The sequence below is a fragment of the Aeromonas sp. 2MA4 genome (assembly GCF_029237305.1).
Classification (GTDB): Bacteria; Pseudomonadota; Gammaproteobacteria; order Enterobacterales; family Aeromonadaceae; genus Aeromonas; species Aeromonas salmonicida.
In genome coordinates this window covers 344,907-400,250 of sequence record NZ_JAACFY010000001.1, presented here as the reverse complement: position 1 = coordinate 400,250, position 55,344 = coordinate 344,907, and the positions used below count along the sequence as shown (strand labels likewise).

Below are 55,344 nucleotides of genomic sequence, written 5' to 3'. Positions count from 1 at the left end.
CCGAGCGGCAGAGGCGGTCAGTCAGGCCAATCCGACCCTGGGTGAGCGCGTTGCCGCCGCCGTTACTCAGGAGCTGGAAGGGCGTGGCGAGGTGGATATCCACGAGATCCAGAACCGGGTCGAGAACCATCTGATGGCTTCCGACGACAAAGCCATCGCCCGTGCCTATATCGAATATCGTCACGACCGGGATCAGGCTCGCGAGGCCCGCGGCCGTCTGGCTCAGGAGATCCGTGGTCTGGTGGAGCAGACCAACGCGGCCCTGCTCAACGAGAACGCCAACAAGGATTCCAAGGTGATACCGACTCAGCGCGATCTGCTGGCCGGTATCGTCGCCAAGCATTACGCCACCAGCCACATGCTGCCCCGCGACGTGGTGCAGGCCCACGAGAGCGGCGATCTGCACTTCCACGATCTCGACTACTCCCCCTTCTTCCCCATGTTCAACTGCATGCTGATCGACCTGAAGGGGATGCTGACCCACGGCTTCAAGATGGGCAATGCGGAGATAGATACCCCCAAATCCATCAGCACGGCCACCGCCGTGACCGCCCAGATCATCGCCCAGGTGGCGAGCCACATCTATGGCGGCACCACCATCAATCGCATCGACGAGGTGCTTGCCCCCTATGTAACCATCAGTTGGCAGAAACACAGGGAAGTGGCCGAGGAGTGGGGGATCAAGGACGTGGACGCCTACGCCATGGCCCGTACCGAGAAGGAGTGTTACGACGCCTTCCAGTCGCTGGAGTACGAGGTCAATACCCTGCACACCGCCAATGGCCAGACTCCGTTTGTTACCTTCGGCTTCGGCCTTGGCGACAGCTGGGAGTCCCGCATGATCCAGAGCGCCATCCTCGGCAACCGCATCGCCGGCCTTGGCAAGAACAGAAAGACCGCCGTGTTCCCGAAACTGGTGTTCGCCATCAAGGATGGCCTCAACCACAAACAGGGGGATCCCAACTACGACATCAAGCAGCTGGCGCTGGAGTGTGCCTCCAAGCGCATGTATCCGGACATCCTCAACTACGACCAGGTGGTCAAGGTGACCGGCTCCTTCAAGACCCCCATGGGCTGTCGCTCCTTCCTCGGGGCTTATGAGGAAAATGGTGAACTGATCCATGAAGGGCGCAACAACTTAGGGGTAGTCAGCCTCAACTTGCCGCGCATCGCCCTGAAATCCCGCGACGAGGCGGATTTCTGGGACAAGCTGGATGCCGCCCTGCGCGTGGCCAAGAAGGCATTGATGTATCGCATCGAGCGGCTGGATGGCGTCAAGGCGCGGGTCGCCCCGATCCTCTATATGGAAGGAGCCTGCGGGGTGCGGCTCAAGGCTGACGACAACGTCAGCGAGATCTTCAAGCACGGTCGCGCCTCCATTTCGCTCGGTTACATAGGGGTGCACGAGACCATCAACGCCCTGTTTGGCACCGATGTCCATCTGTTTGACAGCGACACCCTGCGCCAGAAGGCCGTCGCCATCATAGCGCGGCTCAAGGCGGCGACCGATGAGTGGAAAGAGGAGACAGGCTACGGTTTTAGCCTCTACTCCACCCCGAGCGAGAACCTCTGTACCCGTTTCTGCCGCATCGATGCCAAGGAGTTTGGTGTGGTGGCGGGTGTGACCGACAAGGGTTACTACACCAACAGCTTCCACCTCGACGTGGAGAAGCAGGTGAACCCGTACGACAAGCTGGATTTCGAGGCGCCCTATCCGCCCATCGCCAGCGGCGGCTTCATCTGCTACGGCGAGTACCCCAATATCCAGCACAACCTGGAAGCGCTCGAAAACGTCTGGGACTACAGCTATGACAGGGTGCCCTACTACGGCACCAACACACCGATCGACGAGTGCTACGACTGCGGCTTCACCGGCGAGTTCGAGTGCACCTCCAAGGGCTTTACCTGTCCGCGCTGCGGCAACCACGACCCGGCCAAGGTGTCTGTGACCCGTCGTGTCTGCGGCTACCTCGGCAGTCCGGATGCGCGCCCCTTCAATGCGGGCAAGCAGGAAGAAGTGAAACGCCGCGTCAAGCATATGTAAACGCAGCAGTGATAAAGCGCTGGCCCCTGACCCAAGGGGCCATTTTCATTGGAGGGTGGCAGACGTTGCCGTTGTCCCATGAACAAGGCAGGAAACAAGCGATGCACTACCACCAATACTACCCGGTCGATGTGATCAACGGGCCCGGCACCCGCGCCACCCTGTTTGTGTCGGGTTGCGAGCATCAGTGTCCGGGTTGCTACAACCAGAGCACCTGGCGGCTCGATGGCGGCAAGCCGTTTGATGAGGCCATGTGCGATCGCGTCATCCAGGATCTCAACGACACGCGCATCAAACGGCGTGGTCTGTCGCTCTCCGGTGGCGATCCGCTCCACCCCGCCAACGTGCCCCAGGTGCTGGCGTTGGTGAAGCGGGTGCGGGCCGAGTGTCCTGGCAAGGACATCTGGTGCTGGACCGGCTATCTGCTCGGCGAACTGTCAGAGGCCCAGCGCGAGCTGGTCGCCCTGCTGGACGTGCTGGTGGATGGCAAGTTCGTGAAGGCACTGGCAGATCCCGGTCTGCTCTGGCGTGGTAGCAGCAACCAGCAGATCCACGACCTCAATGCCTTGCGTGAGCAGCTGGGGGAACGGATCCCCTGCTTGACTCAGGTGTGAGAGCCGCGAGTGGGCCCTTGTTTCGTTTGCAGTTGAGGTCAAGGCTGTTTATGGTGAGCGCATACCGAACCGTGAAACATCTTTGACGAGGAAGTGCGAGATGAACAATCTGCTCAAGATACTGCTGGCCATCTTTTTGCCTCCGGTATGCGCCTTTATCCAGGTAGGCTTCAGCCTGCACTTTTTGATCAACATAGTACTGACCCTGCTCGGCGGCCTGCCAGGTATGGTACATGCGCTCTGGCTGGTGATCAGCGACAAGCGCGGCTGAACGAGGAAAACGGACACAAGTTGCACACCATCGCTGTGCAGATGGTCTCTTGTCTGGATACAGAGGTTAAATAGCAAAATCCCGGCCAGGCCGGGATTTTTCATTACTGCTGTTTGCAGTCGTTGTAGACGCTCTGCCACTCGCCGTTCTTGTCGCGCATTTCGACGAAGCCTTCATTTCCCTTGTTCCACCAGACGGCCTCATGCTCATCGGTATAGCGGGCGCCGGAGGCTGAAATGGTTTGTGGCAGTGTGTAATCCTTGCCATCTGGCAGTGCCAGTTTGATGAAATTCAGGCTCTGGTCGGAAAGGGCAAAGTAGCTTACTTGCACCTTCTTGTTCTGCTCGCACTGATAGGTGATGGGCTCGCCGCCGGTCACGCTCAATGTGGAGGCTCCGCGTTCGCAACCGCTCAGCAGAGCCAGGGTCGTGATACCCAGCAAGAATATATTGGCGTGTTTCATCTTGAATTCTCCATCGGTGTCATCCGGGCTCGAGCCTAACAGGTTGAGGAGAAGGTTCAATGCTCAATTGTCTCTATTGCGTCTATATGCGTCCCGAGGCGGCGCACAGGGAGCGAAATACATTCAATGCAGGCCCAGGCTGTGCTCGAAGTCGCGTACCAGCGTCTCATAGGTGCCGTTGTTCTTGATCTTCTGCAGCCCTTCCTCGAAGCGTTTTGCCATGGCTTCTCCCTGGGGATGGGCACGGGAGAAGGCGAGCCAGAAGCCATCGGTGGAGATCTTGCCTACCTTGACGACCCGGCCGGTCAGTGCTTTCTGCTGGATCTTGAGATAGCCAGGCATCTCGTTCATCAGTATGTAGTCGACCCGTCCGCGTACCAGCATCTCTATGATCTGGGCATCCGATTTGGCCTGAAAGCGGGTGATCCTGGGGTTATCCATGAAATCGGTGGGATAGGTGTAACCCAGGGTAATGCCCACCGTCTTGCCCTCCAGGGCGGTGAGTTTGAGGTCATGGTGCCCGCCGCCTGCGAGGGCGAAGATGGCGAGATCCTCCTCGAACATGGGGGTCTCGTGCCAGTAGTACTGATAGCGGTTCTCCTCTGTGATGGTGGCATTGAAACACGCCAGCACCTTGTCGCTCTTGGCTTCGTGCATGCAGCGGGCGAAGGGAATGGTACGAAACTCAAGCGCTATGCCCTCGATGGCGAACACAGCTTTTACCAAGGCCGGTGCCAACCCCTGTGGCTGGCCGCTCTCCTTGTCCAGCGCGCAATAGGGGGCCCAGTCATCTTCAGCTGCGACAAGCACTGGATTGGCCCAGACGCTGCTCATCCCGAGCAAAAGACCAAACGCCAGCCAGCCTCCGTGTACTCGTGCCATTGTGTCTCTCCTGCTGCTATTGCGAACGGCTCTTGCAAGCATAGTGGCTGCAGTCACAAGACCCGCGGGGCAAGCTTGCAAAATGCAGACAAAAAAACGCCCCGGTAGGCATAACGGGGCGAAAAGCAGCACATCCTTGAGCTAACAACAGGGGGTCAATAGCCGAAACGAGTGGCCTCGAAACGGTTAAGCAGTCGGTGAATGAGATAGCAGGCCAGCAGGGTGGCAACGATGGCAAACAGTATGCTGCTGACTCGATAGAGTGCGCTGAATACCAGATCGTTGCCCGGCGTCAGGTACTGGCCAAACAGGATGCCGAGAGTGGTGAGGGCGCCAAAGCCGACGCCTGAGCCGCTGGCCTCCTTCACATGGGCGTAGCTGAACAGCATGGCCCCGAGCCAGAGCATGGGGGCGACCAGCAACAGCAAACCTGACCAGTCGTAGAGTACCAGCTGGCTGACGAGACCAAAGCTCACGCCGAGCAGTGTGCCCATGGCCCGTTTGCGGGCATAGCTCAAGGCTCCGTTCCAGTGCATGGGAAACAGCAGCAGCAGTGTGGTGGCCTGAGCAGACATGGAGTCACGCAAGTCGAAGATCTGGAACACGATGAAGGAGAGGGTGGCTATGCTGGCTCCGAGCAGGGCCTCGTGCCTCATCCGGTGCGGTGCCTTGGGGGCCGCCGCAGGCTTGGGCCGCTCCTCTACATCCGGGATCAGCGCCGTCATCAGGTAGGCGATGAGTACCGACAGTATGCTGGCCCACAGGTTGCTGAAGATGAGGTCGTTCAGATCGGTCTGCGGGTAGCTGGCAAAGTGCAGCATTATGCTCAGACTCAGCACACCGTTGGCCCCGAACAGAAACAGGCTGCCCCGTGACATGGCGGCGAAACGGTAGAGAAACAGCAAAAAGGCGATGGGGATCATCAGGCCGGGATGACTGCCAAACAGCCCGCCCAGCAGACCGACTTCCACCCCGCACATGACGGCGGCAGCGATCAGCTGGCGTGCCGCATGGCCGTTCATCACTGGCACCATGCCCAGCAGCAATACTGGTGTCACTGTGTAGAAGACGCCGTAGTTCCAGCCAAACAACTTGCAGAGCAGGAAGCCGGTGGTGCTGCCAAAGGCGATGCGCAGACATTGACGCAGTTCGTTGGCGGTGAGGGGCCTGTGCCACAGATTCATCGCTGCCACCTTAGTAGATATAGTGCAACAGGCTGAGCAGACGGATCTGGCCGCGGGCAAACAGCGCGCTTAGCGCGTTGTCCGGCAGCAGTTGCACCGTGGCGCGGGCGCCAGCCGGCAGGTGGGCTGGCAACTGCTCAAGGGTCAGATGCAGGCGCAGGCGCTGGGCATCCCGGACCCAGCGATCCGATTCGGTGGGGCTGGCCAGCAGGCCGTTGGCATCGAACTGGCCGGCGCTGACGCCGGCATCCAGGCTGGTGACCCGGGCTGGATAGAGCTTGCCCGGCTCGCCATCGAAGGCGACCAGTGCCTGGCTGTCCGTGTTGACGTGGCGCAGACTCTTCTCGCGAAAATCGGCGATGATGTCTACTTGCTCGGAAACCAGCGCCAGCAGCGGCGCCCCCGCCGCGGCGAAGCTGCCCGGCTTGAGTTGCAGGTTGGTGATGATGCCATCCTGGCTGGCGTGTACCTGGCTGTAGGCGAGGTTGAGCTTGGCCTGGGCCAGGTGATTGCGAGCCTGGCGCAGCAGCAGGTTGTCATCACCGTGCAGACCGCGGTTCACCTGGGCCTGAGTCATGCGGGCCTTGCTGGCCAACAAGTTGGCCTGGGCGGTGCGAAATGCGCTGTCGGCGTCGTCTTTTTGCTGCTCAGAGACCATGTGGCGACGATAGAGGGCGTCGATACGCTCCGCTTCCCGCAGCTTCAGGGAGGCTTGGGTTTGCAGCGAGCTGAAATCGGCGGCGGCGGCGTTGAGAGTGGCGTCGAGCTGGCGGTTCTGCTGCTCGGCCTGAGCCAGCGCGAGGCGGGCCTGCTCCACCGCCAGTTCAAACGGGGCGGGGTCGAGTGAGAACAGCAGATCCCCCTGTTTGACATGCTGGTTGTTGCCAACGGCAACCTGTATCACCTTGCCACTGACCTGGGGTGCCATCTTGGTCACGACACGGGTAGCCATGGCTTGCGGGGTGAGCGGCATCTTGATGTCAGCCAGCAGGAAGTAGCCAAAGACCAGAATAAAGGCGCCCATGGCCCATTTTATCCAGCGTTTGAATTGTTGATCCGGGGTCATCTTATTCTCTCTCTTCACTCTGTGAACCTATCTTGCCGAGGGCGTTGGCACAGATGCGGTGCACTATGTCTTCAAATTGTTCCAGCTCCCGCTGGCTGATGCCGGCGAGCAGGTCACGGCGTACATCCATGATGCGATCTTCTATCTTGTCGAGCAGCGCCTTGCCAGCCGGAGTCAGGGTGACGATGCGGGCCCGTTTGTCCTGGCTGCAGCAATGGCGTTCGACCAGTCCATGCTCCTCCAGCTGACCCAGAGTGCGCATCAGGGACGGCAGCTCTATCTCCAGCGCTTCGGCAAGGGTCTTCTGGCTGAGATGACCACCGAGGCGGCTGAGTTTCCAGAGCGCTGTCCAGCGTGGATGGGTCAGACCCAGGGGCGCCAGTTCCAGGTCTGCCACTGTGCGCCACAGTCGATGCAGTCGTCCGACCCGCTCGGCGAGGGACAACTCGCGCAACATTTCCAGATCCTTCATCATGAGGTGCTCTCCATTTACTTAGCCTGCTAAGCATTGTAGTTATTTAGCAGGCTAAGTAAATAGTGTGATCAAGATCTTGTTTATGAAAATGAGAAATGAGTTTCTTATGAGGCTTTACCTGGTCAGTGAAGGGGATCGCAAGGGGCTGTCTGTGGCCGAAAGACGCACAGGTGTGTCAAATCGGGTGAAATACTCTGGTTGGAGAAATAAACACCGGCTTGCTGGGGAGGCAAAAATAGGGAAGGGATCCTGTTTACTATTATTTTCTGGTCAGCAAGGTGTCATATAAATTCGGCAGTCTGTTTTTTATCCACTAATATTGATGGGTCAGCTAAATAGGGAGACGATAGCTGTGGAACGATATGAATCGGGTGACGCCCATTTCTCAATCGAGAGTCTGCTGGTCGATGTCGAATATAGTGCCGAAATTCATTATGGCTTCAGCTGGGAAGGAAGCGATATCTGTCATGAATTTGACCCTGCCAATATTCCATTGTTATTAGCAGAATAGGCCAACCGAACAGGTTTAAATGAGGCGCTGGCTGTCAAGGTGTGACTGACAGGTGGGCACTCTTTGCCCGTCTGCACAGTCTTGTCAGTTGAAAATACACGCTATGGCGCTGTGTTGATAGTGCATCCCCGTCATGACATACAAGTTGCCAGTCATCCTTGCCTGCCCTGTTATCCACCTGCATACGGGTGGGTCATGTCAGTTGTGCGATCGTCAGGATCATGGCCTCTCTGATATGAATGATCAGCATGAATATGACGCGACTGTCATCAGCCTGCTGCCCGTTTACGCCCTCTCTTTCCATGGATAACACTTAATCTGAGCCTCACCATTGCCAGCCAAGTGAGGATCAAACTTTGTCCGCATTCGTGTATTTCTGTGTGTACCCAATCTTTCAGATGCTGTAAATGGAGAGGCTGTCTTGTATTGAATGACAGCATCCTCGCCATAGCGTTTAAGATTTTAATGTTTTTATATGTCTTTGTAGCGGGGATAACCGACAGGCGAGGGGAGGATCACTAGAGTAGCGCCACCTCACACGCTGGAGCATAACAATGAAAAACCTCTCTACCCCGAAAGCCGCCCCCTGGGGCAGTCAACAAATAGCCGGCATGCCCATGATGATCTTCCTCGGGCTTGCCACCTGCGTGCTTTTCTCCGGCTGGAACGGCTCACTGCCGCTCGGCATGGTCGGGGCGTTGGCACTGATGTTCGTGCTGGGCACCCTGCTCTGCGAGCTGGGTGAGCGCATCACTCCGGTCCGTGAATACCTGGGAGGTGGCACCATACTCGCCATTTTCGGCGGTGCTGCTCTGTTTGAATACAGGATCCTGCCGGTCGAAGCGGGTCAGGTGATCATCGGCTTCATGAAGGAGGGGGGCTTTCTCAACTTCTTCATTGCCAGTCTGGTGACGGGCTCAGTGCTGGGCATGAGCAGTGCCCTGCTGAAAAATGCCGCCATGCGTTACCTGCCGGTGATCCTGGGCGGTGTTGCAGTGGCGCTGCTGAGTGTCGGTCTGGTCGGCTCCCTGATGGGCTATGGCTTCAAGAATGCGGTGCTGCTCATAGGTTTGCCCATCATGGGCGGCGGCATGGGGGCAGGTGCCGTGCCCCTGGTGGAGATCCTCTCGGGCCCGATGCAGATGTCCAGCGCCGACCTGCTGTCACGCATGGTGCCTGCCGTTGTGATCGCCAATACCCTGGCCATTCTGGTGGGCACTCTGCTGGTACGCCTGGGCCGCCGCTACCCTTCCCTGACCGGCAATGGTCAGCTGATGATCAATCAGAGCAGCCAGAATGTGGCCGAAGAGCAGGTCCAGGCGCCGACGCTGGAAAGCCTCGGCATGGGGCTCTTCATCAGCTCCAGCATGTTTGTGCTGGGTTCACTGCTGGGCAACTTCATCCCCATGCATCCCTTCGCGCTCATGATACTGGCGGTGGCCTTCATCAAGGTGAGTGGCGTGCTGCCGCGCCGTTACGAGCAGGCGGCCGCCGACTGGTACCAGTTCGTCGTGACCAATCTGACGCCCTCCCTGCTGGTGGGCATAGGGGTCGCCTATACCAGCATCCCGGAACTCATCAGCGCCTTTTCCGTCAGTTACTTCGTGCTGGTGCTGGTGACTGTGGTCGGCGGCGCCCTGGGGGCGGCCCTGGTGGGGCGCATGATAGGTTTCTATCCCATAGAGGCGGCCATCACAGGCGGTCTGTGCATGGCCAACATGGGGGGCACGGGCGATGTGGCCGTGCTGTCGGCGGCCCAGCGCATGAAGCTGATGCCGTTTGCCCAAATCTCTTCCCGTCTCGGGGGGGCCGTCATGTTGATCCTGGCCACCCTGCTCATCTCGCTGCTGGCATAAGGAATCGACAATGAACGACATCATGATGGGCACCAGCCTGCCCTATGCCGAACGCAAGCGACAAGGCCTGATGGGGCGCATGCCTCACAAAGAGGAGTCCCTGGCCCAGCAACGGCGCCGCATTTACCGTCTGGTCTCTGCCATGCAGAGCCCGTTCGACCAGCACCTGCTGCTGCGCCAGCTGCAAGAAGACAACCCTGTGCTGTTTTACGATCTGGTGCGGCACCACCTGCCGGAGCTCTTGCCCATTATTTACACCCCGGTAGTAGGGGAGGCATGCCAGCGCCACAGCGACCTCTATCTGCGCAGCCACGGGCTTTATCTTTCCTGGCATGACAGAGACGATCTGGACGCCATCTTCGCCGCGGTGGAGCAGGAGGTGGACGTCATCGTCATCTCCGACGGTGAGCGGGTGCTGGGGCTCGGCGATCTTGGCATCGGCGGCATGGGGATCTGCATCGGCAAACTGGCGCTCTACTCCGCCGCTGGCGGTATCAACCCGGCGCGCACCTTGCCGCTGTGCGTCGATGTGGGCACCAACAATCCCGAACTGCTGGAGGATGACTCCTACCTCGGCTGGCAGGCCAACCGGGTGGATGGTGAATCCTATTACCACTTCATGGACAAGGTGGTGGCAGCCATTCGCATGCGCTGGCCCCAGGTGGTGTTGCAGTTTGAAGACTTCGCCGGCAAGCATGCCGCCAATCTGCTGGCCCGTTATAGAGACGAGCTGTGCATGTTCAACGACGACATCCAGGGGACGGCTGCGGTGGCTTCGGCCTGCGTGCTGGCTGGGTTGCAACAGGCCGGCACTACCCTGGCCGATACCCCCGTGCTCATCGTCGGCGCCGGCTCGGCGGGGTGCGGCATCGCCGCCATGCTGGCCCAGCTGGCGGGCAGTCCGGATCGGGTGCAACTGTTTGATCAAGATGGGCTGGTCTGCCTGGATCGCGCCAATCTGACCCCATCCCAACGACCTTTTGCCCGTCCGGCGCAAGAGGCTTGCGCCGCCCTGCCCGAGCTCATTGAGCGACTGCGCCCTAGCGTGCTGATCGGGGTGAGCGGCCAGGGCGGGCTCTTTACCGAGGCCGTGCTCAGGGCCATGGGGGAGGTGTGCGAGCGCCCCGTGATCCTGCCGCTATCCAACCCGACCCGCAGTGCCGAAGCGACGCCGGAGCAGGTGTGGCAGGCCACCGACGGGCGCGCTCTGCTCGCCACCGGCAGCCCCTTTGCCCCAGTTACTGTGGCGGGGGAGATGCGGGTGGTCTCCCAGTGCAACAACGTCTATGTCTTCCCCGGCATTGGTCTGGGGGCCTGCGCCGTCAAGGCGCGCCGCATCAGTGACGGCATGTTGCAGGCGGCGGTACGGGCCGTGGGTGCCTATCCGCTGGCCGAGGGGCGGCTGCTGCCCCCCATCGAGCAGGTGGGGGAAGTGGCCCGCGCGGTCGCAAGGGCGGTGGCGCTGACTGCCCGTGACGAAGGGTTGGCGGATTTTGTCGGTGATCCCGCGCCACTGATTGACCAGACCTGGTGGCGCCCGCACTATTGGTCCGCTTCCTGATGTTGCAAGGCTAATCGATGAAACTGCGCCACCAACTGGTCACCCTCTCTCTGGGGCTGTCACTGCTGCTGATCGTGATCCTGGGCAGTCTGCTCGCCCTCTTTATCCGCCACCTGCTGGAGAGCAATCTGCAGGAGAATGGCGCCGATCTGGCGCGGGTGCTGGCAGCGGACAGCCGGGTGGTGCAGGCCTTGCAGCAGGGCAGCGATCCCGGCTTGCGCGACTATGTGGAGGGGATCAGCAATCGTACCGACGCCGCCTACATAGTGGTGACCGACGAACACGCCCGCCGCCTCAGTCACCCCTCGCCCGAGCTCATCGGCGGTCTCTTCCGTGGTGAAGATATCTGGCCGGCCCTCCATGACCGGCTCAGCTACTGCTCAGAGGACGAGGGCACACTCGGCCCGGCCATCCGCTGCTTTGCGCCCGTGCTCGGGCCCGATGGCCGTGCCATGGGGGCCGTGGTGGTGGGTTACCTGATGCGGACTGTGGAAGGCATCTATCTGGAGCGGATCGCCCTGCTGGTCAGCGCCATCCTTGCCGTGCTGGGGTGTGGTCTCTTGCTGGCGCTCTGGGTGCAACACCTGTTGCGCCGCACCCTGCTGGACCTGGAGCCCGAGGCCATCGTCAATCGCTTCGTGCTGCAAGAGCTGGTGCTGGAGCACATCTCGGAGGGGGTGATAGCGCTCGACAACAGGGGCAACATCCGCATGCTCAACAGCGCCGCCTTCTACCAGTTGCGCCTGCCGGGCACAGGGCGTCATGCCCTGCTGGGGCAACCGCTCGCCGAGTTGTCGCCGCCGCTGGCACCTGCCCTGACCCAGGTCGAGACCGAGCTCGGCTTTACCGTGCACGGGGAGTCCTTCGTGGGGCGCTGGCAGGCAGTGGAGGGCAAGGTGCCCGGGCGCCTGCTGATCTTCAGTCGCCCCGAGGTAACTGGCAGCCTCGGCATGCAGGTCACGCATCTGCGCCAGTATGCCGAGATGCTGCGGATGCAGACCCACGAGTTCGCCAACAAGCTGAGCAGCCTCTCCGGCCTGTTGCAGCTTGGTCATGTGGATCAGGCGGTGGAGCTTATTCAGCAGGAGAGCGAGGCTTGCCAGACCATGTTGCAGGGGCTGTTGCGAGCCATCGAGGACAAGCCGGTGGCGGGGCTCATTCTCGGCAAGTTCAGCCGGGCGCGGGAGTTGGGGGTGGAGCTGGTGCTGGATCCCGACTCTGCGCTGGCGGAGTATCCGGCGGCGGTGTCGGCGGATCTCATCACCCTCATCGGCAACCTGCTGGACAACGGCATTCGCGCCGCCTGGGCGCGGCGCAAGGTCTGTCCGCCGCGGGTGCTGATTTCCCTCAACGACTTTGGCCGCCGGCTGGTGATCGAGGTGGAGGACAGCGGTGAAGGGGTGGACGAGGCGCTGGCGGATCATCTGTTTGATTACGGCATCAGCCGCCAGACCGGCGATCACGGGGTCGGCCTCTTCCTGGTCAAGGAGACGGTGGTCAGGCGAGGGGGTGTGATAGAATGGCGCCGCACCGCCGAACAGACAACCCTGTTCGGTATCTACTTGAATAAAAACCAATTGGTGTGATCTATGGAGCCCATTTTCACTCTGGTGATCGAGGATGACGAACGGATAGGATCCATTCTGGCCGAGCTGGTCTCCTCCACCCCCGGATTTTCCCTGCTGGGTCGGGCCGAAAGCCTGACCCAGGCCGATCTCATGATGCGTGCGACCGAACCACAACTGCTGCTGGTAGACATCTCATTACCTGACGGCTCGGGCCTCGAGTGGGTGAACCGGCTGCGCAGCCACAACCGCGAGGCTTACGTCATCATGGTGACCGCCTCCTGCGACGTTGAGACCATACAGCAGGCCCTCAACCTGGGGGTGCAGGATTACATCATCAAGCCGCTGCGGCTGTTTCGCATCCAGCAGAGCTTGGACGAGATCCTTACCCTGCACAGGCGCATCTGCGAGCGCGGCTCCCTGGAGCAGAGCGATCTGGATCGGCTGATGGGCAAGGGGCGCCCCCAGGCCAGGGAGGTGCGCGATACCCCAAAGGGGATCGACGCCATCACCTTGCGCCAGGTGCTGGAGCTGCTGGCCGGCGAGCCGGATACCGCGTTTTCCACCGATACGGTGGCGCTGCGGCTGTCGCTCAGCCGTACCACGGCGCGCCGTTATCTGGAGTATCTGGAGTCGGAAGACAGGGTCGATGTGGATCTCAACTACGGCCAGCGTGGCCGGCCAGAGCGGCGCTACCACTGGCGCCGGGGCAACTGAGCCCGCGTTTTTTGCGCGCAGATGCAATGCAAGAAGGGAGCCTGGGCTCCCTTCTTGCTGTCTGCCTGTTGTCATATGCTTTGCAGCCCTTCCTAACCAGCCTTGTTCACAGTGCGCCCAGAGGGAAAGGGTGGAGGGCTGACTCGGCCTCTTCAAACAGCTGGATCAGGTGATCCGCGACGGCCCGCACCCGTCTGGAGTGGGCGAGATCTGTGTGGATCACCAGCCAGATCGGCTGATCTACCCCCAGCTCGGGCAGGAGGCAGACGAGGTCCGTCTCTTTGGCCAGATAATGGGGCAGTACCGCCAGCCCGAGACCGGCGGTGGCGGCGGCCAGCTGGGCCGACAGGGTATTGGTCTCCACCCTGCAGGGGCGCCCACGCAGCATGCGCGCAATCCATTTGGCGGCGGGCAAATGGCCGTGGGATTCCCCCCAGCCGATAAAAGCATCCTCATCGAAGCCAGCGGCATCTGTGCCCGGATGACGGCTATCGACATAACTGCTGGCCCCATAGAGGCCGAAGCCCAGGGTGCCCAGCCGCTTGATGGTGACGTTGCCGGTGTCAGGTTTGGCCATGCGCACGGCCAGATCGGCATCGCGCCTGTGCAGGTTCACCGTTTGCACGCCTGTGACCAGCTCCACCCTCAGATCGGGATGAATGGCAAACAGCCTGGCCAGGGAGGGAATAATGAGCGGATTGGCCAGATTGTCTGCGGTGGCGAGGCGCACGCATCCTGCCACCTGCCCCTGCTGCTGCCCGGCTTCGCCAAAGGCATGCCCGGCATGTTCCAGCGCTTCGGCCCGCGCCAGCAAGGCATCCCCATCGTCGGTCAGTCGATAGCCGTGCTGATGACGACTGAACAGCGGCAAACCCAGTGCCGACTCCAGGCGATCCAGCCGTCGAGAGACAGTGGCAATGCCCATGTCAAGGGCGAGGGCGGCGCCACTCAAGGTGCCACTGCGGGCGATGGCCAGAAAGACCCGGGCGTCATCCCATAGCAAGAGAGCGTTCATGTATCTTCCAAAATCGGAAAGCTGACTACCAATCCAGTCTATACCTGAATCATATTCGGAAGACCATACTGACCTCCATCTTGTAAGGAGAAATGTATGCAACGACGAACACTGGGCACTGATCTGGACGTATCCGCCATGGGTCTCGGCTGCATGGGCATGAGTGAGTTTTATGGCCCTCGGGATGATGAGCAGGCGCTGCGGGTGCTGGCCCGGGCTGTCGAGATGGGGATCGATTTTCTCGACACCGCCGACATGTATGGCCCGCACCACAATGAAGCCCTGATAGGCCGCTTCCTGGCGACCCACGGAGCCGGGGTCAAGGTCGCCACCAAGTTCGGCATAGTCCGCCAGAGTGGCGAGTACAGGCGCACCCTGGACAACAGCGTCCAGTATGCACGGCAGAGCTGTGAAGCCTCGCTGCGCCGGCTCGGGGTCGAGCAGATAGACCTCTACTATGTGCATCGCATCGACCCGGCGCACCCCATCGAAGAGACGATGGCAGGGCTGGCGCAGCTGGTGCAGGAGGGCAAGATTGCCCGTGTCGGCCTGTGCGAGGTCAGCGCGGCCACCTTGAGGCGCGCCCATGCCGTGCATCCGGTGGCGGCGGTGCAAACGGAGTATTCCCTCTGGACGCGGGATGTCGAAGCCCTGGTGCTGCCAACCTGCCGCGCGCTGGGCATTGGCCTGGTGGCGTACTCCCCCTTGGGGCGCGGCTTTCTGACCGGACGTTTCCAGCAGGATACGGCGTTTGAAGAGGGTGACTTTCGGGCCAGCCTGCCGCGCTTTCAACAGGAAAACATCGCCACCAACCGCTCGTTGGTGGAGGTGATCATGGCCCTGGCGGCACGCAAGCAGTGCACGACGGCGCAGATCGCCCTGGCCTGGCTGCTGGCGCAGGGGGATGACATAGTGCCCATCCCCGGCACAAGGCGGATCCCCCATCTGCTGGACAACCTGGGCGCCCTGTCGGTGCGTCTGGAGGCCGGGGATCTCGCCGCGCTGGATAGTGCCATCAGGGCCTTGCCAGTGGCAGGGGATCGCTATACCCGGGAAGGCATGAAGGGGGTGAACGCATGAGCGGCTTATCGTCCGAGCGGCGTGAACAGGCCTTTGCGCTGCTGGCCCGGCTCGACCCGCAGGCGCCGGATCAGGTCGCGGCGAATCTGGATGCCCTGTCGCCAGATTTTGCCGAACTGGTGTTGGGATTTGCCTTTGCCGATGTGCTCTCCCGTCCCGGTATTGATCTCTGCACCCGTGAGATGCTTACCGTTGCTGCGCTGATGGCGATGGGCAATGCACCCGGGCAGCTCGAATTTCATATCCGGGCCGCGTTGAATGTGGGCGTCAGCCGGGAAACCATCATCGAAATCCTGCTCCAGATCGCCGTCTATGCCGGTGTCCCGGCCTGCATGAATGGCATCAGCGCGGCCCGAAAAGCCTTTGCTGCTCATGACAAGGCCCGGCGCGACCCGCACAAGGCGCACCACGAGCAAACCTGAATCACAGTTGTGTCGGGAGGGGCTTACCATTGGCGCCGGGATAACCGAGCCTGTGGTTTTTAGCGAACAAGAAGGGAGCCGAGGCTCCCTTCTTGTGTTGTGCTGCAGCGGCTTGTCTCGCCGGTTTATGCCTCTTCCACAAGGGCGGGGCGTACCCTGGGCTTGAACTGGGAGAGCATGACGCCGCTCAGGATCAGGCCGCCACCCAGCAGGTGATAGCCGTGAATCGGCTCCCCCAGGGTGATGACGGCGATCAGCGCCGTGCACAGCGGCATCAGGTTCATGAACACAGAGGTGCGCTCCGCCCCCATGCAGGCGAGACCGCGCATCCAGCAGTAGGCCGCCAGCAGGGAGGAGGCGAGCCCGGCAAACAGCACCAGACCCCAGCCCTCGGCGGGCACCGCCAGGGAGTCTGCGCTGAGGGCGACCGGGATGAGCAGCAGCACAGCCAGCAGGATCTGCATGTAGAGGTTGAGCCAGGGGCCAAACGGCAGTTGCCAGCGGCGGATCAGCAGGCCGTAGAGGGCGTAGCTGGCGGAGCCGAGCAGCATGAGTCCGTCCCCCGGGTTGATGCCGTCGTGCAGCAGGGCCAGCGGCTGGCCCTGGCTCAGCAGCCAGAACACCCCGAACAGGGAGATGCTCATGCCAAGCAGCGCCTGCTTTCCCGGGCGCTGGCCGAAGAAGAGGGCGCTCTGCAGCAGGGTCAGCAGCGGAATGAGCGAACCTATGACCCCCATGTTGGTGGCCGAGGTGGTGTGGGCTGCGTAATAGGCGAGGCACTGGTAAAGCACCATGCCAAGGGCTGCCAGCACCAGCAGCTTGCCGAGCCAGGGGCGGATTTCGCGACGGCGGCGCCACAGTTGCGGCAGGCAGAAGGGGGTCAGCGCCAGGGCGGCGATCACCCAGCGGTAAAAGGAGATGGCGGCGGGATCCAGCACATCGGCGGCGGCCTTGGACACCACTGTATTGGTGGCCCAGATCAGCACGGCCATCAGCGGGAACATAAGCGGGAAGAAGATACGCATCAAAGGCTCCTTGTTATCGAGATGGCCAGTCTACTCTTGTCTTTCTGTTATCAAGTAACGTAAAACTGACAATTCATCCCGCAGAAAGGACAAGTTGCCCTGATATGGCACTACATCACTATCACTCGACGGACATAGCCCTGCCCGAGCCCAACCCCCTCTATCTGCGCTATCAGCAGATCCAGGCCGAGAGTGCCTGCGCGCCCCACAGCCACCCCTGGGGCCAGCTTAGCCTGATAAGCCTGGGGGTGATGGAGATAGTGCTGGACCAGCACCGGCTGGTGGCTCCCGCCGACTACCTCATCTGGGTGCCGGCGGATCTGGAGCATGCCTCCTACAATCAGCAGGCCCTCGATTATACCTCCATCTATGTCAATCATGCCCTGGCGGCCAGACTGCCTGCCGAGCCCTGCCTGCTGGAGATGACGCCGCTCATCCGGGCCATGCTGGCGGATTTTTGCGAGCGCAAGCTGGGCCATATGCAGGATGAATGGGATGTGCGCCAGGCCGAGCTGCTGGTGGAGAAGCTGACCCGCACCCGCTGCCAGGACAGCTACCTGCCCATGAGCCAGGACAAGCTGCTGGCCCCCATGCTGGCGGCGCTGCGCAGTGACCCTGCCGATCCGCGCACCCTGGCCCAGTGGGCCGAGCAGTTGCACAGCACGGAGCGCACCCTGGCCCGACGCTGCGTGCGTGAACTTGGCATGAACTTCGGCCAGTGGCGGGCCCGGCTCAAGCTGCTCAAGGCGCTGGCCTGGCTCAAGGGGGAATTGCCAGTGCAGGAAATTGGCTGGCGGCTCGGTTACGGCTCAACCTCGGCCTTTATCGCCATGTTCAACCGTGAGCTGGGCTGCTCACCCCAGCGCTATCGCCAGCAGCTGGGAGGCATGGGAATAGATCGGGAAGGGTCGCCTGGCGAACCATAACAACAAGGGCGCCCGCAGGCGCCCTTCTCATGAGTGTGATCGGCCTAGAAGAAGCCGAGGGGGTTGATGTCGTGGCTCACCAGCAGGTTCTTGGTGTTCTGGTAGTGATCCAGCATCATTTTGTGGGTCTCGCGGCCTATCCCCGACTTCTTGTAGCCGCCAAAGGCCGCGTGGGCCGGATAGGCGTGGTAGCAGTTGACCCAGACCCGGCCGGCCTGGATGCCGCGCCCCATGCGCCAGGCCAGGTTGCTGTCGCGGGTCCACAGACCTGCCCCCAGGCCATACTGGGTGTCGTTGGCAATGGCCAGCGCATCCGCCTCGTCCTTGAAGGTGGTGACCCCGAGCGCCGGCCCGAAGATCTCCTCCTGGAACACCCGCATCTTGTTCTGGCCCGAGAAAATGGTGGGCTGGATGTAGAAGCCCCCCTCCAGGCCGCTCACCTTGGCCGGGCCGCCGCCTATCAGCATCTTGGCCCCCTCGCCACGGCCTATCTCCATGTAGCTCAGTATCTTGTCGAACTGCTCGCGGGACGCCTGCGCCCCGACCTGGGTGGCGGTGTCCAGAGGGTTGCCCTGCACGATGGTGCGCGCCCGGGCCAGCACCCTGTCCATAAAGTCGTCGTAGATCTTCTCGTGTACCAGCGCGCGGGAGGGGCAGGTGCACACCTCGCCCTGGTTGAAGAAGGTCATCAGCATGCCTTCCACCGCCTTGTCGATATACTGGCTCTCGTGCTGCATCACATCGGCAAAATAGATGTTGGGGGACTTGCCACCCAGCTCGACGGTGGAGGGGATCAGCTTGTCGGCGGCGCAGCGCAGTATATGGGCGCCGACTTCAGTCGAACCGGTGAACGCCAGCTTCTGGATCCGGTCGCTGGTGGCCAGCGCCTGACCCGCCTCGGCGCCGAAGCCATTGACCACGTTGACCACGCCAGGGGGCAGTATGTCCTTGATGAGATCCATCATCAGCATGATGGTGACCGGGGTCTGCTCGGCGGGCTTGAGCACGCTGCAGCAGCCGGCCGCCAGCACCGGGGCCAGCTTCCAGGCCGCCATCAGCAGCGGGAAGTTCCAGGGGATGATCTGGCCGACCACGCCGATGGGCTCCTTGAAGTGGTAGCTGACGGTGTGCTGATCCAGCTCGGCGGCCGAGCCCTCCTGGGCACGGATGCAGCCGGCGAAGTAGCGGAAGTGATCCACCACCAGCGGCAGGTCGGCGGCCAGGGTTTCGCGCACCGCCTTGCCGTTCTCCCAGGTCTCGGCGATGGCGAGCACTTCGATGTTCTGCTCGATGCGATCGGCGATGCGCAGCAGCAGGTTGCTGCGCTCGGTGACGCTGGTCTTGCTCCAGCTGGCGAACGCCTTGTGGGCGGCATCCAGCGCCAGATCTATGTCGGCGGCGTCGGATCGGGCCACCTCGCAGAACACCTTGCCGTCCACCGGCGAGATGTTCTCGAAATAGCGGCCGGCGCGGGGGGCCACCCAGTCGCCCCCGATGAAGTTGTCGTAACGGGACTTGAAGCTGACCAGGGCACCTGCCTGACCGGGAGCGGTATAAATCATCTCATCATCCTTATGTGTGTGAAGGTCCTGCCCTGCTGCACGTGCTGGCTGGCCGGGGTGGTACGCAGGGGTTATCGCAAGGGCCATGCCAAAGGGTCTGACCAGCGCACAAAAGGTTACAAAAACGTTATCAAACTGGGTGCGGCAGCGTATCTTGGTTAACCAATAACCAAGGCTGTGGCGATAAAACTGTGCCGTTTCTGGACAGTGGCCGCGACAGTCGTGCCGTTTTTGAACAGGAGGCGTGATGAGCGAGTTACCGCAGTACAGTTCCAGCCCCAGTCCAATCCAGCGTTCCTGGCAGCGTTGCCTGCATCAGGGCCTGCATCGCCAGCAGAGCGCCGAGCTGGATCTGCTGCCCCAGGGGGAGCTGTCGGCCCGTCAGGAGGAACACAGGACGCTGATTGCCTGTTTTCAGCGCTTCGTGCTGCCGCTGTTTGCCCAGTTGCTGGCGGGCAGGCCCTGTCGCCTGCTGCTGTGTGACGGCGAGGGGGCCATACTGGCCGCCAGCGGTGACGACGGCTTCGCTCGCCACGCCGAGCGCATTTTTTTGCGCAGCGGCGCCCGCTGGGGGGAGGCGAGCAAGGGCACCAACGCCATCGGTACAGCGCTGGCCGAGCAGAGCGAGGTGCAGGTGCTGGGGTCCGAGCATTTCTTCGCCCAGCACAGCTTCCTCAGTTGCAGCGCCTGCCCCCTGCTCGGGCCGGACGGGCAATTGCTCGGGGTGCTCGACATTTCCACCGATGCGGCCCACCACGATGGCGACATGCTGGGCACGGTTCGGCTCTTGGCCATGACGCTGGAAAACGCGCTGCTGGCGCGCCAGCCGGGCTGGCTGGTTGATCTCGACCCCCAGAGTCTCTGGTCCGCCCGTTTGCTGCTGGGGGAGGGGGGCGAGCTGCTCGGCGCCAACCGGGCCGGACGACTCTGGCTCGGCCAGCACAGGTTCGATGGCCAGCAGTTGCTGCGCGAACGCCGTGGCCTGCGGCTGGTGTCAGAGCCGGTTGTGGCGCCCCGGCAAACAGTGCAACAAGGGTCGGCACAGGTGCCGCTCAAGATGCTGGAGCGCGGCATCTCGCTGCTCATCGAGGGGGAGACCGGCAGCGGCAAGGAGCACCTGGTGCGTGCCCTGCATCGGGCGTCGAGCCGGCAGGACAAGCCCCTGGTGTGTGTCAACTGTGGCGCCCTGCCGGTAGATCTGGTGGAGGCCGAGCTGTTTGGCTATGTGGGCGGGGCCTTCAGCGGTGCCCGCAGCCAGGGCAGTCAGGGCTATCTGCGCGCTGCCCACGGCGGCATCCTGATGCTGGATGAAATTGGCGAGTTGCCGCTGTTGGCCCAGACCCGGCTGCTGCGGGTGCTGCAGGAGCGCAGCGTTACCCCGGTCGGCAGCCACAAGCCCGAAGTGGTGGATTTCTGGCTGGTCAGCGCCAGCCACCGGGATCTGGCGGCCATGGCGCAGGCCGGGACGTTTCGCGAGGACCTCTATTACCGGGTCTGCGGCTGGCGCCAGCAGCTGACACCGCTGCGGGCATGGCCACAGGGCGAGCGCTTGGGGTTGATCCAGCGCCTGCTCTCGGAGATGGACCCGGCCCTGCAATTGACGCCGGAGGCGGAGCAGCAACTGCTGGCCCATCCCTTGCCCGGCAACGTACGCCAGCTCAAGCAGGCGCTGGAGGTGGCCTGCGTGCTGGCGGAAGGGCGGGGCTGGATTGAGCCCGCTCACCTGCATCTGCCCGCCGCATCGGCAGCGGCCTCGTCGCAGGCGAGTACCGCCACCTTGCGTGAACAGAACCGTCTGCGGGTGCGGCAGACCCTGGCGGCGTGCGGGGGCAATGTGAGTGAGGCGGCGCGCCAGCTCGGCATCAGTCGCACCACCCTCTACCGGGCGCTGCGTGAAGGACCCTGAGGGCTTTGTTGCCCGCCATTCCCCTTGTGCAAGATGAGCCATCAGGGCCCTTTTTATTGATTTCTCTTTATTTTTCATGGCATGGAGTGTTCTATCCTGAGATTCACAATCTGATTGGCAAGCGCGTGGCTTTCCGGGGCGCCAACCTGGCGCCTCCAGCCTGCTGCAGTACGGCTGCGCCTGATCCCGGGTTGGTCCGGGTCTGTCTGCCGGTACCCGGCTGAAGAAATACGGTATGGCGCCGGTGTTGGCGCGTGTAATAACCACGGGATCCGGGCGTGCGGATCTCGGGGTATGGAGTCAGAGCACCTAGTCGGGTGGAGCCTATATGACCTTTTCCTATTCTCGTCTGGCCAATGTGTTGTTCTGGGTGTTGTTGGGGTTGAGTCTGCTGGCGATCCTGCTGTTTGAATTCGGGCCGGATCGGCGGCTCGACATGCTGGCCAATGCCCGCCTGTCGGTGGCGGTGCAGGATGACAGGATCCATGGTGGCGCCTCTGTCACTACCTTGCTGTCTGCCGCCGGCCAGCAAAGCGGTTATCCTGCGCCGACGGACAAGCCAGCCATCGACTGCCAGTTGCGCGAAGGCTATGAGTACCCCTTCTGTGAACTGATCCTGACGCTGAGTCTGCCGGAGCAGGGCATCGATCTCTCCCGCTTTGAGGGGGCGCGCATCCAGCTGCAGGTCGAGGGGCCAGAGCCCCAGTTCTGGCGCCTCTATCTGCGCAACTACCACCCGATTTACTCCCGGGCGGGTGATGCCACCTCCCACAAGTTCAACGAGGTGATCTTTCGTCCCGATGATTACGGGCGGCTGCAGGACGTGCCGCTGCGGGTCTTCACGCCGGCCACTTGGTGGATCCAGCAGTACCGCATTCCGCTGGCCCAGCAGGGGGAGGACCTGCGCCATGTCTATGCAGTGGAAATCGCCTCCGGCATAGGCATGCAGCCTGGCCACTACCGGCTGGTGCTGGAGCGGATGGAGTTCTATGGTCGCTGGGTGCAACCGGGAGCCTTCTATCGTCCCCTGCTGCTGAGCTGGCTGGTTTACGGCCTGCTGCTGTTCATGGTGCAGCACCTGCTGATGCGGGATCGATTGCGCAAGGCCCGTGAGGCCAGACAGGTGGCGGAGGCGCGCAGCCAGAGCCTCTGCGAGCAGACCCGGCGCACCGAGGAGGAGGCCAGGTACGATCCCCTGACCGGCGCCCTCAACCGGTTCGGTGGCAACAAGCTGCTGGCCGAGCTCGGCGATATGCCCCTCTCTTTCATCTACATCGACATAGACCACTTCAAGCTTGTCAACGATGGCCATGGTCACCCGGTTGGGGACGAGGTGCTCAAGCACATGGTGAGCGAAGTCCTGCGCCACTGCGATAGCCTGTGCCGGCTGGTGCGCTGGGGCGGGGAGGAGTTCGTGCTGGTCTGCCTGCACTACGAACAGGCCCGTGCCAAGGCGCTGGCGGAGCGGCTGCGCGCCGCTCTGGTGGCTTATCCGCACTGGCCATTGGCGCTGTCCATCACGGCCTCGTTCGGGGTGGCGGAGCGGCGCGGGGATCCCCTGGAGCAGGTTCTCAAGCGGGCCGACGAGGCGCTCTATCAGGCCAAAAAGCGGGGGCGCAACCGGGTCGAGGTGGAATAGGAGGTGGAATAGAACGCAGGTCTGGTGGCAGGGGAAGGGCCTGATCTTCGAGCGGGGCATTGCTGCTGGAGCCCAAGTCCCCAAGCCGCTATGATGCGCGCCAGCCGGGGCGTTGGTCCCCTTCATTCATCTGTTGAGGTTATTCCCCATGGCACAACACATTGGCGCTTTGGCCCTGCTGGTGGCCGACTATGACGAGGCCATCGCCTTCTTTACCCGAGGGTTGGGTTTTACATTGCTGGAAGACACCCCCCTCGATGAACCGGGTAAACCGGGCAAGCGCTGGGTGCGGGTTGCGCCTGCCGGCGCGCCCGGCTCGGCGCTCTTGCTGGCTCGCGCCGCCACGCCCGATCAGCAGGCCGCCATCGGTCAGCAGGGCGGTGGCCGGGTATTTCTGTTCCTCGAAACCGACGATTTTTGGGCTGATTACCAGCGCATGCTGGACTACGGTGTTCATTTTTGTGAACAGCCACGTAGCGAGCCATACGGCATGGTGGTGGTGTTCGAGGATATCAGTGGCAACCGCTGGGACCTGCTGCAACTCACTGCTGCCAACTGAATCTGAAAACGTTTATCATCTCGCCTGTCATAAAGTCATAAAAGTGTCACAGAAAATTCTAATAATTGGCGCACCCATCTTCACACAGGAGAGAGAAGGGATATGGCTAAGCGAATTCTGGTGGTCGAGGACGAAGCACCGATCCGCGAAATGCTCTGCTTCGTGCTTGAGCAAAAGGGATACGAAACAATCGAGGCGGAAGATTACGCCGATGGACTGGCGAAGGTGTGTGAACCCTACCCCGAACTCATAGTGCTGGACTGGATGATGCCCGGTGGCAGTGGCATTCAGTTCATCAAGCAACTCAAGCAGGATGAGGTGACCCGCCAGATCCCTGTGGTGATGCTGACCGCCCGTGGTGAGGAAGAGGACAAGGTACGCGGCCTGGAGGCCGGCGCCGATGACTACATCACCAAGCCCTTCTCCCCCAAGGAGTTGACCGCCCGCCTGCACGCCGTGATGCGCCGCGTCTCCCCCACCTCGGTGGATGAGGTGATCGAGGTGCAGGGGCTCAAGCTGGATCCGGTTTCCCATAGAGTCAGTGCCGAAGAGAGGGCGCTGGACATGGGACCGACCGAGTTCAAGTTGCTGCACTTCTTCATGACTCACCCCGAGCGGGTGTACAGCCGCGAGCAGTTGCTCAACAATGTCTGGGGTACCAATGTGTATGTCGAGGACAGAACCGTGGATGTGCATATTCGTCGCTTGCGCAAGGCCATTGAAGAGACGGGTCACGATCGATTGATTCAGACGGTGCGCGGCGCAGGCTATCGCTTCTCAACCCGTCTGTAGAGGAAGTTATGTTGCAACCTTATGCCTGGCGGCGACAGTTGTGGCGGATGGCGTTCTTCTATGCGCCCTTCGTTCTGGTCGGCTGGTTGACGAATACCCTCGCCCTTTGCCTGCTGGCAGCCACTGTGCTGCACCTGGGCTGGCACTATCGCTTCCTGAAGCGGCTGTCGGACTGGCTGTGGCACGATCGCAGCCTGGTTCCCCCCAATGGCAGCGGCAGCTGGGAGTATATTTTCAACGGCATCTACAAGTTGCAGCAGCGTCACCGGGCCCGTCGCCGCGAGCTGGCGGGTCTTATCCGCCGCTTTCGGGAGGGTGCCGAGGCACTGCCCGATGCCGCAGTAGTGTTTCGCACCGACGGCAGCATCCTCTGGTGCAATCGGCTGGCGGAGCAACTGCTTGGTTTTCGCTGGCCGGAAGATGCCGGTCAGCACATAGGCAACCTCATTCGCAGTCCGGCCTTTGGCGCCTATCTGGGCAAGGGGCAGTATGACGAGCCGTTCGAGATGAACTCTCCCATCAATGAGGAGAAGTTTCTCGAGTTTCGCATCATGCCCTACGCCGAGGATCAGGCCATGCTGGTGGTGCGTGATGTCACCCGGCTGCGCAGTCTGGAGAAGACCCGCAAGCACTTCGTTTCCAACGTCTCCCACGAACTGCGTACCCCGCTCACCGTGCTCAAGGGCTATCTGGAGATGACAGAAGAGCCGCCGCCGCCCGCCATGTGGGCCAAGGCGCACAAGGTGATGATGGAACAGACCATCCGCATGGACAATCTGGTGAATCAGCTGCTTACCTTGTCCCGTATCGAGGCGGCTCCGACCGTGGATCTCTCCCATCTGGTGGACATGCCCGCCATGCTGGGACTGCTGGAGCAGGAGGCACGGGCGCTGTCGGGGGAGCGGGCACACCAGATTGAATTTTTGGTGCAACCGAACCTTTTCGTGCGAGGGGATAATGATCAACTGCGCAGCGCCGTCTCCAACCTGGTCTACAACGCCATTCACTACACACCGGCGGGTCGCAAGATCAGCGTGGCGTGGCGCAAGCAGGGCGCCATGGCGCTGTTTGCGGTGGAGGATGAGGGGGAGGGGATCCCGGCCGAGCATCTGGCGCGTCTGACCGAACGTTTCTATCGGGTCGACAAGGCTCGTTCACGGCATACTGGTGGCTCCGGACTGGGACTCGCCATCGTCAAACACGCCTTGAGCCATCACGACTGTCAGCTCGATATCGAGAGTCGGATCGGTGCTGGCAGCCGTTTCAGCTTTCTCATCCCTGCCCGTATGGTAGTGGTTAAATAGTCTTTACTGGCAATAAGTTAGCGAAAGAGAGGGCAGCAGACGCTGCCCTCTCTTCATTTGGTCAAAAGCCTTGTCATGTCATTAAAGTGTCACATTAAATCCATAAATTTGTCACTGCCAGGTCAGATACTGGCGCCGTCTTAAGAACGGACCTTCTGTAACTTTGGAGAGATTGGATGAAACTCAACAAACTGGCTGGTGTAATCGGATTTACCGCAGCAACCCTGTTTTCTGTCAGCGCCCTGGCTGCCGGTGTGGATAAAGACCTGCCGGATTACACTCCGACCAGCGGCATCTCGGGCAACCTGTCCTCTGTCGGCTCTGACACCCTGGCCAACATGATGACCTTGTGGGCCGAAGAATTTAAGCGGGTTTATCCCAATGTCAACGTGCAGATCCAGGCTGCCGGTTCCTCAACCGCGCCGACCGCGCTGACCGAGGGTGTTGCCCAGTTCGGCCCCATGAGCCGCGCCATGAAGTCCGGTGAAGAAGAGGCCTTCGAAAAGCGTTATGGCTACAAGCCAACCGCCATCCGCGTCGCGGTCGATGCCCTGGCCGTGTTCGTCAACAAGGACAACCCCATCAAGGGGCTGACCATGCAGCAAGTGGACTCTGTCTTCTCCAGCACCCTCAAGTGCGGCGAAGCCAAGGCTGCCACCAAGTGGTCTGATCTGGGTCTGGATGGCAACTGGTCGTCCAAGGATCTGCAACTGTTCGGTCGCAACTCAGTCTCCGGTACTTACGGTTACTTCAAGGAGCACGCCCTGTGTGATGGCGACTTCAAGAGCAGCGTGAACGAGCAGCCTGGTTCCGCTTCCGTGGTGCAGTCCGTTTCTGCTTCCCTCAACAGCATTGGCTACTCAGGTATCGGTTATGTCACCTCGGGTGTACGCGCCGTGCCGCTGTCCAAAGATGGCAAGACCTTCATCGAAGCGAGCGCTGATAATGCCATCACCGGCAAGTATCCGCTGTCCCGCTTCCTGTACGTTTACGTGAACAAGCACCCGAACAAGCCGCTGGCCCCGATGGAGCAGGAGTTCGTGAAGATGATGCTCTCCAAGGCGGGTCAAAGCATAGTCGCCAAAGATGGTTACGTACCTGTCCCGGCCAAAGTGGTCGAAGCCGACCTGAAGAAACTGGGCATTATGTAAGCCGGTTTTCTTCCTCTCAAAGACGGGCCCCAGCGGGGCCCGTTTTCTTTTTGAGCAAGACTGGAGGGACGCCATGTGACCGCTTTCGCCGAACCTGGCGATTTGTCGACTTGCGCCGGACGCCTGCATTTCCGAAAATAGGGCATCTTTATGGTGAAGGACACCTCCATGACATCTCCCCTGTTCAAGCTCGGCCTGGCGGCGCTCTGCTCTACCCTGCTGGCCAGCTGTGCCCAGTCTCCTACCGGTCGTAGCCAGATGCTGCTGTTTTCGCCCCAACAGATGAGCAAGCTGGGTGCCGACTCCTTCGAACAGATGAAAAAGCAGGAGAAGGTGAGCAAGGATGCCAAGCTCAATGCCTATGTCTCCTGTGTTGCCAAGGCGGTCACCGCCCAGGTGCCCGCCAGTTATGGCATCACCAGTTGGGAAGTGGTGGTGTTTGACTCCAAGCAGGTCAACGCCTTCGCCCTTCCCGGTGGCAAGATAGGGGTCTATAGCGGCCTGCTCAAGGTCGCCAAGAATCAGGATCAGCTCGCCACCGTCATCGGTCACGAGCTGACCCACGTGCTGGCCCAGCACTCCAACGAGCGACTCTCCCGCAGCCAGCTGACCGGTCTTGGTCTGGCGGCGGCGGATATCGCCATGGGCAGCAGCGAATATCGCGGTGCCACCATGACGGCGCTGGGGCTCGGGGTCGAGGTGGGCGTCATGCTGCCCTATGGCCGCGAGCAGGAGAGCGAAGCGGACAGGCTGGGTCTGGACTTGATGGCCCGTGCCGGTTTCAATCCTGCCGAAGCCGTTCCCCTGTGGCAGAACATGAGCGCCGCCGCCGGTGGCAAGGCGCCGCCGCAGCTGCTCTCCACCCACCCCAGCAACGAAAACCGGATTGCCGAGTTGCAGGCCCAGCAGGCCGAGGCCCGGCCACTCTATGAGCAGGCGCGCGCCTCCGGTCTGGTACCCCAATGCAAGGCATAAGCCTGCGCATGGCGCGGCTTGATGATGCTCCCGCCATGACGGTGATGCAGCGAGCCAGCTGGCTCGCTGCCTACGGTGAGGTGCTTGGCAACGACATGCTGGCCCAGCTGGCGGTGACCGAGCATCTGCAAATCTGGCGCAGTCGGCTCGCCGAGCCGGGCCCAAGACCCATGCTGCTCTGTCTGGATGAGGTGGTCATCGGCCTGCTCTACTGGCAGCTGGCGCAAGAGGGTGAATATCCCACCGCCTGGATCCGGGCGTTTTACCTCCACCCCGATCATTGGCGCCTGGGTTATGGCAAGCGGCTGTGGCAGGCGGTGGCCATGCAGATGCGGCGCGCCGGTTGTGAAGGTGTCAGATTGTGGCTGCTCGATGGCAATCGGGTTGGCGAGGGGTTTTACCTGCGTCGCGGTTTCGCCTTCGAGGGCCAGGAGCGCACCCTGATGAGCCTTGGCCAGGCTTGCCTGCAACGGCAAATGTTCCGTTTGCTTTGATCCGGCTCCCGTTTTTCGCCCTCGGTCACTTTATTTTTTTTGCGAATTAATACAATGTGCCCCTCTGGACAGGCTGAGGTGAGGCAACTCGCCGACAAGGGAGTGTGAGCATGTATTACGGCTTTGATATCGGTGGCACCAAGATAGCGTTCGCTGTGTATGACGGCGGCTTGAATCTCTGTCATGAGGAGCGCATGAGCACTCCCGGCAATGATTACGAGGGGCTGCAGCAGCTGATCTGCCAGCGGGTACTCGAGGCTGACGCCCGCTTCAGTGCAAGAGGCGCCGTGGGCATCGGCTTTCCCGGTATCCTCAATCGGCACGATCACAGCATAGTGGCGGCGAACCTGCCCTCCATCAATGGTCGCCATCTGGGCGCCGATCTGGCCGAGCGTTTGGGTCGTATGGTCAAGGTGGACAACGATGCCAACTGCTTTCTCTGGTCGGAGGTGCACCAGGGCGCGGCGGCAGGTGCCGAGAGTGCGCTGGGGGTCACCATAGGCACCGGCATAGGTGGTGCCGTCTACCTGGCCGGCAAACTCATCCAGGGCCGTAACTGGCTGGCGGGGGAGATAGGTCACTATCCCTTGCCTGCGACCATGCTGATGAAGTATCCCGACCTGCCTCGTCCCCGTTGCGGCTGTGGCCGCCTGGTCTGTTTTGAAACCTATGCGTCCGGCAGCGGGCTGGAGCGGCTCTACCACCATTTTCACGGTCAGCGTGCCAGCGGTCACCAGATAGTGGAACGCTTCGAGGCCCATGAGCCTGATGCGGTGGCCACGGTCGACTGCTGGCTCGAGATCATGGCTGCCGGACTCGCTACCGCCATCTCTGTGGTTGATCCCGAGGTGGTCGTGTTGGGGGGCGGCTTGAGCGGTCTGCCCGCCCTGTACCAACAGTTGCCGCTGCGTCTGCCCGGCCACCTGCTACCCGGTGTCGCTCTGCCCGAGATCCGCCAGGCCCGCTTCGGCGGTGCCGGTGGGGTGCGGGGTGCGGCCCTGCTCAATTTATGAGATCAGATGTGCTGTCTGATCTCTCCAATAAAGGAGTCATCATGACCCGTCTTGAAATTTGTATCGACAACCTGGAATCCCTGTTCACCGCCCAGCAAGCCGGCGCGGATCGCATCGAGCTTTGCTCTGCGCTGGGGCTGGGTGGTTTGACCCCCTCCTATGGTTTCATGCAGCTGGCCGCACGCCATGCCAGCGTCCCTGTCTATGCCATGATCCGCCCCCGTGCCGGTGATTTCTGCTTCAGCGAAGGGGAGTTCGAGATGATGCTGCAGGATATCGCCGCCGCCCGCGCCGCCGGGTTGCAAGGTGTGGTGGTGGGGCTGCTGGATGAAGAGGGGCGGGTGCCTGCTGCCCAGCTCAGGCAACTGGTCGCGGCAGCCGGTCCCCTTGGCGTCACCTTCCATCGCGCTATCGATCTCTGCTCCGACTGGCGTGCCGATCTGGAGGTCATCATAGCGGCCGGTTGTGAGCGGATTCTCACGTCAGGCCATGCACCGACCGCACTGGCGGGGCTCGAGACCTTGCAGGCCATGCAACAGGCACTGGCAGGCCGAGCCACCCTGATGCCAGGTGCCGGGATCAATGCCGACAACGTGCGCACCATCATCGAATTTACCGGGGTGAACGAGGTGCACATGTCCGGTATGGGCTGGCGCGGCGGCATGGTACCCCATGGCGTCAACATGGGCACCTCTGATGACGGCCGGGTCAATATCACCGACGGTGTCAAGGTGGCTGCTGTGCGGGCCCTGCTGGATCGCGCTGATGTCACAGCAAGTGAGGTTTGAGTCCAAAGGCTCACAGCGTCATTGTGCCTGACAGGATCGCCGCCGATGGGCGGCGATCCTGCTCTTCTTGTGTGAAGTTCCTCCCACGGGCGGGGAAATCAGGGCGACCGGCGGCAGCACCTGGCCAAAAAGTCTGATATCATCCCGCCTCTTTATTACTTGGATCTGGAGCAACATCTCAATGTCCCAATACGACTCTATCGAACAGAAGGCCAGCTATGGCATCGGCCGCAACATGGGCGAGCAACTGGCGCAGCAAGCCTTCGCCGGTCTGGATATCCCGGCCCTGCAACAAGGTCTGGCAGATGCCCTGAATGGTCTGGAGTTCGCGGTCAGCCGTGACGATATCAATGATGCCTTCCAGGTTATCACTGCACGCATGCAGGAAGAGCAGGAAGCCGTTGCCAAGGCGGCCGCCGCCGATGGCGAAGCCTTCCTGGCTGACAACGCCAAGCGTGCCGACGTCAAGGTGACCGACTCGGGTCTGCAATACGAAGTCATGGTAGAAGGCGATGGCGCCGTGCCGGTGGCCGGTCAGTCCGTGCGCGTGCACTACCACGGTACCTTCACCCACGGTGGTGTGTTTGACAGCTCGGTCGCCCGTGGCGAGCCGGCTGAATTCCCGGTCACCGGCGTCATCGCCGGTTGGGTTGAAGCCCTGCAACTGATGCCGGTTGGCTCCAAGTGGAAGCTCTATATTCCGCAGGATCTGGCCTATGGTGCTCGTGGTGCCGGTTCCATCCCGCCCTACTCTGCCCTGGTATTCGAAGTGGAGCTGCTGGACATTCTGTGATCCGGCTGGCTTGATGCAAACGGCGACTTACAAGTCGCCGTTTCTTTTTGATGCGCCTCTGCCTGGCGGGCCCTTGTCGATAGACAATGTGCCTTTGCAAAAGATTTGGATATAGTCAGGGCTTCTCCTGGGAGACAAGTCATGGCAGCCATCATCGAAGTCGTCGATCTCATCAAGCACTTTCCCGGCGTCAAGGCGGTGGACGGGCTCAGCTTTGCCATTCCAGCCGGTTGCTGTTTCGGTCTGCTCGGCCCGAACGGGGCAGGCAAGACCACCACCATAGAGTTGCTGGAGGGGGTCCTCACCCCGGATAGCGGCCAGATCCTGTTCCATGGCGCCCCCCGCGGCCCCGATTACCGCTCCCGCATCGGCATCCAGTTCCAGCACACGGCGCTGCAGGATTTTCTGACTGTGCGCGATACCCTGCGCCTGTTTGCCAGCCTCTACCCCCATCCTTTGCCCCAGGAGCGGCTCATCGAGCTGTGTGCCCTGGGCGAATTCATCGACCGTGACAGTCGCAAGCTCTCCGGCGGTCAGCGTCAGCGCCTGCTGCTGGCGCTCGCTCTGCTCGGTGACCCCGAGTTGCTGTTTCTGGATGAACCCACTACCGGGCTGGATCCCCAGGCCCGCCACCACTTCTGGCAGCGCATCGAAGCGATCAAGGCCCAGGGCAAGACGGTGGTGCTCACTACCCACTATATGGACGAGGCGCAGCAGTTGTGCGATCTCATCGCCATCGTCGATCACGGCCACTTGCTCAGCCTGGATACCCCCACGGCCTTGCTGGCCCAGCATTTTGACGGTGTGCTGGTGCGATTGCCGGATCACCCGGCCCTCGCCGGCCTGGGCTATCCGCTCTTGCCCCACGGCGATCAGGTTGAGCTGACCTGTCCCGACGTGGCACTCCTGCTGCCGCAGTTGCTCAGCCTTGGCGTCCCGCTGACCGGCATGCAGGTACGCTCTCCCAACCTGGAGGATCTCTTTTTGCACCTGACCGGCCATAGCCTGAGGAGTGGCGCATGAGCAGCATGACAAGATGCCGTGTTGGCACCCACCTCCATACGCGAGACTTGTTGTGGTCGCGCCGCTCGTCAGCTTGGTGCACAAGGAGCGGAGCATGAAAGGCGCCATAAAACGGATCGGTGCGCTTTTTTATGCCCGCAATCTGGAGTTTGTGCGGGACAGGGCGGCTCTGGTGTGGAATCTGGCCTTCCCGCTGTTGCTGGTGATAGGTTTCTCCCTCATCTTCTCCGGCCCGCCCAAGCCGCTGGTGCAGATGGGGGTAGTGGGGGACTTGCCTGCTGCCTATGCGCCTCTGAACGCCATTCCGCTGCTCAAACTCATTCCCTATGACGATGAGCAAAAGGGGCGACTCAAGGTACGCCACCATCAGCTGGATCTGCTGCTCTCGCCCGGTTCGGGTCGCTATTGGGTCAACCCGGATGCCGCCCAGGGGGCGCTGGCCGAATACCTGCTGCGCCAGGCGATTTTTCAGCCACTGGTGAAAGAGACTCTGAGCGGTCAGGCGATCCGTTATGGTGACTGGCTGTTGCCCGGGGTGATCGGCATGAACCTGATGTTTTCCGGCCTGTTCGGGGTCGGCTTTGTCATAGTCCGTTACCGCAAGAACGGTGTGCTCAAGCGATTGAGGGCAACGCCGCTCTCCGCCGCCGAGTTTCTCTGCGCCCAGTTGCTGTCGCGGATCCTGATTACCCTGGTGGTGAGCCTGCTGGTGTTTCTGGTGGCCTACGGCCTGCTTGGTGTGCCCCTGCTCGGCTCAGGCTGGTTGCTGCTTCTTATCGCCCTGGTGGGCGGGGCCGCCATGGCGTCACTGGGTCTGCTCATCGCCGCCCGCATTCAGAACGAAGAGCTGGCAAGCGGCCTGCTCAACGTCATCAGCATGCCCATGATGTTTCTCTCCGGGGTTTGGTTCTCGCTGGAAGGGGCGCCGGTCTGGCTGCAACAGCTGGCGGCCTGGCTACCGCTCAGCCAGATCATCACGGCGGCCCGAGCCGTCATGCTGGAAGGGGCAGGCTGGGCCGAGGTGGCCGCACCGCTGGGCTGGGTTGTACTGTTTACCCTCTCTTGTCTCACCCTGGGCAGTGCCCTGTTTAAATGGAATAGCCAATGAAACGACCTCTGGCTCTGGGAGCCGCCCTGGCCCTGCTGTTGCTGAGCATACCGGCCAGTGCCGATGCCATGCGTTGCAAGAACGCCCTCATCACAGAGGGAGACAGCACCGCCGAGATGCTGCTCAAGTGTGGCGAGCCCATGCTGCGTGAAACCTTGACCCGCAACGAGGTGAACCAGTTTGGCAATCTGGTGCAGGTCACATACGGCGAGCGCTGGACCTACAACTTTGGCAAGAATGCCTTCATGCGCTTCGTGACAGTGCGCAACGGTGTGGTCACCGACATAGAAAATGGCCCGCGCGGCGACTAGCCGGCGGGCAAAAACCAGTATGGAAGCAGACTACAAACAGAAAGGACTATGGAAGTTACCCCAACAGCAGGTTGGTGTGACGCAGGCCGCGAACCTCCAGATTGATCTGCCGGGCCAGACTCAGGGTCTGACGGCAGGTCAGGCTCTGCAGATTGATCTCTCCGCCGCTGAATTCGAATCGCCCCAGTGCCTCCACCATGAAGCTGCCGCGATGGAAGCTCTTGATGTAGCGGGCAATCTGGCGGGGAGACAAGTTCTTGAACACCTTCATCACAAAACACCTGTTGCTTGGACAGGGCACACTATGCCGTCCATGGGTGACACTAATGTGACATTTAATAAAGGTTTGTATGAATCCGTGTCACGGCGGGTATCCGGGGATCGTGTCTGTACCCATGAGGTGAAAAAGTGCTGCCCTGACCCCTCCTTGCCCCGATATACTGCGGGCAATTGAACGACATGAGCGAAAGGGCCTGCGCGTGGAATGGGTGGATGTGGTTGATGCGGATAATCGGGTGATCGGGGTGGCCGAACGGGCCAGGGTGCGGCGGGAGAACCTGTGCCATCGCGCCAGTTATATTCTGGTGCTCGACCAGACGGATCGGATCCTGGTGCAGCGGCGCACCCTCAGCAAGGATTTTTGCCCCGGCATGCTGGATGCCTGCGCCGGTGGTGTGGTGACCACGGGCGAACAGATGGAGCCCTCTGCCCGCCGCGAGCTGGCCGAAGAGCTGGGCATCGAAGATGTGCCCCTGCAGGGGTTTGGTACCTTCTATGCCGAGGGGGAGGGATACCGGGTCTGGGGCGGTCTCTTCAGTTGCCACTATCAGGGCCCGCTGCAGCTGCAGGCCGAGGAGGTGAGCGAGGTGCACTGGATGAGCCAGGCCGAGATCGCCGCCCGCGCCACCGAGTTTACCCCGGATTCCCTGCTTGCCATCGCCACCTGGCAGGCGAGGCGGTAAACCTCTTCTTCAGATATTCTCCTCGCCAAATACAAGACGGGCAGCCTGATGGCTGCCCGTTTGCATTTTTTGCATTGGTTACACCAGCCTGAGGCGCCGATTGGTGCGCCCGCACGGACTGGCCCCCGCCAGCCAGTGACCCTGCCATTCGGTGACCAGCCGCAACAGGGGATATTCCAGGTCGAGCCGGGTCACCACCAGCTGGCCGACCGCATCGCCGATGACTGGCTCCGAGGTGGCGAGATCGATGATCTCGACGATGCAGCTTTCGTTGACGATAAAGCCCTGACCGGGCTGACTCTCGTAGGCGAGCACTCCCAGATCCTGCAACACCAGGCAGTTGAGTGCACGGATACCGTGGACCGCCTGCAGTGGCGCCGTGTCGGGGTGGGAGGTTTCGCACAACAGGGCAGAGCGCAGGCTGTCGCTCGGGATCCCGGCCAGCTCCGCCGCTTCCAGCAGATCCAGCAGCACCGCCAGTGGCCCGACAAATCCTGTCGGCTCGTAGCGTCGCAGGGCCTCCAATTGACGGCGGGTATCGTGGGGACCACAAGGCACCACGGGGGCCCCCAACTGGCGAGCGCCATTGTCGAAAATGAAGGCGGTGGGGCTGATGTGGTAGTCGTGGCCGTTGAGCAGCACTTCCCCTGCCTTGAAACCGGCGGCAAACAGGGCCCGCGCCGCCCCCCACCAGTCCGCGCCCGCATATTCGGGAATGGCCAGCTGGCCCGGACAAGCGAAGACCCGCAGCGCCTGACTGGCCGGCCGACCCGTGAGGCCGGCGAAGGGCGGGTGGGCCTGCTGGGCGGCAAACAGGTCGGCGGCGTCAAGCAGGGGCAGTGTGGCCAGCTCGCCCAACGCCTGCAAACGGCGCTGGCGATAGGCGCTGGAGTAGCCGGCGCAATACTGGCCGACATGGGTGAGTAGCTGATTGAGCTGCTCCAGTTGTTGTTGCTCTCGCAAGGGGGAGGGGCGAATTTCCAGTCCGTCGTAATAGTGCTGCATGAGGCCTCCTTGGTCGGCTGATCCTGCTCAAGGTTAGTTCAAATGGCGATGCAGATGGGGGTGTGTTGCCGGCTCACTGGCTGGGGTAGACTGTGGTTCCTTATCTTCATCACGGACGAGATATCATGATTGCCATTGGCCAGACCCTGCCTGCGGGCGAATTTACCTTTATCACCGCCGAGGGCAAGCAGGTGCAGGATAGCCAGGCCCTGTTTGCCGGCAAGACGGTGGTACTGTTTGCAGTACCCGGCGCTTTTACCCCTACCTGTTCCAATGCCCACCTGCCCGGTTACGTGGTAGTGGCCGACCAGTTCAAGGCCAAAGGGGTGGATGCCATCTATTGCCTGTCGGTGAACGATGCCTTTGTGATGAAGGCGTGGCAGGTGGCCCAGAACGCCGACGCCATCACCATGCTGGCGGACGGAGACGGCAGCTGGACGCAAGCCTTGGGCCTTGCCAAGGACACTGGCGCCTTCGGTGGCTTGCGGGCCCAGCGCTTTGCCCTGATCGCCGTGAATGGTGTGGTCACCCGCCTGTTTGTTGAGGCGCCCGGCAAGTTCGAGGTCTCCGATGCCTCCAGTCTGCTGGCGGCACTTTGAAATCATCAATCGACGTTTGATTTCCCCTTGAAAAGGCAAGTCGGACCGTTACACTGTGCCCAACTTGGAAGGGAGTCAGGTTCAAAACCTGGCTCCTGTTTTTTCATCTGATGAGATAGAGAAATTATGACTCTGGCTGTTGTTGCCCTGATTGCCGGACTGGCGCTGCTGGTCTGGAGTGCAGACAAGTTTGTGGACGGCGCTGCCGCGACCGCCCGTTATGCCGGCATGCCGCCGTTGCTTATCGGTATGGTGATCATAGGCTTTGGTACTTCGGCCCCTGAAATGGTGGTCTCGGCCTTGGCCTCCATGCAGGGTAATCCGGGTCTGGCCCTGGGCAATGCCTATGGCTCCAACATCACCAATATCGCCTTGATCCTGGGGCTTACCGCCCTCATCAGCCCCATCGCCGTCTCTTCCCAGGTGGTGCGCAAGGAGATCCCGATCCTGCTCGGCATTACCCTGCTCTCCGGTGCCCTGCTGATTGACGGCCATCTGGGGCGCACCGATGCCTTGATCCTGGGGCTGGTGTTTGTGGTGCTGATGGGCTGGTCCATCTGGGCCGGGATCACCGGTAAAGGTGACGCCCTTGACGCCGAAGTCAATGAAGATATCGACAGTGAGGCTATGCCGCTGAAGAAAGCCATCTTCTGGCTCATTGTCGGACTGGTGCTGCTGGTAGGGGCTTCCCGTTTGCTGGTGTGGGGCGCCGTCACCATAGCCCAGGCTTTTGGCATCAGCGATCTGGTGATTGGTTTGACCATAGTCGCCATAGGTACCTCCTTGCCCGAGCTGGCCTCCTCCTTGATGGCCATCAAGAAGAAGGAGCACGACCTGGCCCTTGGCAACGTGCTCGGCTCCAACCTGTTCAATACCCTGGCGGTGGTGGGGATTGCGGCGGGCATCCACCCGCTCGACGTGGCGCCGGAAGTGCTCTCCCGCGACTGGAGCATCATGATGGGGCTGACCCTGCTGCTGCTGGTGATGTGCCTGGGTCGCAAGGGACAGGGGCGGATCAACCGGTTGGAAGGGGCCATACTGCTCGCCATCTTTGTGGCTTACACCGGCTGGTTGCTGACCAGCCAATTTATCTAGCCAGCCTGGATAAAGCGTAATGAGAGAGGGGGGAAGCATCGGCTTCCCCCCTCTTGTTTTTGGCAGGCGCAGGCTCAACAAGCGCCCGCTTCCGTTGTTTGCCTCTGGTGCAGGCTCAGGCAGCTGCCACCAGCTTCTGACCTTGCAGGGCGCTGTCCAGGATCAGGATGCTCGCCTTGGGGAAGAAGTTGAAGGTCGAGGCCGACGCCCAGGTGTAGGCACCCATGACCCGGCCCACCACCAGTTCGCCGATCGCCAGATCCGGCAGCATGATCCCCTCGCGGATCACGTCCACGCTGTCACAGGTCGGGCCGGAGAGCACAGAGTTGTGCTGCTCGCCACGGGCATAGGGGGTCGAGACCGGATAGGTGACGTGATCATAGAGCTGACCGTTGTAGCTGCCGTAGAGGCCGTCATCCAGGTAGTACCAGATCTTGTCGCCGCGGTGGGCCTTGCCCATCACGCTGGAGATTGAAGTCATGGCTGGCGCACTGATGAAGCGGCCCGGCTCGGCAATCTTCTGCACTGTGGCAGGGAGCTTGGCAAGCGCCTCGCGGATCGGGGCGCAGAAGCCGTCGATGTCGAACTCGCCGCCATCATAATCCACCGGGAAACCTCCGCCGATATCCAGCACCCAGGGTTTGAGCCCCAGATCCCAGGCCTGCTCCATGATCTCGCGACAGGCGTCGATGGCCTGTACGTGGCGACGGGCGTGGGGCACCTGGGAGCCAACGTGGAACGACAGCCCCATCACCTTGATCCCCTTGGCGTGGGCCAGTTGCAGCAGCGGCAGCGCCTGCTCCGGGGTGCAGCCGAACTTTTTGGAAAGGTCGACCTTGGTCTCGGGGTTCGGGAAGCTGACCCGCAGCAGCAGCTTTACTTCGTCCTTGTAGGGAATGAACTTCTCCAGCTCCAGCGGATTGTCATAGACAAACACTGTGCAGCCGTACTCCAGCGCATAGCGGATATCGCTGTCGCGCTTGATGGGGTGGGTATGAATACAGCGTCCCGGGCGAACCCCTTGGCTGCGCACCAGATCCACTTCGCCATTGGTGGCGAGATCGAAACAGGCCCCCTCTTCCTTCAATACAGAGACCACAGCCTCATGGGGCAGTGGCTTGAGTGCATAGTGCAATCGCACATCGGGCAGGGCGGCAACCAGGGCCCGATACTGTTTGCGAACGGCTTCCTTGTCGAGCAGCAGCAGGGGAGAGCCGAATTGTTCAACCAGTTGACGGTAATCTTGTGCGATCAGGGTCTCGTTCATTCTCTTTTGAAAGTCCTTAGGGGGCAGATTTGCCCTAGCCTTGGTTTGTTGAGACGGCAGCGGCCGGCTCAGGCGAGTGGTCCGGAGGGACCAACCAAACACTGTGCATAACTCCATCGCAAAGTGCTTAGTTATGCGCGGGATTATCGGCTTATTGCGTTTCTGTGCAAGCATTTTGATTGGATATGTCAGCAAGTTTTTCTGGTCGAGACGAAAGATCATCTTGATACGCGAGCCGGTCAATGATGTTGATCAGATTGATCCAGCATAGTGCGCGTTAAGCTATTGATAGTTAACGAACAAGTAACATTTATCCCGGAGATGGACTGAACGGAAAAAAAGCCGGGGCCAGGATGGCCGGGTGCGAGACAGCTCACATTTTTTGGATTAACATGCCCGCTTCCTAATCCAAACTAGTTCGGATGAAGGTAGCAGGAGAGCGATGGGGGACCATCCACCGAAGAAGTGAATCTTTCAGGTACCGGGCAACCGGTGTGGACTGCTACTGGACGATACTCTGGAGAGACCCGTTGAATCGGGCGCCGAAGGAGCAAGGCACCATGACTGCACGAAAGCGCAGGCTGGCGCCGGAAACTCTCAGGCAAAAGGACAGAGGGGATGGGATGGTTGTACCTGGGCTTGGCCCGCATCCGATCACCCTCTGGTGATCGCGACTATTTGGGAAGATCATCCTTCTCCTCCTTAATTTTTGTTTTTTAAGGAGGATGCATGTCATCAATTCAATCGGCGTTAACCGCCATCGATAGTTTTATCTGGGGTCCGCCCCTGCTGATCCTGCTGGTCGGGACCGGTGTCTATCTCACCCTGCGTCTGGGTCTGCTTCAGGTGGTGCGTTTGCCGCTCGCTTTGCGGCTGGTGTTTGGTCGCGATCAGGGTCAGGGCAAGCAGGGGGACGTCTCCAGCTTCGGCGCTCTCTGTACCGCACTCTCCGCCACCATTGGCACAGGCAACATAGTCGGCGTCGCTACCGCCATCAAACTGGGCGGCCCGGGGGCCCTGTTCTGGATGTGGATGGCGGCCCTGTTCGGCATGGCGACCAAGTACGCCGAGTGTCTGCTGGCAGTGAAATATCGCCAGCAGGATGCCAACGGCCAGATGGCGGGCGGCCCCATGTACTACCTGGAAAAGGGGCTCGGCTCCAAACTCCTCGCCAAGCTGTTTGCCCTGTTCGGCATTGGCGTTGCCTTCTTCGGCATCGGTACCTTCCCCCAGGTCAACGCCATCTCAGACGCCATGAGTCTCTCCTTCTCGGTGCCCCGTGAAGCGACCGCCGTTGTGCTGACCCTGACAGTGGCGCTGGTGACACTGGGAGGGATCAAGTCCATCTCCAGCGTGTCGAGCAAGGTGGTACCCTTCATGGCGATCTTTTACATCGTTGCCTGCCTTGGTGTGTTGGTGAACAACGCCGGGGCCTTGCCCGAGGCGATTGGTCTGGTGATAAGCAGCGCCTTTACCGGCCATGCGGCCACCGGCGGCTTCGTCGGCGCCAGCATCATGCTGGCGATCCAGTCCGGTGTGGCGCGGGGGGTCTTCTCCAATGAATCAGGCCTGGGCTCGGCCCCCATAGCGGCGGCGGCGGCCAAGACCAACTCCTGCGTGGAGCAGGGGCTGGTCTCCATGACGGGGACTTTCATCGACACCATCATCATCTGCACCATGACAGGTCTGACCCTGGTAGTGACAGGTGTGTGGGGCGGCGACTTGAGCGGCGCCGCCATGACCAGTGCCGCCTTTGCGCAAGGATTGGATGCCCATATCGGCCAGTATCTGGTGAGCATTGGCCTGCTGTTCTTCGCCTTTACCACCATCCTCGGCTGGAATTACTACGGCGAGCGCTGCACCGAGTATCTGTTCGGGGTCAAGGCGATCAAGCCCTATCGCCTCATCTATCTGGTGCTGGTGGCGAGCGGCGCCTTCCTCCATCTGGACATGATTTGGCTGTTGGCCGACATCGTCAACGGCCTGATGGCGGTGCCCAACCTCATCGGCCTCATCGGCCTGCGCCACGTGGTGATCGCCGAAACCCGCGCCTACTTTGGCCGCGACAGCGATACGGAGTCCGAGCCCGAGCCGCAGACGGCCTGACTTTCTGTGGGGCACAATGGCTTGATCGCCGAGTCCCGTGTCCATTGCTTCAGCCGGGACCAGGACAACGAAGCCGAACCAGCGCCGCAGATGGCCTGATTTCTTCTGTACCGAAAAAGCCAAAGCCACGACCCAGGTCGTGGCTTTGTTTTTGGTGCCCTAGTCGTTCTCAGCCTTGGTGAGTGAGATGTTTATTGCTTGGTCAGCAGGGTCTCCAGCCGTCCTCGCACCTTCTCCACCAACGCCTCATCGCTCCCCTGCCATGCAATGCAGCGGGCCAGGGTCGTCGAAGTGCCGGCCATAAAACGCAGCTCCCCGCCCGCGAGCTCATAGAAACGACTCGCCATCCGGGTGCCCTCATCCACATCTCCTGCCACCAGCAGCATGGCCTGTGCCAGCACGGCGCCGCCGTGATCCTGACCCGGAGCCAGCCAGCGCTGGGCTGTGCCGGTTATCTTGCGACCCCCGATCACCAGATTGTACTGGCCATCGCAAAAGGAACCGGGCACAAAGTCGTAGCCGCCACTCAGGCCATGGTCGGCCAGCAGGGTCAGCAGGGGGGCGCCCAGCAGCCGGTAGTAGTGGCCAAGATCCGTGGTGGTGCGGGGCAGCAGCAGTGACAGGTTGAGGATGCCTGCGCCGTGGGGCACGGCGGTGCCACCGCTGTCGCGCACATGGACTGGCCAGCCTTCGCGGGCGAGCTGTTCGCAGGCGGCCTGATAGCGGGGGAGTCGCGTGTCCTTGCGGGTGACTATCAGGCATTGGGGGGCCTGCCAGAGGTGAGCTCGGGCTTGGCCGTCACGGGCACAGTCGCGCAGCCAGCGTTGCTCTTGCGCCAGTATCAGGTCGGGAGTGTGGGCATCAGCTTGAGGAGGGAGCAGGGCATAGGGCATGACGGCATCCTTGGAAAAAGGCTGCCCAGCACACTACCTGCGGCAAGCGGCAAGGTAAAGCCCCGCAGTGCGGGGCCTGGATCATCTACCTGGGTCAGGCAATGTGCAGCGTTATCAGCGAAAGGCCACTCATGGGTGAGCCATGCCGCGTTTGGGTAGCAGCAGGTTCATGATGATGGCGGTGAGGCCACCGGTGGCGACGCCATAGGAGAGCACGCTTTTGGCCAGCTCAGGCAGATGTTGCAGCACTTCAGGCACCTGAGCCACACCCAGTCCCATGGCCAGCGACACCGCCAGTATCATGAGGGCGCGCCTGTCCAGCTCCTCACGGGAGATGATGCGCACCCCGGCGGCGGCTATGGTGCCGAACATGACGATGGTGGCACCGCCCAGCACGGGTTCCGGGATCTGCTGCACCAGACTGGCGACAGCCGGGAACAGGCCGAGCAGGGCCAGCATGGCGGCGATGAAGAGGCCGACATGGCGACTGGCCACCCCGGTCAGCTGGATGACGCCGTTGTTCTGGCTGAAGGTAGACATGGGAAAGGTAGCAAACAGGGCAGCCAGCATGGAGTTGCAGCCATCGGCCAGTACCCCGCCCTTGATACGTTCCAGATAGACAGGGCCACTGACAGGCTCACCCGAAATGTCCGAGGTGGCCGTCATATCGCCGATGGCTTCAAGCGCCGTTACCACGAAGATGATGGCCAGCGGCACAAACAGTTGCCAGTCAAAGCCGAGGCCGTAGTGCAGGGGGATGGGCACCATCACCAGGGGACCGTCGAAGGTGGGGGCCGTGACCTTGCCCAGCATCAGTGCTGCCGCATAGCCCACCAGCATGGCGATCATGATGGCGGAGAGGCGCAGCCAGGGGTTGCGGCTGCGCTGCAGCAGCACGATAAGACCCAGCACCAGCAGGGAGAGGAAGAGGTTGCTGTGGCTGGCGAAGCTGCCGTCAGAGAGGGCGGCATAACCGCCTCCCATGCTGATGAGCCCCACCTTGATCAGGGTCAGACCGATCAGCAGCACCACTATGCCGGTCACCAGCGGGGTGATCACCCGCTTGACCAGATGGAGGAAGCGGCTCATCACCACCATGGTGAGGGCGGCCACCAGCATGGTGCCAAACAGGGTACCCAGCAGATCCTCGGTGGGCATGGCTGCCTGTTTGAGGGCGAGGCCACTGGCGATGATGGGGCCGAGGAAGTTGAAGCTGGTGCCCTGTACCGAGAGCAGGCCGGAACCGATGGGGCCGAAGCGGCGGGTCTGGATGAAGGAGGCGATGCCGGACATGACCAGCGACATGGAAACGATATAACGGGTGTCGGCGGCAGGGAGGCCGAGGGCATTGGCGATGATGAGGGGCGGGGTAATGATGGCGACAAACATGGCGAGCATATGCTGCAGGGCGGCGAACAGGGTCTGGGGCAGGGGCGGGACATCGTCTATGCCGTAGACCAGTTCGCTATGGGCACGTCTGGGGGGATGGGCCTCTTGGGTTGCGCGCGCGGCGGCAGCCTGTTCCATAAATACCTCGAATGTGTGGGGGGAGGGGGGAGAAAATTGGGCGCTATTTTAGTGATTGAAATCAGACTGACCAGCGCTAATTCGGGCTGAAACCGGTTTATTTTTCCATGGGTTGAAACGTTTGCGCATGGCGTTTATGATCCGCCGGTTTGTGTGACGGTGCTCGCCCTGAAATGGCGTCTGTTACATAGGATTTTGTACTTTCACGGCGTAGAATGAGCCCTCTCTCGTGACTTGGAGGCTCTGGATGCTGAAGCTGTCGGAGTTCTGGAGTGCCCGTGCCCACTCCGAAGATTTTACCCTGACCCGCATGGGTTTTATGACGGTGCGTCTGCGTCTGCTCACTTGTTTACTGATGGTGGGGCTGCCCGCCTGGGCATTGGTGGACTGGTTGACCCTGCCTGCCGCCCAGTTTGATGCGCTCCTTCAGGCCCGGATTTTCTGCCTGCTGGCCCTCTCTCCGCTCATTCCTTTCTCCTATCTCATCCATTTCCAGCGCGAGCGCATGAAGTGGGCGCTGGGCTATCTGATGACGGTGATGCTGCTGTTTGCCCTTATCTGCCTGCACAGCTTTGGCGCGGATCAGGAGCTGCAAGCGGGCTACATGGCCTTTCCCTATCTGCTCATCAGCCTGTTTGCCATCTTCCCCATTCCGCTCTCCCTCAGTTTGCAGCTGACAGGGGGCATTATGGTGACCACGCTGGTGGGGAACTGGCTGCTGGTGGGGCAGCCGCTGTGGAGCATGCAGACCCTCAATCAGGTCTGGTTGCTGGGGTTGTTTGCCATGACCAGCGCCTGGGTGCAGTGTGGTCAGCTCAACATGCTGCTGCAGCTCTACCGGGAGTCCACCACGGACGAACTGACCGGCATGATGAACCGCCGCCTGCTGATGAAGCAGCTCGACCAAGCCAGGGTGACCATGGATCACAAGCACTCCCCCTTCGCCGTCATGCTGCTGGATCTGGACAGGTTCAAGCGCATCAATGACACCTTTGGTCATCTGGCGGGGGATGCGGTGCTGAAAGAGGTTGCGGCGACCCTGGCAGAACAGCTGGAGCCCGGCATGGTGCTGGGCCGCTATGGTGGCGAGGAGTTTGCCATCCTGTTGCCCCGTTGCGGCGAGCTGGCCCAGGCGAAGCGGGTGGCGGAGCGGCTGCGGGTGGCAGTAGAGGCGCGACTGGTGAAGAGCCCCACCTCGGATGAGCTGCTGGAGGTAACGGTGAGTATCGGTCTGACCCTGGCCCAGCGCGGCGAGAGCGTTGAAGATCTGCTCAATCGGGCTGACGAATGCCTCTACATGGCCAAGATGGCGGGGCGCAACTGCGTGGTCGGGGAGCTGGCGGGTGAGCCTGGTCTGAACCCGCCCGCAAAGACAGATGCCGCCTGAGGGCGGCATCTTGCTGGCAGCCTGGTTATCTCAGCTCAGCTGATATTTGCCAGAGAGCTGCTGGGCAAGCAGCTTGAACATGTTGAACACCGCCATTGTCTTGCCGGTTGGAGTGCCATCTTCGGCCAGGAAAAATTCCCCCTTGAACACCAGAATATCCCCTTTCTGTTCCACCGAATCGGCGCGCATGCCGTGGATGAAGTCTTCGTGGCTCTTGATGATGCCGTTGGCCATCTCCAGCAGGGCAGTCTCGGTGATCAGCTCTTTTTGTGGTTGCATGCTCGTCTCCTTAAACGACTACTGGACAGGGCATTGCACCACTTCACACAGTGGCGCCCTGTCTCTGATTGAAGAGGTGGAAAGCATACTGCAAACAGGGTTTTTCTGTCATTGATATGACCCCGTGTTTTGCCCCTTCCCGCTTTACCCCAGCACCAGATTTCTGAGCCAGTGACGCTGGCGGATCCTGCGCAGTACCAGCAACACCTTGCACAGCTCCTCCAGCAGCACCACGGCCACCACCCAGGAGAGGGGCCAGCCGAGCAGGCTGACAGCCACCCAGGCCAGCGGCAGGCCGATGCACCACATGGCGATGATGTCGATGAAGATGCTGTAGTTCACATCGCCGCCTGAGCGCAGCACGCCTATGATGCCCACCATGTTGAACACCTTGAGTAGCATGCCCAGACACATGACGGCGAGCACCTGACTCGCTTCTCCCATCAGGGTGCCAGGCAGGTTGCCGACCCATTGCAGCAGATTGGTTTGCAGCAGCCAGACAGCTATCCCCACCAACAGAGCACCTATGGGGGCCAGCAGCAGGAACAGCTGGGAGTGCTGCCAGGCGGCTTCGTACTCTTCCGCCCCGAGCCGGTGGCCGAGCAGGGTGGAGCAGGCCACCGCCAGCCCGAAGAAGAGGGAGATGAGGATGCTCTCCAGCGTCCCCAGCGTGGTCATGATGGCGAGCGAATCCGTGCCAAGATGAGCATAGAGAAAGCCGTAGATCAGCATGCCGAAGGCCCAGAGCCCGTCGTGAAACAGCAGTGGCAGGGCGATCAGGGTGAAACGCACCACCTCCTTGCGCCGAAAGGCGGCCCGCCAGTCGATTTTACGCGGGATCAGGCGGGGCTCCTGGCGCACCAGATAGAAGAGCAGCAGTGCTGTCTGCAGCAGGCGGGAAATCGTGGTGCCCCAGGCAGAGCCTGCCACGCCCATGGCCTCGAAGCCAAAATGGCCGAAGATGAGGGCATAGTTGAGGATGACGTTGGCAATGATGGCGATGATGCCGATACGGGTCGGCGCCGCCGCGTTGCCCACGGATCGCAGGGCCGCCTCTAGCGGCACTACGATGGCGGTGCAGAGTATGGTGGCGCCAGTGATCATCAGGAACTCATCGGCCAGCAGGCGCAGCTCGGTGTCCTGGCTGGCAAAGCCCAGTACGCTGCCCGGCGCGAGTACATAGATGAGCGCGAACGGCAGGCTCACCAGCAGGGCACCGACCAGCGCCAGCGCCAGGGAGCGGCGCACCCCGGCCAGCTCGCCGCGACCGTAATATTGGGCTGCCAATACAGAGACTCCCCCCGAGAGCCCCGCTATCACCAGCAGATTGAAGAAGAAGACCCGGTTACCCAAGCCGACCGCCGCCACTGCCGTGGTGCCAAGCTGGCTCACCATCATGATGTCGATGAGACCCAGCAGGGAGAACATCATGGACTGCAGTGACACTGGCAGGGCCAGTCGCCACAGTCGGGCCATGAAGTCGCGATCGGTGGTTTGTTTTAAAATCGCTTGCCAATAATTCATTTATGTTAACCGGGTATGTGAAAAGCAAGGTTTGTCATAGGTATGATAGAGGCTGGTGAGAGAGGGTTCACTGTGAGCATCTCTCGGCTTTCTTGTGCAAAACTATCTTGTTGAGGCGTTATGGCATTTGTCAGCGAGTGTCTGGAAATTGCCCCCGGTTGCGAGGAGTGGATGCTGGGGCGCGAAGGGCTGCCCCTGCTCGGTGAGGCGGGGATCTTCCTCAGCGGTCTCTCCCGGCTCAGGGATCACTACCTCATTCGCCGCAACCGGCCCGAGTTCCATATCCTGATGGTGAGCCACGACGAGGGAGGCGCCCTGCTCACCGACGCGGGGGAGCAAGCCATTCCGGCCGGGTCGCTGATTTTCCTGCCCGCCGCCGTGCCCGGTGGCCTCAAGCTGATTGGGGAGCGCTGGCAGATCAGCTGGATTTTGCTCGATGACGTGCCGCGCTGGCAGCACCTGCACCGGCTTGGTCACCGTATCTGGCAAGGGGATGAGGGGGAGCAGCTCTACCATCTGCTCAGTCTGATGCAGGGGGAGGGAGTCCGTTCACCCCTGCAACCCCAGTTGCTCAGCCTGTTGTTGGCGCTGTTGGAACGGACTCTGCAAGGGGAGGTGCGCGGCACCCCAGAGCTGAGGTTGCAGGCGCTGTTTCGCCGGGTGGAGGCGCGCCTTGACGAGCCCTGGAGCGTGGCCTTGCTCGCTGGCCAGATGGCCTGCTCTGTGCCCCATCTACATCGCCTCTGCCAGCAGGTGTTCGGCATGGGGCCCATGGCCTGGCTTACCCGACTGCGAATGAACAAGGCGCGCCAGTTGCTGCTCTACACCAACTGGCCCCTTGCCGAGCTGGCCAGTCGGGTCGGTTACAGCGATGGCGCCAACTTTGCGAACCGCTTTCGCCAGTTGACTGGTCAGACCCCTGGTGCCTTTCGTCGCCTGGGTCGCAAACCTTTTGCAACGAATGTGCAAACTCTTTGAAATTCGTGGCGCAAGCTCATAGGATCGGCAGGTTCCTTCGTCCAGGCCATCGTTTAGGTACCAGAAACATGTTTGAAGATAATAATCAGAAACGTCCCCTCTACATCCCCTATGCCGGTCCCGCCCTGCTGGAGACACCGCTGCTCAACAAGGGCAGCGCCTTCACCAGCGAGGAGCGCAGCAGCTTCAATCTGGAAGGGCTGCTGCCCCAGAATATCGAGACCATCGAAGAGCAGGCCGAGCGTGCCTACCGCCAGTTCATGGCGTTTGGCAACGATCTGGACAAGCACATCTATCTGCGCAATATCCAGGACACCAACGAGACGCTCTTTTACCGTCTGTTGCACAACCACCTGACCGAGATGCTGCCCGTCATCTACACCCCGACCGTGGGCAAGGCGTGCGAGGAGTTCTCCAACATCTATCGCCGCGCCCGCGGTCTCTTCATCTCCTATCCGGACAAGGACAGGATCGATGACATGCTGCAAAACGCCACCAAGCAGAACGTCAAGGTGATAGTGGTCACCGACGGCGAGCGGATCCTGGGTCTGGGGGATCAGGGGATCGGCGGCATGGGCATTCCCATCGGCAAGCTGTCGCTCTACACCGCCTGTGGCGGCATCTCGCCTGCTTACTGCCTGCCTGTGGTGCTGGACGTGGGTACCAACAACCAGCAACTGCTCAGCGACCCCTTCTACATGGGCTGGCGCAATCCGCGCATCTCGGGGGAAGAGTATGCCGAGTTCGTCGATGCCTTCATCCAGGCGGTCAAGCGTCGCTGGCCCGATATCCTGCTGCAGTTCGAGGACTTCGCCCAGAACAACGCCATGCCGCTGCTCAACCGTTACAAGAACGAGCTCTGCTGCTTCAACGACGATATTCAGGGCACGGCCGCGGTGACGCTCGGCAGCCTGATCGCCGCCTGCAAGGCCTCCGGCGCCAAGCTCTCCGAGAAGCGGGTCGCCTTCCTCGGTGCGGGCAGTGCAGGTTGCGGCATCGCCGAGCAGATAGTGGCGCAGATGAAGGCCGAAGGGCTGACCGACGCCCAGGCCCGTGGCCGGGTCTTCATGGTGGATCGTTTTGGTCTCATTACCGACAAGATCCCCAACCAGCTCGATTTCCAGCGTCGCCTCTCCCAGCCGGTGGATCGCATCGCTGACTGGCCGGTGGGGGACAACATCTCCCTGCTGGAGGTGATGGAGCATGGTCGCCCGGATATCCTGATCGGGGTTTCCGGCCAGCCTGGTCTGTTCACCGAAGAGGTGGTCAAGACGATGCACAAGCACTGCACCCGTCCCATCATATTCCCGCTCTCCAACCCCACCTCACGGGTGGAAGCGACACCGGCGGATCTCATTCGCTGGACCGACGGTCAGGCGCTGGTCGCCACCGGCAGCCCGTTCGCCCCCGTGGAGTACAAGGGCAAGCGTTACGTCATCGCCCAGTGCAACAACTCCTTCATCTTCCCGGGGATAGGCCTTGGCGTCATCGCCTCCGGTGCCACCCGCGTGACCGATGCCATGCTGATGTCGGCCAGCCGCGCCCTGGCGGAGTGCTCGCCGCTGGTGAAGGGGGCTGAAGGTTCCTTGCTGCCGGATCTGGCAGACATCCATCAGGTCTCCCGCTACATCGCCAAGATGGTGGCCAAAACCGCCATGCTGCAGGGCAAGGCGGTACAGACCCCGGACGAGGTGATCGATCAGGCCATCGAAGCGAACTTCTGGCGACCCGAGTACCGGCGCTATCGCCGTACCTCCTTCTGACCCTCTCGCTGCGTGCAACAAGCGAAAATGCAAAAGGGATGCTTCGGCATCCCTTTTTTGTGCACGGCTGACGAGTCTGGCCTGTTACATCTCGGCTTCTGCCACCGGTGCTTCGGGAGTGCCTTGCACCCCTGTCACCCTGACTTCGACCCGGCGATCCGGCCCCAGGCAATCGATGAGGGCTGCTCTGGCCTTGATGGCATCACACTGGCTGCCGGTGACCGGATTGCTCTCGCCATTGCCCTGGATGCTCACCTTGTCGGCGGGCAAACCTTTGCCGATCAGGAAGTTGGCCACAGTGCTTGCTCGGGCTTCTGACAGCGCCAGATTGTTGATATCCGAGCCGATGCGATCCGTGTAACCCATCACAAGGGCACTGCCATCCTTGGGCTGAACATCCACTATCTGCTGGTAGAGTGCATCCAGTGCCTGCATCCCTTCCGGTTTCAACTCTGCCTTGCCGAACGCGAACAGTACATCCGAGCTCAGGTTGAAGGTCTGATCCACAGGTTCCGGGGCGGGGGGAGGCGGTGGTGGAACCAGGACGGGGGCGGGAGCTGGTGCGACCGTCTTGCTGCGGTTGGGATGGATCACCAGCTCCAGTGTGGCGGTACTGATGTTGCTCACCCAGCGCTGGGTGCCGCTGCCTACCTTGTCGTTGTCCGAGTCATCACCGACCCGGACCAGATAGCGGTAGCGCGCCTGGATATCGACCCAGTCGTGCAGTTTGGCCGTCAGCCCAAGGCCCGCCAGCGGAGCCAGGTTGTCATCACCACCGTTGATGGATTTGACGTGGTAAAGGTAACCGCCGCCCTCGGCAAACACTGAGAAGACGTCACCCAGTGGCAGCCTGCCTATCACTGACAGGGTGGCCCCCTGGCTGCTGAAGTCGGTGCCTTGCACATCCCAGTCACCGGTCGACAGATAGCCGAGCTCTGCCCCCAGATTTTCGGTGAAGTTGTAGCCGCCAAACAAGGTGAGCGCTGTGGCGTCCTTGCTCGCATCCTTGCCAAAATCACCCAGATCGTGGGCGATGGCCCAGCCTCCACCAGCCCCGACGTACCAGTCATTGACCGGTGCCGCCAGCGCCCCCGTGCTCGCCAGTGCCAAAGCAATCCAAACAGGTTTCAGTTTTATGTTCATCGCGTATCCTCGTCGATGCGTGGTGTCGTAGGGCTCCTGCCCTGTTATGTACAACCACCACTATTTATAGGCGATAAAGGGTGTTTGACCATGTTGGGCGGCAAGGATGGGGAGAGGATCACGAAATGGCGCCGGGATGGGACTGAATGCAGTAAAAAAACAATAAAAAAGGAGGCCGGACGGCCTCCTTCATATGCCTTGAGGGCTTGTTACTGAGTCACTTCCTGAATGCCGGTGACGCGCACTTCGACACGACGATCCGGGGCCAGGCAGGCGATCAGCTGAGCCTTGGCCTTGATGCCGTCACATTGGGTGCCGGTGACGGGCTCGGCCTTGCCACGACCATCGATGGATACCTTGCCAGCTGGCAGACCCTTGCCGACCAGGAAGTCCGCCACAGTACGGGCACGAGCTTCTGACAGCTTCAGGTTGTAACCATCAGAACCGATGCGGTCGGTGTAACCGACGACAACGGCGCTGCCATCTTTGGGCTGCACGTCGACGATTTGCTGATACAGGGTGTTCAGCGATGCAACCCCTTCCGGCTTCAGAGTGGATTTGCCAAAGGCAAACAGCACGTCCGAGCTCAGGGAGAAGCTCTTGTCGACCACGACAGGCTCAGGTACCGGCTCGGGCGCTGGCGCAGCGACAGGGGCCACATAGGAGGTGCGATTCGGGTGCATCACCAGTTCCAGGGTGGCCACACTCATGTCGGTTTCCCAGGTCTTCTGCTCATCACCCAGGTTCCACATGTAGCGGTAGCGGGCTTGTACGTCGATGAGGTCGGAAAGCTTGGCAGTCAGACCAACACCCGCCAGCGGCGCTGTGCCGTTGTCGCTGTTACCGTTGCCGTTGACGTGGTTGAAGTAGGCACCGCCTTCAGCAAACACGGAGAAGATGTCGCCGAGGGGCAGACGGGCAAGGCCGGACAGGGTGGCACCCTGGGTCTTGAAGTCGACACCGTCGACACCCGCTTTACCGGTATAGAGATAACCCAGCTCGGCAGCGTAGTAATCATTGAAGTTGTAGCCACCAAACAGGGAGAGCGCAGTGGCGTCCTTGTCGGCGTCTTTGCCAAAGTCGTTCAGGTCGTGGCCATAAGCCCAACCCGCACCGATACCTGTGTACCAATCGTCGGCTGCCTGAGCGGTAGAAGTTCCCATGGCCGCGATGGCCAGAGCAATCAGGGCGGGTGCCATTTTCATTTTCATCGTTTTATCCTCGTTGAGTTTGCCGTGCTAGGGCGTACTGCGCACTCTTCAGTTATACCGGTCGCAAGTGACATTTCAGCGGCGACCTCCGTGGCTGACCACGGGTGGTACGAAGTAAAAAATGGATGGTTCCTGGATACTCATGAAGCCTTGGCTTCATGGACAACTAACCGGGCAAGAAGCACTTTTAATAGTTCATCCAATGCCTTACAAGCGGGGTTACTGTATTCCTTTGACTCGGGTTGATCAAGTTTCTGTACAGATATCCAGCGCTGGTGCGGGCTTGCACGAACAGGCGGGCAATGTGATGGGGGAAACGGTTTGACAGAAGGTGACGCGAATTGCTGCGTTCTTAATCAGGCTGCGGAAAGTGGATAGACAAAGGGGATGCCGTGGCATCCCCTTTTCGCATTATCTGAACGGTGTCAGATTATTGCTGAACTACTTGTACACCGGATACGCGGATTTCAACGCGACGGTCCGGGGCCAGGCAGGAGATCAGCTGAGCTTTGGCTTTCACGCCATCACACTTGTTGCCGGTGACCGGGTTGGCTTCGCCACGACCTTCAACAGCAACTTTGCTGGCAGCCATACCCTTGCTGACCAGGAAGTTGGCAACGGTACGGGCACGGGCTTCAGACAGCTTCTGGTTGTAAGCGTCGGAACCGATGCGGTCGGTGTAACCAACAACAACGGCGCTGCCGTCTTTCGGCTGGAAGTCAACGATCTGCTGGTACAGGGAGTTGAGTGCTTCGATGCCTTCGGCCTTCAGGCTGTCTTTGCCAAAGGCAAACAGCACGTCGGAGTTCAGGGCAAAGTTCTTCTCAACAATCGGAGCCGGAGCCGGCGCTTCTTCAACAACAACCGGGGCCGGGGCCGGGGCTACGTAGGAAGAGCGGAACGGGTGGTATACGGCTTCCAGGGTCGCAACGCTCTGGTTGGACTTGTAGCGTACATTGTCGGCGTGCAGATCAGCCACGTCCCACATGTAGCGGTAGCGAGCTTGCAGATCCAGCGCGTCGTTTACCTGGTAGGTCACGCCCAGGCCGGCCAGCGGGGATACTTTGGTATCGCTGGTGCCCATGCCGTCGGTGTGAGCCCAGTAGGCGCCGCCTTCAGCGAAGGCAGAGAAGTCGCCGCCCAGCGGCAGACGAGCGATACCGGACAAGGTAGCGCCCTGGTTCTCGTAACGGTTGCCATCGGTGTTACCACGGCCAGCGTACTGGTAGCCCAGCTCGGAACCGAAGTACTCGTTGAAGTTGTAACCTACGAAGGCGTTGGCCGCCGCAGCGTTTTCTTCACCATTTTTCACGCCTTCGATCTTGTTCAGACCGTTGAAGTGAGCAGCACCGGCACCGGCACCGAAGTAGATATCATCAGCGGCGTGAGCTGCAGTTGCACCCATGGCAGCCATGGCGATGGCGATCAGGGAAGGAGCCATTTTCATCATAAAAAAATCCTCGTTGAGATGGCACGTTGGTTACGTGCTTCGCACTTTTTAATTTATGTAAGCTGCAGGCTCTGCCGAACAACAGTGTTGAAGCGGGCAGGGATCCCGGTTCCATCCGAGAGGCACTCATTCCTGGTGCACAAGCGAGCGGTTGGCATCACATGGGATGCAATCAACCCTTCACGAACAGCCAATGTCATTCCGATGACGAGGCGCACTCTATGCCGATTTCAAAACATGATCAAGCTCACAAATAGCCCATATGGCAAATTGTGTCGTGTGGATAACTGGCTGTTTATCCAAATTAATTAGTGATCCAAATAGGCTCTGTGCAGCTTCTTTTCGAGTTTCATATAGGACTGAACCCAGTCAGATTGCGCCATGGCGGGACATTCGCGCGCCTGGAACACCGCCAGATAGTCGGCGTCGGTTGCTTTGCACAGTAAAGGGGTAAAGCTGAGCAGGAAATGACGAGCCAGATAGGGGTCGAGAGGCCAGATATTGAGGATGGCCCGAGCTACGGGCTGCACCGCGGCTGAACAGCGAAAGTGCAGGTGACCCGATTCCAGCCATTGCCCCATTTCGGCGAGCCCGGAGGCTGGCACCAGGCCTCCATCTCCCGGCACCTTGGCAAGGGCGATGCGGTTGCCGTTGCCAAGCAGCAGAGTGTGCGCTTCTTGCACCATGCCATCGTGACTGCGCAGGGGGAGGTCCGAAACGGGCTGCTCAAGAAACAGACTGCATTTGTCATCGAGCGCAGTCAAAACCGCTGCCGCCTGTTCATGCATGCTGGCGGGTAACCAGAACGCTTCGGCGCGTGTCTGCTGGCCTTGCATCAACTGGCGGGTGAGAGCTTCAGGATCTGAAACTGGATGTAAACAGGAGATTATGCCGGGAAGCGCCATGAGTTCTTACTCTTTAGGGATAGCTGGCGGATTATACGAGTTATTCTGGCGGCAACAATAAAGGTTTCTTTTCGAGACTGTTTACCTGAGGCGGTTGAGCGATTACCATCCCCGAGGTTTACAAGGGTTGTCGTCGAAAGACGCTGATTAAAGATAGAGGCTCGACCATAACGAGTCCGTTCAAAACTGATACACTTGACTACGAGTCGTCGCGAAAAATAAAGGTGGAGTCAATCCGCCGTACGGAGTATGGAACAATATGAATTCAAATATCGTAACTGTTGGCAAGAAGATCCGTCAGATCCGTGAAGCGGTCGGTTTGAGCCGTCCTAAATTTGCCGATCTGCTGGGCGTTCCCCCCACCACCCTGAAGAACTATGAACTGGGTTATCGTGAAGTAGGTGGCGCCTTCCTGGTGGCACTGGCTCATCACCCGGAACTGCACAAGTTCACCCTCTGGCTGCTGGCTGACAAAAAAGTCGCCGAAATCGGCCAGATCGGTCCGGACGATATTGCCAAGGCTTGATTTAAGTGGGCTTTGACAAAAATGCCGCCATTGAGGCGGCATTTTTTTATCCATCAAATAATGACATCAATTAATTAAATTTGGCTAATTGTGCTCTCGTCCGGGATTTTAACGAAAATATCTTGGCAAGCCGGATTAATCCTCAGAAAATTCTGACCCTGAAATTAGGGGTATCCCTTGCATGATGCGCACAGTGAGACAAGCATGAGTCAAATCCTTCCCAAGGCCAGAGATGGCTTTACCAGCAAATTCGGTGTCCTTGCTGCCACTTTGGGCTCTGCCGTCGGGCTAGGCAATATCTGGAAATTTCCCTACCTGACCGGTGAAAACGGTGGCGCCAGCTTCCTGCTGGTTTATGTCATTGCCACCCTGCTGGTGGGTCTGCCGGTGATGATTTCCGAGATCATGCTGGGCCGCAAGGGCAAAGCCGATGCGGTGACGACCTTGAGCAAGCTGGCACCCAAGGGCCAGCCCTGGTGGCTGATTGCCCTGATGGGGGTGGTTGCGGCCTTCCTCATCATGTCTTTCTATTCCGAGGTCGCGGCCTGGGTGTTTGCCTATATCTTCAAGGCGGCCAGCGGCGAGATACTGTCAACCGATCCTGCGGTCACGGGGGCAGCCTTCAATGCGCTTATCACCAATCCGCTACAGAGTCTGCTCTGGCAGTGGCTGGTACTGGCGCTGATGGGGGGCATACTGCTGATGGGGGTCTCCAGAGGGATCGAGGCTGTTACCAAGAAGCTGATGCCGGTGCTCTTCATCCTGCTGCTGGTGATCGGCATTCGCAGTCTGACCCTGCCAGGGGCGAGTCAGGGGCTGCATTTTCTGTTCTCGCCGGACTTTTCCAAGATCACCGCCGGTGTGGTGCTGACCGCCATGGGGCTGGCGTTTTTCAAGCTCTCCATCGGCATGGGCTGCATGATGACCTATGGCAGCTATTTTCGGGATGATCAGAATATACCGCTGACTACCTTCCGGGTGATGTGCGCCGATCTGTTCGTCTCCATGCTGGCGGGGATCGCCATCTTCCCGGCTGTGTTTGCGTTCGGCTTCGAGCCAACGGCGGGTCCCTCCCTGCTGTTCATCACGATTCCAGCCGTGTTCGCCAGCATACCCTTCGGTCACCTGTTCATGGTGCTGTTCTTCGTGCTTTCCGCCATTGCGGCCACCGGCGCCATGCTCTCCATTCTGGAAGTCCCTGTGTCTGTGGTGTCCGAGCGTTTTCACATGAGCCGTCCCAAGGCGACCCTGCTCAACTTGCTGGTGCTGGGGGCCGTCGGGTCGACCTGCGCGCTCTCCAACAGCTCACTGGCAGAGGTGCAGATCGCCGGCAAGACCTTCTTCGATCTGTTCGACTTCGTCTCATCCAATGTGTTGATGCCCCTTGGCGGTATCTTCCTCTGCCTGTTCGTGGGCTGGGTATGGGGTTTCGAGCGGATGAAGGCGGCGTTGATCAACGACGGCGAACTGGAGCTGGCCATCCTCAAGCCGCTGTTTTTCATCATCCGTTATGTGTCACCGCTGCTGATCCTGATCGTGATGTTAAAGGGGCTGGGGCTGTTCTGATGGCTTGCCCGCCGCAAGAAAGCAAAAAGAGCGCCGCTGGCGCTCTTTTTTATGGGCTCGTCA

53 protein-coding genes and 1 riboswitch (1 of these 54 cut by a window edge) are annotated in these 55,344 nt (G+C 60.7%); of the genes, 34 read left to right on the top strand and 19 right to left on the bottom strand.

Annotated elements, in window-relative coordinates:
• From nrdD to GWQ31_RS01835, 3 genes are all read left to right on the top strand, one after another.
• A protein-coding gene (nrdD, locus tag GWQ31_RS01845) for an anaerobic ribonucleoside-triphosphate reductase (RefSeq protein WP_275908498.1) crosses the window boundary here: on the top strand, positions 1–2,044 show its 3' portion. It extends 74 nt beyond the left edge of the window; 2,044 of the gene's 2,118 nt are visible here — the last part of the coding sequence; its start codon lies beyond the left edge, outside the window; the stop codon is at positions 2,042–2,044.
• Between the two features lie 101 nt (positions 2,045–2,145).
• Complete coding sequence (gene nrdG, locus GWQ31_RS01840) at positions 2,146–2,658, top strand: anaerobic ribonucleoside-triphosphate reductase-activating protein (protein ID WP_275908497.1); 513 nt, start codon at positions 2,146–2,148, stop codon at positions 2,656–2,658.
• A gap of 100 nt (positions 2,659–2,758) precedes the next feature.
• Positions 2,759–2,929 (top strand): YqaE/Pmp3 family membrane protein, encoded by a 171-nt coding sequence (locus tag GWQ31_RS01835; RefSeq protein WP_017411359.1) that lies wholly within the window; start codon positions 2,759–2,761, stop codon positions 2,927–2,929.
• Positions 2,930–3,032: 103 nt separating this feature from the next.
• Here the strand turns inward: GWQ31_RS01835 and GWQ31_RS01830 are convergent, their stop codons facing one another.
• From GWQ31_RS01830 to slyA, 5 genes are all read right to left on the bottom strand, one after another.
• Complete coding sequence (locus GWQ31_RS01830; protein WP_005316896.1) at positions 3,033–3,392, bottom strand: MliC family protein; 360 nt, start codon at positions 3,390–3,392, stop codon at positions 3,033–3,035.
• A gap of 123 nt (positions 3,393–3,515) precedes the next feature.
• Positions 3,516–4,274, bottom strand: coding sequence for a transporter substrate-binding domain-containing protein (locus GWQ31_RS01825; protein WP_265422665.1), 759 nt, complete (start codon positions 4,272–4,274; stop codon positions 3,516–3,518).
• Positions 4,275–4,429: 155 nt separating this feature from the next.
• Entirely contained in the window at positions 4,430–5,458 is a 1,029-nt protein-coding gene (locus GWQ31_RS01820; RefSeq protein WP_265422664.1) for a DUF2955 domain-containing protein, read from the bottom strand.
• Between the two features lie 10 nt (positions 5,459–5,468).
• Positions 5,469–6,524, bottom strand: a complete 1,056-nt coding sequence (locus GWQ31_RS01815) for an HlyD family secretion protein (RefSeq protein WP_219597612.1) — start codon at positions 6,522–6,524, stop codon at positions 5,469–5,471.
• Between the two features lies 1 nt (position 6,525).
• Entirely contained in the window at positions 6,526–6,999 is a 474-nt protein-coding gene (slyA, locus tag GWQ31_RS01810) for a transcriptional regulator SlyA (RefSeq protein WP_265422662.1), read from the bottom strand.
• A 319-nt stretch (positions 7,000–7,318) separates the two neighbouring features.
• Here slyA and GWQ31_RS01805 point away from each other — a divergent pair, with 319 nt between their 5' ends.
• The 5 genes from GWQ31_RS01805 (at position 7,319) to GWQ31_RS01785 (ending at position 13,209) form a co-directional block, all read left to right on the top strand.
• Entirely contained in the window at positions 7,319–7,510 is a 192-nt protein-coding gene (locus tag GWQ31_RS01805) for a hypothetical protein (RefSeq protein ID WP_212539003.1), read from the top strand.
• 554 nt (positions 7,511–8,064) lie between these two features.
• Positions 8,065–9,366, top strand: coding sequence for a 2-hydroxycarboxylate transporter family protein (locus GWQ31_RS01800; protein ID WP_159166895.1), 1,302 nt, complete (start codon positions 8,065–8,067; stop codon positions 9,364–9,366).
• Between the two features lie 10 nt (positions 9,367–9,376).
• Entirely contained in the window at positions 9,377–10,927 is a 1,551-nt protein-coding gene (locus GWQ31_RS01795; RefSeq protein WP_275908496.1) for an NAD-dependent malic enzyme, read from the top strand.
• A 17-nt stretch (positions 10,928–10,944) separates the two neighbouring features.
• Positions 10,945–12,513 (top strand): sensor histidine kinase, encoded by a 1,569-nt coding sequence (locus GWQ31_RS01790; protein ID WP_169045636.1) that lies wholly within the window; start codon positions 10,945–10,947, stop codon positions 12,511–12,513.
• A gap of 3 nt (positions 12,514–12,516) precedes the next feature.
• Complete coding sequence (locus GWQ31_RS01785; RefSeq protein ID WP_005316875.1) at positions 12,517–13,209, top strand: response regulator; 693 nt, start codon at positions 12,517–12,519, stop codon at positions 13,207–13,209.
• A gap of 106 nt (positions 13,210–13,315) precedes the next feature.
• On the opposite strand, the gene GWQ31_RS01780 is transcribed toward GWQ31_RS01785, so the two are convergent.
• Complete coding sequence (locus GWQ31_RS01780) at positions 13,316–14,224, bottom strand: LysR family transcriptional regulator (RefSeq protein ID WP_275908495.1); 909 nt, start codon at positions 14,222–14,224, stop codon at positions 13,316–13,318.
• 96 nt (positions 14,225–14,320) lie between these two features.
• Between GWQ31_RS01780 and GWQ31_RS01775 the strand changes: the two genes are divergently transcribed.
• Both GWQ31_RS01775 and GWQ31_RS01770 read left to right on the top strand, forming a co-directional pair.
• On the top strand, positions 14,321–15,304 hold the full coding sequence (locus tag GWQ31_RS01775) for an aldo/keto reductase (RefSeq protein WP_265452782.1): 984 nt from the start codon (positions 14,321–14,323) through the stop codon (positions 15,302–15,304).
• A complete protein-coding gene (locus tag GWQ31_RS01770) occupies positions 15,301–15,726 on the top strand; it encodes a carboxymuconolactone decarboxylase family protein (RefSeq protein WP_059111542.1) in 426 nt (141 codons plus the stop codon). The genes GWQ31_RS01775 and GWQ31_RS01770 overlap by 4 nt, the downstream gene beginning before the upstream one ends.
• A gap of 125 nt (positions 15,727–15,851) precedes the next feature.
• Here the strand turns inward: GWQ31_RS01770 and GWQ31_RS01765 are convergent, their stop codons facing one another.
• On the bottom strand, positions 15,852–16,751 hold the full coding sequence (locus tag GWQ31_RS01765; protein ID WP_125597917.1) for a DMT family transporter: 900 nt from the start codon (positions 16,749–16,751) through the stop codon (positions 15,852–15,854).
• A gap of 104 nt (positions 16,752–16,855) precedes the next feature.
• On the opposite strand from GWQ31_RS01765, the gene GWQ31_RS01760 reads away from it, so the two are divergent.
• Positions 16,856–17,677, top strand: a complete 822-nt coding sequence (locus GWQ31_RS01760) for a helix-turn-helix transcriptional regulator (RefSeq protein WP_065401421.1) — start codon at positions 16,856–16,858, stop codon at positions 17,675–17,677.
• A gap of 44 nt (positions 17,678–17,721) precedes the next feature.
• Here the strand turns inward: GWQ31_RS01760 and GWQ31_RS01755 are convergent, their stop codons facing one another.
• The gene (locus GWQ31_RS01755; protein ID WP_265422658.1) at positions 17,722–19,239 is read right to left on the bottom strand and encodes an aldehyde dehydrogenase family protein; all 1,518 of its coding nucleotides are present in this window, start codon (positions 19,237–19,239) and stop codon (positions 17,722–17,724) included.
• Between the two features lie 247 nt (positions 19,240–19,486).
• Here GWQ31_RS01755 and GWQ31_RS01750 point away from each other — a divergent pair, with 247 nt between their 5' ends.
• From GWQ31_RS01750 to GWQ31_RS01685, 14 genes are all read left to right on the top strand, one after another.
• Positions 19,487–21,145: a sigma-54-dependent Fis family transcriptional regulator gene (locus GWQ31_RS01750; protein ID WP_275908494.1), complete on the top strand. Its 1,659-nt coding sequence runs from the start codon at positions 19,487–19,489 to the stop codon at positions 21,143–21,145.
• Between the two features lie 328 nt (positions 21,146–21,473).
• Positions 21,474–22,784, top strand: coding sequence for a GGDEF domain-containing protein (locus tag GWQ31_RS01745; RefSeq protein ID WP_219592826.1), 1,311 nt, complete (start codon positions 21,474–21,476; stop codon positions 22,782–22,784).
• Between the two features lie 148 nt (positions 22,785–22,932).
• A complete protein-coding gene (locus GWQ31_RS01740; RefSeq protein ID WP_275908493.1) occupies positions 22,933–23,343 on the top strand; it encodes a VOC family protein in 411 nt (136 codons plus the stop codon).
• A 102-nt stretch (positions 23,344–23,445) separates the two neighbouring features.
• The gene (phoB, locus tag GWQ31_RS01735; RefSeq protein ID WP_005316860.1) at positions 23,446–24,135 is read left to right on the top strand and encodes a phosphate regulon transcriptional regulator PhoB; all 690 of its coding nucleotides are present in this window, start codon (positions 23,446–23,448) and stop codon (positions 24,133–24,135) included.
• 8 nt (positions 24,136–24,143) lie between these two features.
• The gene (gene phoR, locus GWQ31_RS01730) at positions 24,144–25,439 is read left to right on the top strand and encodes a phosphate regulon sensor histidine kinase PhoR (protein WP_021138784.1); all 1,296 of its coding nucleotides are present in this window, start codon (positions 24,144–24,146) and stop codon (positions 25,437–25,439) included.
• A 176-nt stretch (positions 25,440–25,615) separates the two neighbouring features.
• Positions 25,616–26,590: a phosphate ABC transporter substrate-binding protein PstS family protein gene (locus GWQ31_RS01725; RefSeq protein ID WP_111587428.1), complete on the top strand. Its 975-nt coding sequence runs from the start codon at positions 25,616–25,618 to the stop codon at positions 26,588–26,590.
• 168 nt (positions 26,591–26,758) lie between these two features.
• Positions 26,759–27,565 carry a M48 family metallopeptidase gene (locus tag GWQ31_RS01720; RefSeq protein WP_011898477.1) on the top strand — a complete coding sequence of 269 codons (807 nt, stop codon included), beginning with the start codon at positions 26,759–26,761 and terminating at the stop codon, positions 27,563–27,565.
• Positions 27,553–28,059, top strand: a complete 507-nt coding sequence (locus tag GWQ31_RS01715) for a GNAT family N-acetyltransferase (RefSeq protein ID WP_275908492.1) — start codon at positions 27,553–27,555, stop codon at positions 28,057–28,059. The genes GWQ31_RS01720 and GWQ31_RS01715 overlap by 13 nt, the downstream gene beginning before the upstream one ends.
• A gap of 110 nt (positions 28,060–28,169) precedes the next feature.
• Positions 28,170–29,072, top strand: coding sequence for an ROK family protein (locus GWQ31_RS01710; RefSeq protein WP_021138788.1), 903 nt, complete (start codon positions 28,170–28,172; stop codon positions 29,070–29,072).
• Between the two features lie 41 nt (positions 29,073–29,113).
• On the top strand, positions 29,114–29,860 hold the full coding sequence (locus GWQ31_RS01705; RefSeq protein WP_275908491.1) for a copper homeostasis protein CutC: 747 nt from the start codon (positions 29,114–29,116) through the stop codon (positions 29,858–29,860).
• 181 nt (positions 29,861–30,041) lie between these two features.
• Entirely contained in the window at positions 30,042–30,653 is a 612-nt protein-coding gene (locus GWQ31_RS01700; RefSeq protein WP_021138790.1) for an FKBP-type peptidyl-prolyl cis-trans isomerase, read from the top strand.
• A 141-nt stretch (positions 30,654–30,794) separates the two neighbouring features.
• Positions 30,795–31,676 (top strand): ABC transporter ATP-binding protein, encoded by an 882-nt coding sequence (locus GWQ31_RS01695; protein ID WP_096118102.1) that lies wholly within the window; start codon positions 30,795–30,797, stop codon positions 31,674–31,676.
• Between the two features lie 94 nt (positions 31,677–31,770).
• Entirely contained in the window at positions 31,771–32,784 is a 1,014-nt protein-coding gene (locus tag GWQ31_RS01690; protein WP_005316842.1) for an ABC transporter permease, read from the top strand.
• On the top strand, positions 32,781–33,095 hold the full coding sequence (locus tag GWQ31_RS01685) for a DUF2845 domain-containing protein (protein ID WP_219590307.1): 315 nt from the start codon (positions 32,781–32,783) through the stop codon (positions 33,093–33,095). Before GWQ31_RS01690 ends, GWQ31_RS01685 begins: the two co-directional genes overlap by 4 nt.
• 55 nt (positions 33,096–33,150) lie before the next feature.
• Here GWQ31_RS01685 and GWQ31_RS01680 read toward each other — a convergent pair whose 3' ends face one another.
• Positions 33,151–33,366, bottom strand: a complete 216-nt coding sequence (locus tag GWQ31_RS01680; RefSeq protein WP_219597597.1) for a DUF1107 domain-containing protein — start codon at positions 33,364–33,366, stop codon at positions 33,151–33,153.
• A 208-nt stretch (positions 33,367–33,574) separates the two neighbouring features.
• Between GWQ31_RS01680 and yfcD the strand changes: the two genes are divergently transcribed.
• A complete protein-coding gene (gene yfcD, locus GWQ31_RS01675) occupies positions 33,575–34,057 on the top strand; it encodes an NUDIX hydrolase YfcD (RefSeq protein WP_059111555.1) in 483 nt (160 codons plus the stop codon).
• Between the two features lie 78 nt (positions 34,058–34,135).
• Here the strand turns inward: yfcD and GWQ31_RS01670 are convergent, their stop codons facing one another.
• On the bottom strand, positions 34,136–35,062 hold the full coding sequence (locus GWQ31_RS01670) for a phenylacetate--CoA ligase (RefSeq protein WP_234579075.1): 927 nt from the start codon (positions 35,060–35,062) through the stop codon (positions 34,136–34,138).
• A gap of 125 nt (positions 35,063–35,187) precedes the next feature.
• Here GWQ31_RS01670 and GWQ31_RS01665 point away from each other — a divergent pair, with 125 nt between their 5' ends.
• Together GWQ31_RS01665 and GWQ31_RS01660 are read left to right on the top strand one after the other, a co-directional pair.
• On the top strand, positions 35,188–35,661 hold the full coding sequence (locus tag GWQ31_RS01665) for a redoxin family protein (protein WP_059111557.1): 474 nt from the start codon (positions 35,188–35,190) through the stop codon (positions 35,659–35,661).
• A gap of 126 nt (positions 35,662–35,787) precedes the next feature.
• The gene (locus GWQ31_RS01660; RefSeq protein ID WP_275908490.1) at positions 35,788–36,756 is read left to right on the top strand and encodes a calcium/sodium antiporter; all 969 of its coding nucleotides are present in this window, start codon (positions 35,788–35,790) and stop codon (positions 36,754–36,756) included.
• Between the two features lie 115 nt (positions 36,757–36,871).
• Here the strand turns inward: GWQ31_RS01660 and GWQ31_RS01655 are convergent, their stop codons facing one another.
• Entirely contained in the window at positions 36,872–38,023 is a 1,152-nt protein-coding gene (locus GWQ31_RS01655; protein ID WP_021138798.1) for a type III PLP-dependent enzyme, read from the bottom strand.
• Positions 38,024–38,530: 507 nt separating this feature from the next.
• Positions 38,531–38,646: riboswitch (glycine riboswitch) on the top strand.
• A 106-nt stretch (positions 38,647–38,752) separates the two neighbouring features.
• Between GWQ31_RS01655 and GWQ31_RS01650 the strand changes: the two genes are divergently transcribed.
• The gene (locus GWQ31_RS01650; protein ID WP_099994005.1) at positions 38,753–40,129 is read left to right on the top strand and encodes a sodium:alanine symporter family protein; all 1,377 of its coding nucleotides are present in this window, start codon (positions 38,753–38,755) and stop codon (positions 40,127–40,129) included.
• Between the two features lie 191 nt (positions 40,130–40,320).
• On the opposite strand, the gene GWQ31_RS01645 is transcribed toward GWQ31_RS01650, so the two are convergent.
• Both GWQ31_RS01645 and GWQ31_RS01640 read right to left on the bottom strand, forming a co-directional pair.
• Positions 40,321–41,022, bottom strand: a complete 702-nt coding sequence (locus GWQ31_RS01645) for a protein ligase (RefSeq protein ID WP_265422649.1) — start codon at positions 41,020–41,022, stop codon at positions 40,321–40,323.
• Positions 41,023–41,151: 129 nt separating this feature from the next.
• Positions 41,152–42,549 carry a nucleobase:cation symporter-2 family protein gene (locus GWQ31_RS01640; protein ID WP_275908489.1) on the bottom strand — a complete coding sequence of 466 codons (1,398 nt, stop codon included), beginning with the start codon at positions 42,547–42,549 and terminating at the stop codon, positions 41,152–41,154.
• Between the two features lie 247 nt (positions 42,550–42,796).
• Here GWQ31_RS01640 and GWQ31_RS01635 point away from each other — a divergent pair, with 247 nt between their 5' ends.
• Positions 42,797–43,936: a GGDEF domain-containing protein gene (locus GWQ31_RS01635; protein ID WP_275908488.1), complete on the top strand. Its 1,140-nt coding sequence runs from the start codon at positions 42,797–42,799 to the stop codon at positions 43,934–43,936.
• 30 nt (positions 43,937–43,966) lie between these two features.
• Here the strand turns inward: GWQ31_RS01635 and GWQ31_RS01630 are convergent, their stop codons facing one another.
• Complete coding sequence (locus GWQ31_RS01630; protein ID WP_005316818.1) at positions 43,967–44,215, bottom strand: YciN family protein; 249 nt, start codon at positions 44,213–44,215, stop codon at positions 43,967–43,969.
• Positions 44,216–44,359: 144 nt separating this feature from the next.
• Positions 44,360–45,739, bottom strand: a complete 1,380-nt coding sequence (locus GWQ31_RS01625; protein WP_265452924.1) for an MATE family efflux transporter — start codon at positions 45,737–45,739, stop codon at positions 44,360–44,362.
• Between the two features lie 120 nt (positions 45,740–45,859).
• Here GWQ31_RS01625 and GWQ31_RS01620 point away from each other — a divergent pair, with 120 nt between their 5' ends.
• Together GWQ31_RS01620 and GWQ31_RS01615 are read left to right on the top strand one after the other, a co-directional pair.
• Complete coding sequence (locus GWQ31_RS01620; RefSeq protein WP_265452925.1) at positions 45,860–46,717, top strand: AraC family transcriptional regulator; 858 nt, start codon at positions 45,860–45,862, stop codon at positions 46,715–46,717.
• Positions 46,718–46,785: 68 nt separating this feature from the next.
• A complete protein-coding gene (locus tag GWQ31_RS01615) occupies positions 46,786–48,480 on the top strand; it encodes an NAD-dependent malic enzyme (RefSeq protein ID WP_058393415.1) in 1,695 nt (564 codons plus the stop codon).
• An 84-nt stretch (positions 48,481–48,564) separates the two neighbouring features.
• Here the strand turns inward: GWQ31_RS01615 and GWQ31_RS01610 are convergent, their stop codons facing one another.
• The 4 genes from GWQ31_RS01610 to GWQ31_RS01595 all read right to left on the bottom strand — a co-directional run bounded on the left by GWQ31_RS01610 (position 48,565) and on the right by GWQ31_RS01595 (position 53,189).
• Positions 48,565–49,623 (bottom strand): OmpA family protein, encoded by a 1,059-nt coding sequence (locus GWQ31_RS01610; RefSeq protein ID WP_111587441.1) that lies wholly within the window; start codon positions 49,621–49,623, stop codon positions 48,565–48,567.
• A 209-nt stretch (positions 49,624–49,832) separates the two neighbouring features.
• Complete coding sequence (gene ompAII / locus GWQ31_RS01605; protein WP_021138807.1) at positions 49,833–50,834, bottom strand: porin OmpAII; 1,002 nt, start codon at positions 50,832–50,834, stop codon at positions 49,833–49,835.
• A 430-nt stretch (positions 50,835–51,264) separates the two neighbouring features.
• Entirely contained in the window at positions 51,265–52,284 is a 1,020-nt protein-coding gene (gene ompAI, locus GWQ31_RS01600) for a porin OmpAI (RefSeq protein WP_059111567.1), read from the bottom strand.
• A gap of 308 nt (positions 52,285–52,592) precedes the next feature.
• Complete coding sequence (locus tag GWQ31_RS01595; protein WP_275908487.1) at positions 52,593–53,189, bottom strand: hypothetical protein; 597 nt, start codon at positions 53,187–53,189, stop codon at positions 52,593–52,595.
• 259 nt (positions 53,190–53,448) lie between these two features.
• Here GWQ31_RS01595 and GWQ31_RS01590 point away from each other — a divergent pair, with 259 nt between their 5' ends.
• The gene (locus tag GWQ31_RS01590; RefSeq protein ID WP_005298604.1) at positions 53,449–53,715 is read left to right on the top strand and encodes a helix-turn-helix transcriptional regulator; all 267 of its coding nucleotides are present in this window, start codon (positions 53,449–53,451) and stop codon (positions 53,713–53,715) included.
• A gap of 204 nt (positions 53,716–53,919) precedes the next feature.
• Positions 53,920–55,281 carry a sodium-dependent transporter gene (locus tag GWQ31_RS01585; RefSeq protein ID WP_275908486.1) on the top strand — a complete coding sequence of 454 codons (1,362 nt, stop codon included), beginning with the start codon at positions 53,920–53,922 and terminating at the stop codon, positions 55,279–55,281.
• The last annotated feature ends 63 nt before the right edge of the window (positions 55,282–55,344 follow it).

What these genes read in the sequence shown, in the direction of transcription:
- GWQ31_RS01830 (WP_005316896.1), bottom strand. Translation starts at nt 3,392, where the DNA reads ATGAAACACGCCAATATATTCTTGCTGGGTATCACGACCCTGGCTCTG.
- GWQ31_RS01780 (WP_275908495.1), bottom strand. Translation starts at nt 14,224, where the DNA reads ATGAACGCTCTCTTGCTATGGGATGACGCCCGGGTCTTTCTGGCCATC.
- GWQ31_RS01775 (WP_265452782.1), top strand. Translation starts at nt 14,321, where the DNA reads ATGCAACGACGAACACTGGGCACTGATCTGGACGTATCCGCCATGGGT.
- GWQ31_RS01835 (WP_017411359.1), top strand. Translation starts at nt 2,759, where the DNA reads ATGAACAATCTGCTCAAGATACTGCTGGCCATCTTTTTGCCTCCGGTA.
- GWQ31_RS01670 (WP_234579075.1), bottom strand. Translation starts at nt 35,062, where the DNA reads ATGCAGCACTATTACGACGGACTGGAAATTCGCCCCTCCCCCTTGCGA.
- GWQ31_RS01660 (WP_275908490.1), top strand. Translation starts at nt 35,788, where the DNA reads ATGACTCTGGCTGTTGTTGCCCTGATTGCCGGACTGGCGCTGCTGGTC.
- GWQ31_RS01620 (WP_265452925.1), top strand. Translation starts at nt 45,860, where the DNA reads ATGGCATTTGTCAGCGAGTGTCTGGAAATTGCCCCCGGTTGCGAGGAG.
- GWQ31_RS01720 (WP_011898477.1), top strand. Translation starts at nt 26,759, where the DNA reads ATGACATCTCCCCTGTTCAAGCTCGGCCTGGCGGCGCTCTGCTCTACC.
- GWQ31_RS01825 (WP_265422665.1), bottom strand. Translation starts at nt 4,274, where the DNA reads ATGGCACGAGTACACGGAGGCTGGCTGGCGTTTGGTCTTTTGCTCGGG.
- GWQ31_RS01700 (WP_021138790.1), top strand. Translation starts at nt 30,042, where the DNA reads ATGTCCCAATACGACTCTATCGAACAGAAGGCCAGCTATGGCATCGGC.
- GWQ31_RS01695 (WP_096118102.1), top strand. Translation starts at nt 30,795, where the DNA reads ATGGCAGCCATCATCGAAGTCGTCGATCTCATCAAGCACTTTCCCGGC.
- GWQ31_RS01635 (WP_275908488.1), top strand. Translation starts at nt 42,797, where the DNA reads ATGCTGAAGCTGTCGGAGTTCTGGAGTGCCCGTGCCCACTCCGAAGAT.
- GWQ31_RS01770 (WP_059111542.1), top strand. Translation starts at nt 15,301, where the DNA reads ATGAGCGGCTTATCGTCCGAGCGGCGTGAACAGGCCTTTGCGCTGCTG.
- GWQ31_RS01745 (WP_219592826.1), top strand. Translation starts at nt 21,474, where the DNA reads ATGACCTTTTCCTATTCTCGTCTGGCCAATGTGTTGTTCTGGGTGTTG.
- GWQ31_RS01690 (WP_005316842.1), top strand. Translation starts at nt 31,771, where the DNA reads ATGAAAGGCGCCATAAAACGGATCGGTGCGCTTTTTTATGCCCGCAAT.
- GWQ31_RS01585 (WP_275908486.1), top strand. Translation starts at nt 53,920, where the DNA reads ATGAGTCAAATCCTTCCCAAGGCCAGAGATGGCTTTACCAGCAAATTC.
- slyA (WP_265422662.1), bottom strand. Translation starts at nt 6,999, where the DNA reads ATGATGAAGGATCTGGAAATGTTGCGCGAGTTGTCCCTCGCCGAGCGG.
- GWQ31_RS01740 (WP_275908493.1), top strand. Translation starts at nt 22,933, where the DNA reads ATGGCACAACACATTGGCGCTTTGGCCCTGCTGGTGGCCGACTATGAC.
- GWQ31_RS01815 (WP_219597612.1), bottom strand. Translation starts at nt 6,524, where the DNA reads ATGACCCCGGATCAACAATTCAAACGCTGGATAAAATGGGCCATGGGC.
- GWQ31_RS01715 (WP_275908492.1), top strand. Translation starts at nt 27,553, where the DNA reads ATGCAAGGCATAAGCCTGCGCATGGCGCGGCTTGATGATGCTCCCGCC.
- GWQ31_RS01685 (WP_219590307.1), top strand. Translation starts at nt 32,781, where the DNA reads ATGAAACGACCTCTGGCTCTGGGAGCCGCCCTGGCCCTGCTGTTGCTG.
- ompAI (WP_059111567.1), bottom strand. Translation starts at nt 52,284, where the DNA reads ATGATGAAAATGGCTCCTTCCCTGATCGCCATCGCCATGGCTGCCATG.
- GWQ31_RS01655 (WP_021138798.1), bottom strand. Translation starts at nt 38,023, where the DNA reads ATGAACGAGACCCTGATCGCACAAGATTACCGTCAACTGGTTGAACAA.
- GWQ31_RS01710 (WP_021138788.1), top strand. Translation starts at nt 28,170, where the DNA reads ATGTATTACGGCTTTGATATCGGTGGCACCAAGATAGCGTTCGCTGTG.
- GWQ31_RS01615 (WP_058393415.1), top strand. Translation starts at nt 46,786, where the DNA reads ATGTTTGAAGATAATAATCAGAAACGTCCCCTCTACATCCCCTATGCC.
- GWQ31_RS01705 (WP_275908491.1), top strand. Translation starts at nt 29,114, where the DNA reads ATGACCCGTCTTGAAATTTGTATCGACAACCTGGAATCCCTGTTCACC.
- GWQ31_RS01645 (WP_265422649.1), bottom strand. Translation starts at nt 41,022, where the DNA reads ATGCCCTATGCCCTGCTCCCTCCTCAAGCTGATGCCCACACTCCCGAC.
- GWQ31_RS01795 (WP_275908496.1), top strand. Translation starts at nt 9,377, where the DNA reads ATGAACGACATCATGATGGGCACCAGCCTGCCCTATGCCGAACGCAAG.
- GWQ31_RS01650 (WP_099994005.1), top strand. Translation starts at nt 38,753, where the DNA reads ATGTCATCAATTCAATCGGCGTTAACCGCCATCGATAGTTTTATCTGG.
- GWQ31_RS01790 (WP_169045636.1), top strand. Translation starts at nt 10,945, where the DNA reads ATGAAACTGCGCCACCAACTGGTCACCCTCTCTCTGGGGCTGTCACTG.
- GWQ31_RS01820 (WP_265422664.1), bottom strand. Translation starts at nt 5,458, where the DNA reads ATGAATCTGTGGCACAGGCCCCTCACCGCCAACGAACTGCGTCAATGT.
- GWQ31_RS01665 (WP_059111557.1), top strand. Translation starts at nt 35,188, where the DNA reads ATGATTGCCATTGGCCAGACCCTGCCTGCGGGCGAATTTACCTTTATC.
- GWQ31_RS01750 (WP_275908494.1), top strand. Translation starts at nt 19,487, where the DNA reads ATGAGCGAGTTACCGCAGTACAGTTCCAGCCCCAGTCCAATCCAGCGT.
- GWQ31_RS01630 (WP_005316818.1), bottom strand. Translation starts at nt 44,215, where the DNA reads ATGCAACCACAAAAAGAGCTGATCACCGAGACTGCCCTGCTGGAGATG.
- nrdG (WP_275908497.1), top strand. Translation starts at nt 2,146, where the DNA reads ATGCACTACCACCAATACTACCCGGTCGATGTGATCAACGGGCCCGGC.
- GWQ31_RS01680 (WP_219597597.1), bottom strand. Translation starts at nt 33,366, where the DNA reads ATGAAGGTGTTCAAGAACTTGTCTCCCCGCCAGATTGCCCGCTACATC.
- GWQ31_RS01725 (WP_111587428.1), top strand. Translation starts at nt 25,616, where the DNA reads ATGAAACTCAACAAACTGGCTGGTGTAATCGGATTTACCGCAGCAACC.
- GWQ31_RS01610 (WP_111587441.1), bottom strand. Translation starts at nt 49,623, where the DNA reads ATGAACATAAAACTGAAACCTGTTTGGATTGCTTTGGCACTGGCGAGC.
- GWQ31_RS01785 (WP_005316875.1), top strand. Translation starts at nt 12,517, where the DNA reads ATGGAGCCCATTTTCACTCTGGTGATCGAGGATGACGAACGGATAGGA.
- GWQ31_RS01765 (WP_125597917.1), bottom strand. Translation starts at nt 16,751, where the DNA reads ATGCGTATCTTCTTCCCGCTTATGTTCCCGCTGATGGCCGTGCTGATC.
- ompAII (WP_021138807.1), bottom strand. Translation starts at nt 50,834, where the DNA reads ATGAAAATGAAAATGGCACCCGCCCTGATTGCTCTGGCCATCGCGGCC.
- GWQ31_RS01590 (WP_005298604.1), top strand. Translation starts at nt 53,449, where the DNA reads ATGAATTCAAATATCGTAACTGTTGGCAAGAAGATCCGTCAGATCCGT.
- GWQ31_RS01595 (WP_275908487.1), bottom strand. Translation starts at nt 53,189, where the DNA reads ATGGCGCTTCCCGGCATAATCTCCTGTTTACATCCAGTTTCAGATCCT.
- GWQ31_RS01755 (WP_265422658.1), bottom strand. Translation starts at nt 19,239, where the DNA reads ATGATTTATACCGCTCCCGGTCAGGCAGGTGCCCTGGTCAGCTTCAAG.
- phoB (WP_005316860.1), top strand. Translation starts at nt 23,446, where the DNA reads ATGGCTAAGCGAATTCTGGTGGTCGAGGACGAAGCACCGATCCGCGAA.
- GWQ31_RS01800 (WP_159166895.1), top strand. Translation starts at nt 8,065, where the DNA reads ATGAAAAACCTCTCTACCCCGAAAGCCGCCCCCTGGGGCAGTCAACAA.
- GWQ31_RS01760 (WP_065401421.1), top strand. Translation starts at nt 16,856, where the DNA reads ATGGCACTACATCACTATCACTCGACGGACATAGCCCTGCCCGAGCCC.
- phoR (WP_021138784.1), top strand. Translation starts at nt 24,144, where the DNA reads ATGTTGCAACCTTATGCCTGGCGGCGACAGTTGTGGCGGATGGCGTTC.
- GWQ31_RS01625 (WP_265452924.1), bottom strand. Translation starts at nt 45,739, where the DNA reads ATGAATTATTGGCAAGCGATTTTAAAACAAACCACCGATCGCGACTTC.
- GWQ31_RS01640 (WP_275908489.1), bottom strand. Translation starts at nt 42,549, where the DNA reads ATGGAACAGGCTGCCGCCGCGCGCGCAACCCAAGAGGCCCATCCCCCC.